44 protein-coding genes (1 of these 44 only partly in view) are annotated in these 44,606 nt (G+C 70.8%); 15 read left to right on the top strand and 29 right to left on the bottom strand.

The genetic code is table 11. The features are described 5' to 3' along the window. The 7 genes from EDF51_RS17530 to EDF51_RS17560 form a co-directional block, all read right to left on the bottom strand. Positions 1-77, bottom strand: the 5' portion of a protein-coding gene (locus tag EDF51_RS17530) for a hypothetical protein (protein WP_134195805.1). 652 nt of this gene lie to the left of the window's left edge; 77 of the gene's 729 nt are visible here — the first part of the coding sequence; its start codon is at positions 75-77; its stop codon lies off the left edge, out of view. Continuing rightward, entirely contained in the window at positions 74-625 is a 552-nt protein-coding gene (locus tag EDF51_RS17535; protein ID WP_166673581.1) for a signal peptidase I, read from the bottom strand. Before EDF51_RS17535 ends, EDF51_RS17530 begins: the two co-directional genes overlap by 4 nt. An 8-nt stretch (positions 626-633) precedes the next feature. Beyond that, positions 634-1,371 (bottom strand): acyl-CoA dehydrogenase, encoded by a 738-nt coding sequence (locus EDF51_RS17540; RefSeq protein WP_235035962.1) that lies wholly within the window; start codon positions 1,369-1,371, stop codon positions 634-636. A 123-nt stretch (positions 1,372-1,494) separates the two neighbouring features. Next, the gene (locus EDF51_RS17545; RefSeq protein WP_228504701.1) at positions 1,495-2,343 is read right to left on the bottom strand and encodes a carbohydrate ABC transporter permease; all 849 of its coding nucleotides are present in this window, start codon (positions 2,341-2,343) and stop codon (positions 1,495-1,497) included. After that, positions 2,343-3,314 carry a sugar ABC transporter permease gene (locus EDF51_RS17550; protein WP_185094279.1) on the bottom strand — a complete coding sequence of 324 codons (972 nt, stop codon included), beginning with the start codon at positions 3,312-3,314 and terminating at the stop codon, positions 2,343-2,345. Before EDF51_RS17550 ends, EDF51_RS17545 begins: the two co-directional genes overlap by 1 nt. Then, complete coding sequence (locus tag EDF51_RS17555) at positions 3,311-4,630, bottom strand: ABC transporter substrate-binding protein (RefSeq protein ID WP_131878130.1); 1,320 nt, start codon at positions 4,628-4,630, stop codon at positions 3,311-3,313. Before EDF51_RS17555 ends, EDF51_RS17550 begins: the two co-directional genes overlap by 4 nt. Before the next feature lie 363 nt (positions 4,631-4,993). Continuing rightward, positions 4,994-6,016, bottom strand: a complete 1,023-nt coding sequence (locus EDF51_RS17560) for a LacI family DNA-binding transcriptional regulator (protein WP_208321863.1) — start codon at positions 6,014-6,016, stop codon at positions 4,994-4,996. Between the two features lie 174 nt (positions 6,017-6,190). On the opposite strand from EDF51_RS17560, the gene EDF51_RS17565 reads away from it, so the two are divergent. The 5 genes from EDF51_RS17565 to EDF51_RS17585 all read left to right on the top strand — a co-directional run bounded on the left by EDF51_RS17565 (position 6,191) and on the right by EDF51_RS17585 (position 11,276). Next, positions 6,191-7,402, top strand: a complete 1,212-nt coding sequence (locus EDF51_RS17565) for a sugar ABC transporter substrate-binding protein (protein WP_132099510.1) — start codon at positions 6,191-6,193, stop codon at positions 7,400-7,402. A 148-nt stretch (positions 7,403-7,550) separates the two neighbouring features. Next, positions 7,551-8,411 carry a sugar ABC transporter permease gene (locus tag EDF51_RS17570; RefSeq protein ID WP_111084886.1) on the top strand — a complete coding sequence of 287 codons (861 nt, stop codon included), beginning with the start codon at positions 7,551-7,553 and terminating at the stop codon, positions 8,409-8,411. Beyond that, positions 8,408-9,298, top strand: coding sequence for a carbohydrate ABC transporter permease (locus EDF51_RS17575; protein WP_131845225.1), 891 nt, complete (start codon positions 8,408-8,410; stop codon positions 9,296-9,298). The genes EDF51_RS17570 and EDF51_RS17575 overlap by 4 nt, the downstream gene beginning before the upstream one ends. Before the next feature lie 47 nt (positions 9,299-9,345). Then, positions 9,346-10,176, top strand: coding sequence for a ThuA domain-containing protein (locus EDF51_RS17580; protein ID WP_132099509.1), 831 nt, complete (start codon positions 9,346-9,348; stop codon positions 10,174-10,176). Then, the gene (locus tag EDF51_RS17585; protein WP_132099508.1) at positions 10,173-11,276 is read left to right on the top strand and encodes a Gfo/Idh/MocA family oxidoreductase; all 1,104 of its coding nucleotides are present in this window, start codon (positions 10,173-10,175) and stop codon (positions 11,274-11,276) included. Before EDF51_RS17580 ends, EDF51_RS17585 begins: the two co-directional genes overlap by 4 nt. A gap of 230 nt (positions 11,277-11,506) precedes the next feature. Here the strand turns inward: EDF51_RS17585 and opgC are convergent, their stop codons facing one another. The 4 genes from opgC to EDF51_RS17605 all read right to left on the bottom strand — a co-directional run bounded on the left by opgC (position 11,507) and on the right by EDF51_RS17605 (position 17,455). Beyond that, on the bottom strand, positions 11,507-14,032 hold the full coding sequence (opgC, locus tag EDF51_RS17590; RefSeq protein WP_132099507.1) for an OpgC domain-containing protein: 2,526 nt from the start codon (positions 14,030-14,032) through the stop codon (positions 11,507-11,509). Further along, the gene (locus EDF51_RS17595; RefSeq protein ID WP_166673582.1) at positions 14,029-14,439 is read right to left on the bottom strand and encodes an ATP-binding protein; all 411 of its coding nucleotides are present in this window, start codon (positions 14,437-14,439) and stop codon (positions 14,029-14,031) included. The genes opgC and EDF51_RS17595 overlap by 4 nt, the downstream gene beginning before the upstream one ends. Further along, positions 14,436-16,385 (bottom strand): glycosyltransferase, encoded by a 1,950-nt coding sequence (locus tag EDF51_RS17600; protein WP_134195843.1) that lies wholly within the window; start codon positions 16,383-16,385, stop codon positions 14,436-14,438. The genes EDF51_RS17595 and EDF51_RS17600 overlap by 4 nt, the downstream gene beginning before the upstream one ends. Before the next feature lie 329 nt (positions 16,386-16,714). Continuing rightward, a complete protein-coding gene (locus tag EDF51_RS17605; protein ID WP_134195811.1) occupies positions 16,715-17,455 on the bottom strand; it encodes a TetR/AcrR family transcriptional regulator in 741 nt (246 codons plus the stop codon). Positions 17,456-17,600: 145 nt separating this feature from the next. Between EDF51_RS17605 and EDF51_RS17610 the strand changes: the two genes are divergently transcribed. Next, positions 17,601-18,506 carry an NAD-dependent epimerase/dehydratase family protein gene (locus EDF51_RS17610; protein ID WP_279586159.1) on the top strand — a complete coding sequence of 302 codons (906 nt, stop codon included), beginning with the start codon at positions 17,601-17,603 and terminating at the stop codon, positions 18,504-18,506. Positions 18,507-18,720: 214 nt separating this feature from the next. Here EDF51_RS17610 and EDF51_RS17615 read toward each other — a convergent pair whose 3' ends face one another. The 3 genes from EDF51_RS17615 to EDF51_RS17625 form a co-directional block, all read right to left on the bottom strand. Continuing rightward, on the bottom strand, positions 18,721-20,055 hold the full coding sequence (locus EDF51_RS17615; protein WP_134195815.1) for a fibronectin type III domain-containing protein: 1,335 nt from the start codon (positions 20,053-20,055) through the stop codon (positions 18,721-18,723). A 337-nt stretch (positions 20,056-20,392) separates the two neighbouring features. After that, positions 20,393-22,192 (bottom strand): DEAD/DEAH box helicase, encoded by a 1,800-nt coding sequence (locus EDF51_RS17620; protein WP_134195817.1) that lies wholly within the window; start codon positions 22,190-22,192, stop codon positions 20,393-20,395. A 105-nt stretch (positions 22,193-22,297) separates the two neighbouring features. Then, positions 22,298-22,762: a MarR family winged helix-turn-helix transcriptional regulator gene (locus EDF51_RS17625; protein WP_131845216.1), complete on the bottom strand. Its 465-nt coding sequence runs from the start codon at positions 22,760-22,762 to the stop codon at positions 22,298-22,300. A 96-nt stretch (positions 22,763-22,858) separates the two neighbouring features. Here EDF51_RS17625 and EDF51_RS17630 point away from each other — a divergent pair, with 96 nt between their 5' ends. Beyond that, positions 22,859-25,048 (top strand): MDR family MFS transporter, encoded by a 2,190-nt coding sequence (locus EDF51_RS17630; protein WP_134195819.1) that lies wholly within the window; start codon positions 22,859-22,861, stop codon positions 25,046-25,048. 73 nt (positions 25,049-25,121) lie between these two features. Beyond that, a complete protein-coding gene (locus EDF51_RS17635; RefSeq protein ID WP_123939119.1) occupies positions 25,122-25,709 on the top strand; it encodes a TetR/AcrR family transcriptional regulator in 588 nt (195 codons plus the stop codon). Positions 25,710-25,825: 116 nt separating this feature from the next. Here the strand turns inward: EDF51_RS17635 and EDF51_RS17640 are convergent, their stop codons facing one another. From EDF51_RS17640 to EDF51_RS17695, 12 genes are all read right to left on the bottom strand, one after another. Further along, positions 25,826-26,329 carry a flavin reductase family protein gene (locus tag EDF51_RS17640; protein ID WP_134195821.1) on the bottom strand — a complete coding sequence of 168 codons (504 nt, stop codon included), beginning with the start codon at positions 26,327-26,329 and terminating at the stop codon, positions 25,826-25,828. A 14-nt stretch (positions 26,330-26,343) separates the two neighbouring features. Further along, a complete protein-coding gene (locus EDF51_RS17645) occupies positions 26,344-28,053 on the bottom strand; it encodes an MDR family MFS transporter (protein WP_243837156.1) in 1,710 nt (569 codons plus the stop codon). Position 28,054: 1 nt separating this feature from the next. Continuing rightward, positions 28,055-29,389, bottom strand: a complete 1,335-nt coding sequence (locus EDF51_RS17650) for an NtaA/DmoA family FMN-dependent monooxygenase (protein WP_134195822.1) — start codon at positions 29,387-29,389, stop codon at positions 28,055-28,057. Beyond that, positions 29,386-30,135, bottom strand: a complete 750-nt coding sequence (locus EDF51_RS17655) for an isochorismatase family cysteine hydrolase (RefSeq protein WP_134195824.1) — start codon at positions 30,133-30,135, stop codon at positions 29,386-29,388. The genes EDF51_RS17650 and EDF51_RS17655 overlap by 4 nt, the downstream gene beginning before the upstream one ends. After that, on the bottom strand, positions 30,132-31,196 hold the full coding sequence (locus EDF51_RS17660) for an LLM class flavin-dependent oxidoreductase (RefSeq protein ID WP_111086881.1): 1,065 nt from the start codon (positions 31,194-31,196) through the stop codon (positions 30,132-30,134). Before EDF51_RS17660 ends, EDF51_RS17655 begins: the two co-directional genes overlap by 4 nt. 48 nt (positions 31,197-31,244) lie before the next feature. Then, entirely contained in the window at positions 31,245-32,369 is a 1,125-nt protein-coding gene (locus tag EDF51_RS17665) for an ABC transporter substrate-binding protein (RefSeq protein ID WP_243837157.1), read from the bottom strand. A 169-nt stretch (positions 32,370-32,538) separates the two neighbouring features. Beyond that, positions 32,539-33,381: an ABC transporter permease gene (locus tag EDF51_RS17670; RefSeq protein ID WP_207896064.1), complete on the bottom strand. Its 843-nt coding sequence runs from the start codon at positions 33,379-33,381 to the stop codon at positions 32,539-32,541. A gap of 13 nt (positions 33,382-33,394) precedes the next feature. After that, complete coding sequence (locus EDF51_RS17675; protein WP_123294748.1) at positions 33,395-34,222, bottom strand: ABC transporter ATP-binding protein; 828 nt, start codon at positions 34,220-34,222, stop codon at positions 33,395-33,397. Between the two features lie 189 nt (positions 34,223-34,411). Continuing rightward, positions 34,412-34,825: a hypothetical protein gene (locus tag EDF51_RS17680; protein ID WP_131845211.1), complete on the bottom strand. Its 414-nt coding sequence runs from the start codon at positions 34,823-34,825 to the stop codon at positions 34,412-34,414. 44 nt (positions 34,826-34,869) lie between these two features. Beyond that, positions 34,870-35,292, bottom strand: coding sequence for a hypothetical protein (locus EDF51_RS17685; RefSeq protein WP_131845210.1), 423 nt, complete (start codon positions 35,290-35,292; stop codon positions 34,870-34,872). Next, positions 35,289-35,894, bottom strand: a complete 606-nt coding sequence (locus tag EDF51_RS17690; protein ID WP_131845209.1) for a nucleotidyltransferase domain-containing protein — start codon at positions 35,892-35,894, stop codon at positions 35,289-35,291. Before EDF51_RS17690 ends, EDF51_RS17685 begins: the two co-directional genes overlap by 4 nt. A 73-nt stretch (positions 35,895-35,967) precedes the next feature. Further along, positions 35,968-36,726: an SDR family NAD(P)-dependent oxidoreductase gene (locus EDF51_RS17695; RefSeq protein ID WP_131845208.1), complete on the bottom strand. Its 759-nt coding sequence runs from the start codon at positions 36,724-36,726 to the stop codon at positions 35,968-35,970. Between the two features lie 68 nt (positions 36,727-36,794). Between EDF51_RS17695 and EDF51_RS17700 the strand changes: the two genes are divergently transcribed. Continuing rightward, positions 36,795-37,403 (top strand): TetR family transcriptional regulator, encoded by a 609-nt coding sequence (locus tag EDF51_RS17700; protein ID WP_131845207.1) that lies wholly within the window; start codon positions 36,795-36,797, stop codon positions 37,401-37,403. 84 nt (positions 37,404-37,487) lie between these two features. On the opposite strand, the gene EDF51_RS17705 is transcribed toward EDF51_RS17700, so the two are convergent. Next, positions 37,488-38,429 carry an aldo/keto reductase gene (locus tag EDF51_RS17705; RefSeq protein ID WP_131845206.1) on the bottom strand — a complete coding sequence of 314 codons (942 nt, stop codon included), beginning with the start codon at positions 38,427-38,429 and terminating at the stop codon, positions 37,488-37,490. Positions 38,430-38,538: 109 nt separating this feature from the next. Here EDF51_RS17705 and EDF51_RS17710 point away from each other — a divergent pair, with 109 nt between their 5' ends. The 3 genes from EDF51_RS17710 (at position 38,539) to EDF51_RS17720 (ending at position 40,049) form a co-directional block, all read left to right on the top strand. Then, complete coding sequence (locus tag EDF51_RS17710; RefSeq protein ID WP_243649826.1) at positions 38,539-39,129, top strand: TetR family transcriptional regulator; 591 nt, start codon at positions 38,539-38,541, stop codon at positions 39,127-39,129. Between the two features lie 40 nt (positions 39,130-39,169). Next, a complete protein-coding gene (locus EDF51_RS17715) occupies positions 39,170-39,583 on the top strand; it encodes a VOC family protein (RefSeq protein ID WP_131845204.1) in 414 nt (137 codons plus the stop codon). A 70-nt stretch (positions 39,584-39,653) separates the two neighbouring features. After that, a complete protein-coding gene (locus EDF51_RS17720) occupies positions 39,654-40,049 on the top strand; it encodes an arsenate reductase ArsC (RefSeq protein WP_131845203.1) in 396 nt (131 codons plus the stop codon). Between the two features lie 4 nt (positions 40,050-40,053). Here the strand turns inward: EDF51_RS17720 and EDF51_RS17725 are convergent, their stop codons facing one another. Next, on the bottom strand, positions 40,054-40,323 hold the full coding sequence (locus EDF51_RS17725; RefSeq protein ID WP_123294645.1) for a hypothetical protein: 270 nt from the start codon (positions 40,321-40,323) through the stop codon (positions 40,054-40,056). Between the two features lie 98 nt (positions 40,324-40,421). On the opposite strand from EDF51_RS17725, the gene EDF51_RS17730 reads away from it, so the two are divergent. After that, entirely contained in the window at positions 40,422-41,294 is an 873-nt protein-coding gene (locus EDF51_RS17730) for a DUF808 domain-containing protein (protein ID WP_134195826.1), read from the top strand. Positions 41,295-41,413: 119 nt separating this feature from the next. Then, positions 41,414-41,848, top strand: coding sequence for a VOC family protein (locus EDF51_RS17735; RefSeq protein ID WP_123939129.1), 435 nt, complete (start codon positions 41,414-41,416; stop codon positions 41,846-41,848). A gap of 19 nt (positions 41,849-41,867) precedes the next feature. On the opposite strand, the gene EDF51_RS17740 is transcribed toward EDF51_RS17735, so the two are convergent. Beyond that, positions 41,868-42,821, bottom strand: a complete 954-nt coding sequence (locus tag EDF51_RS17740; RefSeq protein ID WP_134195827.1) for a manganese catalase family protein — start codon at positions 42,819-42,821, stop codon at positions 41,868-41,870. A gap of 140 nt (positions 42,822-42,961) precedes the next feature. Between EDF51_RS17740 and EDF51_RS17745 the strand changes: the two genes are divergently transcribed. Further along, a complete protein-coding gene (locus EDF51_RS17745; protein ID WP_134195829.1) occupies positions 42,962-44,347 on the top strand; it encodes an FAD-linked oxidase C-terminal domain-containing protein in 1,386 nt (461 codons plus the stop codon). The last annotated feature ends 259 nt before the right edge of the window (positions 44,348-44,606 follow it).

The following is a 44,606-nucleotide window of genomic DNA, read 5'->3' on the forward strand; positions in this document are numbered from 1 at the left end:
ACCGCCGTCGTGCCGATCCCGGTCGCACCGACGAGCACCGCAGCGACCGCCGCGGAGGTGGCGAGGACGCGGGTCACGAGTCCTCCCGCCGGGCCGGCCAGAACGCCCACGCGATGAGCACGCCGACGAGCGCGACCGCCAGCCCACGGGCCGGGGCACTCGTGACCACGACGAGCACCGAGCCCAGGCCGGGGGCGTGCGCCAGCACGAGTCCGGCGTGCCGGACGACGTACGGGTCGCGGTCGTCGGAGGCGTTGTCGTCGCCCCGCAGGGTGAGCGACCGCGCGGCGGTGTCCCCCGGGACCCGGTCCACCGCGACCACCCGGTGGGTGACGGGCAGGGCCGACCCCGCGCGTGGGACCGTGACGACGTCCCCGTCGGTGATCTCGGCCGCGGGGACGCGGTGCGTGATGGCGAGCCCGCCCGCGGGGATCGTCGGGGCCATCGACCCGGTGGTGACGACGACGAACGACAGCCCGGTGAACGCCACGGCGGCCCAGGCGAGCAGGCACGTGAGCCCGATCGCGCCGGCGACCGTCAGGACGACGGTGCGGATGCGGTCGGCAGGACGACGGGGCGGCGCCGCGCCCTCGTCGGAGGACGTCGGCGCGGTGGAGCCGCGCACGGCCGCGCTCAGTCGGACTCGGCGGCGAACTGCCACGCGGGCGCGGCCGTCCGCCCCTGGAGCGCGTCGACCGACGTGCCGGCGGGCAGGGTCGGCGACGCGGGCAGCGAGACCTCGAAGCAGTACACCTGCGTCGACCCGCTGGCCGCGGCGAGGGGCCGCGCGATCGTCGCGGCAGCCGTGCCGAGCGGCCCGGACGCGACGCTCGTCCACGGCACGTCGAACGCGGTGGCGTCGCACACTGCGGTGGTGTCCGTGATCGCGGCGACCCGGACCTGCAGGGCGTTCCACAGCAGGTCGTCGGCGTCGGAGACCGTGACACCGGACGCCGGGACCGCTGCCCGGAGCACCAGGTCGCCGGCGATCGAGTCGGCGGTGGTGCGGAGCGCGACGGGGGCGTAGGTCGCGCTGCCCGGCGACAGGGCGAGCGCGTCGACGGTGAACCGGAGCGCCTGGCCCGGGTTCGTCTCGTCCGAGGTGAAGCCCGCCGCGGCGAACGGCGCCGTGACGTTCTGCTCGACCTCGAACCCGGAGGTGCCGACGCCCGGCCCACCCGAGCCGTTGCCGCCGAACACCCACTCGGTGTCCGTCCACGACGCGAGCGTGTAGCCCGCGCCGCCGATGACGAGGACCCCGCCGGCAGCGAGCGCGAACACCCGGTTGCGACGCCGGGAGCGGCGGGCGGTGTCGTCCGCGGCGCGACGGCCACGGTTCCGGGCGCGCGGGGGCGCAGTGCTGTCAGCCATGACGTGTCTCCTGATCCGTGACGCCGATCGGTGGCGGCGACGGCCGGGGTGGTTGGTCCTGGCCGTCGCCGTCGACGTCTGCTCCGATCCTGGCGGACTATCCCTCAGGAATCAATGGACGCGTCACCCCTTGACGGCACCGGAGGTGAGCCCCGACACGATCGAGCGGCGGAACACGAGCACCAGGATCACGATCGGCACCGTCGCCGCGACGCTCGCCGCGAAGATCTGCGCGAACGGCACCGTGAACTGCGTGCCGAACAGCGCGATGCCGACCGGGATCGTCCGGAACGAGTTCTCGCTGTTGAACGTCAGCGCCATCAGGAACTCGCTCCACGACGCCGTGAACGTGAAGACGCCGACCGTGAACAGGCCCGGCTTCGCCATCGGCAGGATCACGCTGAGCACGGTGCGCCAAGCTCCCGCCCCGTCGATCTCGGACGCTTCCTCGATCGTCGAGGGGATCCCGACGAGGTAGTTCCGCATGATCCAGATGGCGAACGGCAGGTTGAACGCGACGTACGGCACGATCAGGCCCGGGTACGAGTTGAGCAGCCCGAGGTTGCGCTCGAGCAGGTACAGCGGCGTGAGCACCGCGATCGCCGGGAACACCGACAGCATGAGCAGCGACGTCATGATCGCCGTGCGGCCCTTGATCCACCGGCCGGCGAGCGCGTAGCCGGCGAGGAACGCCAGCGCGAGCACGATCACCGTCGTCGACACCGACACGATGACGCTGTTCACCATGTACTGCCCGAGCGCGTTGTCGCGGAAGGCCACCACGAAGTTGTCGAGGGTGAACGACTGCGGGAACGCGGTGGGCGGCGACTGCCCGATCTCGGACGCCGGCTTGAGCGACGTCGACACCAGCCAGTACAGCGGCAGCGCCGTGAGCACCGCGATGACGACACCGCTGACGTTGACGGTGTTGACCCACTTGCGCCAGCCCTTGCGCACACGTTGACGGGGCATCAGGCATCCCCTCCCTTCGCCTGGTTCCGGAAGGCCCGGAGGAACAGCAGACACCCGGCCGCGACGATGATCGCGGTGGACGTCGCGATCGCCGCGCCCGGGCCGATGTTGATGTCCTGGAACAGGACCTTGTAGCCCATGATCGCGAGCGACTGGGTGGCGGTGCCCGGTCCGCCGTTCGTCAGCACGAACGGCAGGTCGAAGACGCCGAACGCCTGCAGGATGCGGAACAGCACCGCGATCGTCAGCGTCGGGGTGAGCTGCGGCAGCACCACGCGCCAGAACGTCTGCCAGGTACTCGCGCCGTCGAGCTCGGCGGCCTCGTAGTGGTCCTCGGAGATCTGCACGAGCCCGGCGAGCAGGATGATCGCCACGAACGGCGTCGTCTTCCAGATGTCAGAGACCATCAGGCCCGTGATCGCGGGCACCGGTTCGCCGAGGATCACCGGGGCGTCCCCGAACAGGCCGAAGAACCAGGTCGCGACGCCGTAGGTGCTGTCGTAGATGTACTTCCACAGCTGCGCGTTGACGATGGTGACGAGCGACCACGGGATGAGCATGAGCGCGAGCATCCAGCCGCGCGTGGCCCCGAGCCGCTCGAGCACGAGGGCGACGAGCATGCCGAGCACGAGTTCCACCGAGACGGTCACGACCGTGTACAGCACCGTGAAGCCGAGGGCTCGGTACCAGTCCGCGCTCTGCAGCAGGGCCGCGTAGTTGCCCAGCCCGAACGACTGGATCGTGAACCCCTCGTAGCCGACCTCGACGTCCGCGAAGCTCAGGACGATCGAGTAGACCACCGGGAAGATCGTCACCGCCGCGACGACCAGGAGCGCCGGGGCCGCGAAGCCCCACGCGCCCCGCGCGCGGATGCGGTCGAGACGCGACCGCCCGCTCAGGCGGGGCGGCGGGTCTTGGCGACCCGTGCCTCCCGGCCTGGTGCCCGACCGTGTGGCCGTGCCGGCGCTCACAGCGCCTCCCCCTGCAGGGCGAGCGCGATGGCCGAGGCCATCGTGCGCGTGCCGCCGTCGACGGACGCCTGTCCGCCGAGGATGCTGTTGCCGTTCTGGTACACGCCCTGCGAGACCTTCGGGTAGTACGCCGTCGACGTCGGACGGGGCACGAGCGTGATGCCGGCAGCGGTGTCGTACGTCGGGCGCTTCTGCTGCTTCGCGTCCTCGCTGACGAGCGACGCGCTGCGGGCAGGCAGGACGCCGCCCTCGCGGGTCAGGAACTGCTGCGCCGTCTCGCTCGACATCCAGCGTGCGAACGTCAGTGCCGCCGCGGGCTGCTGCGTGTGCGGGTTGATGTAGTTCCCCCACCCGCCGATGGTCGAGTGGTGCTCGTCCTGCCCGTCGAAGGTGGGACGGGCGGCGAGCCCGACCTTGCCCGCGACCTGGCTGTCCGGCCCGTTCGCGATGCCCCACGCGTACGACCAGTTGCGCAGGAACGCCGCCCGGCCGCCCGAGAAGGCGTCGTTCGTGTCCTGCTCCTGGTACGTCAGGGTGGCCCGGGGGCTCGCGCCGTCCGTGATCAGGGACCGCATGAACTCGAAGGCGCGCTTCGTCTCCGAGCTCGTCGTCTCGGGCTTCGTCAGGTCGTCGTTGAGCAGCGAGCCGCCGGCGTCCGCGACGAACTCGGTGACGTTGCAGGTGAGGCCCTCGTACACGTCGCCCTGGAACGCGAACCCGTAGCTGACGTCACCGGTGTCGACGAGCTTCGCGGCCGTCTCGCGCACTTCCTCCCACGACCCCGGCACCTGCAGGGAGTGCTTCGCGAGCAGGTCCTTCCGGTACAGGAAGAACGACTCGTCGATGTAGAGCGGGAACATGTAGTACGTCCCGTCGACGCTCGCCGCCTGCCGCAGGCCCTCGGGGAACTGGTCGAAGAAGTCCTCGCCCACGAGCTGGTTCACGGGGGTGGCGAGCTTGTTCTTCGCGAACTGCCCGGGCCACGCGACGTCGCCGAGGTAGACGTCCGGCGTGCTGCTGCCGGCAGCGATCTGCGTCGTCAGGCTCGTCCGGTTCGTGTCCGTGTCGCTCGGGGCGGACACGATCCGCACCCGGATGTTCGGGTGCTCCTTCTGGAACTCGGCGATGAGCCGGCGCCGCAGGTCACCGCCGTCCTTCGAGGCGACCTGCCCCGCCCACCAGCTGATCGTCGCCTCGCCCTCCGGCGGGTCGGTGGGCCAGTCCTGGACCAGCGTGCGCTCGGGGCGCGTGGAGCAACCCGCGAGGAGCAGCACCCCCGCTCCCCCGAGCAGGAACATCCTGCGGTCGATGGCCATCCGTCCTCCTCGACGTGTGGTGCTGCGAACCTGTGCGTCCACACAACCAACGGACCCTGAGCGCCCGGTGGGCGCGCGCGGCGGCGGCCGCACGGTGTCACTGGCGGCTCGGTCGCTGTCGCGAAAGCGACACCCTGCCGCGGAACGTTCGCAGGGATCTGTCGCTTTCGCGGGTGGGGACGTGGGGCCGCGGGGCGGCGGCCTGGAGGCCCGTGGCGGGGACGACCCGCGCCTCCAGTCCGGCAGGTGGTCGCGAAAGCGACAGAACGCGCGCAGGTGCCCCCGTCAGTGCTGCGAAAGCGACAGTGTGCCGCGAACCGTTCGCGGAGATCTGTCGCTTTCGCGGGCGGGGTTGGCAGGTGGTCAGGCGGGGGCGGGGGCGGGGGCCGTGGACTCCGCGGTGCGGAGCGTGCACGGCAGCAGGAAGTGCGGCAGGTCGTCGGACGTGCCGTCGAGCTGCTCGATGAGGGCATCGGCGGCCCGGGTCCCGAGCTCCTGGCCGGGGGCGACCATGGTCGACAGCCGCGGGTAGTGCTGGTCGGCGTTGGCCTCGGACGACGCGATGCTGAGCACGGAGACGTCCTCGGGGACCCGCCGCCCGGCGGTGTAGAGCCCGACCAGGACGCCGGCGGACGAGTCGTCCTTCATCACGAGCAGCGCCGTGACGTCGGGGTCCGCCGCGAGCAGGTCGCTCGTGGCCTGCCGTCCGCCGTCGCTGCCCGGCCCGGCGGTGACGACCGTCCCGGCCAGCCCGCGCTCGACGATCGCGCGCCGGAAGGTCGCCTCGACGCGCAGGTGTGGCGCGTAGCCGGCCATCGGGGTGCCCTCGAGGTCCTCGAGCACGAGTCCGAACCGGCGGTGCCCGAGTGTCTCGAGGTGGTCGAGGCTGTCCTCGATGGTCGTCTCGAAGTCGATGTCGACGAAGGGCAGACCGCTGCTGTCGCGGGTCCGGCCGATCAGGGTGAACGGCACGCCGAGGTCGGTGAGGACGGCGACGCGGGGGTCGTCCATCCGCACCTCCATCAGGATGACGCCGTCCACGAGCCCACCCGACACGAGGTCGTCGAGGTCGTCTCCAGCGGGGTCCACCGGCCAGAGCACCAGGTGGTAGCCCCGCTCGGATGCCCGTTCCGCCGCACTCATGAAGAACTGCGAGGTCGTCGGGCTGAAGCGGTTGCCGGTGGTCGGGAACAGCAGCGCGATGATCCGGGTCCGCCGGCTCGCCAGGGCACGGGCGACGACGTTGCCACGGAACTTCAGCTCGCGCATCGCGGTCTTCACCCGCGCGGTCGTGCCGGGGGTCACGTACTTCGTCCCGTTCACCACGAAGGACACGGTGGCGATCGAGACCCCCGCCCGATCGGCGACCTGCTGCATCGTGGCCATGGCGCTGATCCTAGCGCGCACGAAGTCAGAAAAGCGCTTTACAGGTGAAGCGCTTATCTGTTAGCTTCTCGCCCCAGGAGCACAGCGACGATGACGTCAGCGGCCTCGTCGATGCGTGCCTGCCCCAGCACCCGTCAAGAGAAGAGCTCTGCAATGAAGCAAAGATTCCCCTCCATGTCCCGCCGGACGCGCGCCCTCGTCGGCGCAGTCGCCGTCGTCGCCACGATCCCCCTGGTCCTGTCCGGCTGCTCCGGCTCCGGATCGGCCTCGTCGGGCGGCAGCAAGGCCCTGACGATCGAGGACTACTACGACGCGAACTACAACCCGGTCTACAAGCAGTGCGCGAAGGAGGTCGGCGCGACGGTCACGATCAACCACGTCGCCGGCGCCGGCCTGATCGCGAAGGTGCTGCAGCAGGCATCGTCGAAGACGCTTCCCGACGTCCTCATGCTCGACAACCCCGACGTCCAGCAGATCGCCTCCTCCGGTGCCCTGTCCGACCTGTCCGACTACGGTCTGGACGCCGACGGCGACGTCCCCGGCGTGAAGGCGGCGAGCACCTACAAGGGCAAGCTCTACGGCCTGCAGTCGAACACGAACTCCATCGCGCTCTACTACAACAAGAAGCTCCTGGCGGACGCCGGCGTCCAGCCGCCCAAGACGTGGGACGAGCTCAAGGCCGCGGCGAAGAAGCTCACCAAGGGCTCGACCTACGGCTTCGCGATGAGCAACATCAACACGTACGAGGGCACCTGGCAGTTCCTGCCGTTCTTCTGGTCGAACGGCGGCGACGAGAAGGACATCGCCACCGCGGACGCCACCCAGGCGCTGCAGCTCGTCGAGGACCTGCAGGACGACGGCTCGATGTCGAAGAGCTCGATCAACTGGGCCCAGGCGGACGTCAACAACCAGTTCCTGGCCGGCAAGGCCGCGATGATGATCAACGGTCCCTGGCAGCTGCCGGCGCTCAACGAGAAGAAGAGCCTCGAGTTCGACAGCGTCCCGATCCCGACGCGCACCGGCGAGGCCACGGTCGCACCGCTCGGCGGCGAGGCGTTCACCGTCCCGCAGACCGGCGACAAGGACAAGATGCAGCTCGCCGGCAAGTTCGTCGGCTGCCTCCACTCGCAGAAGATGCAGAAGACCCTGTCCGAGGTCAGCGGCAACGTGCCGACCAACCTCGAGGCCGGTGCCGCCTGGGCGAAGGACCACCCGCAGGTCGCGTCCTTCGTCACCACGGTGCAGACCGCTCGCGCGCGCACCGGTGAGCTCGGACCCGACTGGCCCAAGGCCGCCACGAAGATCTACACCGCCGTCCAGCTCGCCCTCACCGGCAAGGCCAGCCCCGAGGCAGCGCTCAAGCAGGCGCAGTCGCAAGAGCAGTAGTCCACGGGGAGCCGGCCGACCGGTCGGCTCCCTCCGGCGTGCAGGAAAGGACCCCGGCGTGAGCGCCTCGACACAGACACGACCACGGACGATCCCGCCCGTGACGACACCCCGACCCGGGCAACGACGAGCCCGGTTCCGATCCGGCGTGACCCGATGGCTCTTCGTGGTGCCAGCGGCGGTCTTCGTGGCCGTCTTCTTCGGCTACCCCGTGGTGAAGAACATCATCATGTCCTTCCAGGACTACACGACGGCGACCTTCTTCACCGGCGAAGCCCCCTGGGTGGGACTCGGCAACTACATCTCCGTGTTCCAGAGCTCGGTCTTCACGACGAGCCTCGTGAACACCGCCCTGTTCACGGCCGGCTCGATCATCCTGCAGTTCGTCATCGGGCTGAGCCTCGCGCTGTTCTTCCGTCGGCACTTCCCGCTGTCGGGCTTCCTGCGGGGGCTCCTGCTCCTGCCGTGGCTGCTGCCGCTCATCGCCTCGAGCGCGGTGTGGAAGTGGCTGCTCGACCAGGACAGCGGGGCGCTCAACCAGCTCCTCGGCCTGGTGGGCATCGCCCCGGTCCCGTGGCTGGTCAGCCCGAGCCTCGCGCTCATCGCCGTCATCGGCGTCAACGTGTGGCTCGGCATCCCGTTCAACACGACGATCCTGTACAGCGGCCTGCAGTCCGTGCCGCCGGAGCTCTACGAGGCCGGGTCGCTCGACGGCGCCACCGGGTTCAAGGCGTTCTGGTACATCACGTGGCCGAGCATCCGGTCGGTGGTCAGCGTCGTGGTCGTGCTCGGGGTCGTCTACACGTTGAAGGTCGTGGACATCATCCTCGGCCTGACCGGCGGCGGGCCGGCGAACTCGACGCAGACCCTCGCCACGAACGCGTACCACCAGTCGTTCATCAACTTCCAGTTCGGCATCGGAGCCGCGGTGAGCAACGTGCTCATCGTCGTCTCGTTCGTCTTCGCGATGGTCTACATCGCGATCTCCCGGAAGGCGGTCGACGAATGAGCGTCGGACTCGCGAACCAGACCGTCACCGCCACCCGCGCGATCACGACGAAGCGGACCACCCGGGCACCCCGCCCGCGCGGTTCCGCCAAGGGCATCCCGTTCACGATCCTCGGGTGCGTGTTCCTCGCGATCATGGTGTTCCCCGTCTACTGGATGGTGAACACCAGCCTGCAGGCGACGTCCGGGGCCGCAACGGCGACGTGGTTCCCGTTCTCCCCCACCTTCGCCGGGTACCAGGCCGCGTTCGCCCAGCAGGGGCAGAACTTCCTGTCGAGCATGATCATCGGCCTCGGAACCGTCCTGCTGACGCTGGCCATCGCTACGCCGGCCGCCTACGGCCTGGCCCGGTTCCGGATGCGCGGCGGCCGGGTGTTCCTGCTCGTGCTGCTCATCACCCAGATGATCCCGGCGATCGTCATCGCGAACGCGCTGTACACGCTGTTCAACAACATCGGGCTGCTCAACAGCTACGTCGGGCTGATCCTGGCCGACAGCGCGGTCCAGGTGCCGTTCGCCATCCTGCTCATGCGGGCGTTCATGGAGTCGATCCCGCCGAGCCTGGTCGAGGCCGCCCTGGTCGACGGCGCCAGCGACTTCCGGGCGTTCGTGTCGATCGTCGTGCCGATCAGCCGGAACGCCATCGTCACCGCGGCGCTCTTCACGTTCCTCGGCGCATGGGGTGACTTCCTCATCGCACTGACCCTGACGTCGACGACCGCAGTGCGACCGATCACGCTCGGCATCTACAACTACATCGGCTCGAACGTCACCGACTGGGGACCCGTCATGGCGACCTCGGTGCTGGCGTCCCTGCCCGCTGCCGTCCTGCTGATCTTCGCGCAGAAGTACATCTCCGCTGGTGCCCTCGGCGGTGCCGTCAAGTGACGGCCCCGGACCGACGCCACCACGTACCACCGTCTGAAAGGCACACCATGACCACCACCCCGCTGCGCATCACCGTCTGGGGCGAGAACGTCCACGAGCAGGTCGAGCAGCACGTCGCCGAGCGGTACCCCGACGGCATGCACGGCGCGATCGCCGACGGCATCCGCGAGAACCTGCCCGACGCCGTCGTCCGGACCGCCACCATGCAGGAACCCGAACACGGCCTGACCGACGAGGTCCTCGCCGCGACGGACGTCCTGACCTGGTGGGGGCACGCCGCGCACCAGGACGTCGACGACGCCGTGGTCGACCGGGTGCACAAGCACGTCCTGTCCGGCATGGGGCTGGTCGTCCTGCACTCCGGCCACTGGTCGAAGATCTTCGGCAAGCTGATGGGCACCACGTGCACCCTGCGCTGGCGGAGTGAACACGACCAGGAACTCGTCTGGACCGTCAACCCGCAGCACCCGATCACCCGCGGCGTCCCGAACCCGATCGTCATCCCCGAGCAGGAGATGTACGGCGAGTACTTCGACGTGCCGACCCCCGACGAGCTCGTGTTCATCTCGGGCTTCACCGGCGGCGAGGTGTTCCGGAGCGGCATGACGTACCGCCGCGGCCTGGGGAAGATCTTCTACTTCTCGCCCGGCGACCAGGACTTCCCCGTGTACCACCACAAGGACGTGCGCCGCGTGATCGCGAACGCCACCGAGTGGGCGCGGCCGGAGCGCGAGCGCGAGATCCCGACGCTCCGCCGCTACGACCTGGGCGAGTACTTCGAGGGCCAGCACTACCGCGGCCCGTTCGACGACGCGCCCGTCGAGGACGCTCCCGTCGACGACGCGCCCGTCGACGACCACGCCGGGGCGCAGGCATGACCGCGCTCCGCGTCCTGCAGGTCGGCGCCGGGGGCATGGGCCGGGCCTGGCTCGGCACCGTCGCCGCCGACCCCGACGTCGAGCTGGTCGGCATCGTCGACCTCGACCTCGACGCCGCCCGGGCCGGTGCCGAACACGCCGGCGACCCGAGCATCCCCGTCGGCACCGACCTGACCGTGCTCGCCGCCGAGACCGGTGCACAGGCGGTGCTCGACATCACCGTCCCGGTCGCGCACCACCCCGTCACACTGCAGGCCCTGCACGCCGGGCTCCCCGTGCTCGGCGAGAAACCGGCAGCGCAGACCGTCGCCGAGGCACTGTCGCTCGCCGCGGCCGCCGAGGCCACCGGCAAGTTGTTCATGGTGTCGCAGTCGCGGCGCTACAACGACCAGCTCGTCGCGTTCCGCCAGCACGTGCGCGGCCTGGGCGCGATCGGCGGCCTGGGCACCCGGTTCGCCAAGGCCCCGCACTTCGGCGGCTTCCGCGAGCAGATGGACGACGTCCTGCTGCTCGACATGGCGATCCACGCGTTCGACTCCGCCCGCTACGTGCTCGAACGGGACCCGGTGTCGGTGTACTGCGAGTCGTGGAACCCGTCGTGGTCCTGGTACCGCGGCGACGCGGCGGCGGCAGCGGTCTTCGCCTTCGAGGACGACGTCCGGTACGTGTACGACGGCTCGTGGTGCGCGCCGGGGGCCGAGACCTCGTGGAACGGCGACTGGCGAGCCTCGGGTGCGGCTGGCACGGCGCTGTGGGACGGCGACCACGACCCGTCCAGCGACCTCGACGGCACCCTGGGCACGCCGTCGCCCGCTGCCAGCGTGGGGCACGAGATCGCCGGGGCGCTGACGGCCTTCGTGCACGCCGTGCGTTCCGGCGAGACCCCGGACGGTGAGGTGCACGGCAACGTCATGAGCCTCGCGATGGTCGAGGCGGCGATCGCGTCGACCCGCACCGGGCAGCGCATCGTCATCGACGAGGTGCTCGAGCGCGCACACGTCGAGGCACTCGCCGCCGAGCGGCACGACGCGGTCCGCGACCGCCTGGCCGCCTGGGGCCCCGTGCGCGAGGCCCTGAGCACCCCCGTCCCCACGCCGTAGGCGCCCGGCGCGCCCGCCCGGCGCGCCCGCGCGTGTTCCCCCGAGGTTCCGAGATCTCGGCATGTCGGCGTCCGTCAGGCTCCCGATCGGAACCTCGGCGGACGTGAGCGGCGAGTCGCGGGACCGCGACCGCTCCCGTCGGGCGCGGCGCGTGCGGTGGACGTGACCGAGGACGGACGGGAGGCCCGTGGCGACGCCGCCACGGGCCTCCCGTCCGTCCCGCGGTCGCGTCAGCGCGGGATGACCGAGAACAGGAACTTCTTGCGGACCATGTACCAGGCCAGCAGGATCAACGCCGAGTGCACCACGAAGCCGATCCAGAAGTCGCCCCACGGCACGCCGGGTATCGACGCGATCGCCAGCGCGAAGAAGACCTGCCACACGAAGACGTAGAGGCTCGCCTGCCCGATCGGGATCCAGAGCCACCCGATCGCCGCCGAGATCGGTTTCCAGAACACCGTCAGGATCGCGTACGACACGATCGCGAAGAACGCGATGTCGACCAGTCGGCCCCACTGCAGGTCCACCCGCTGGTACGCCGTGTTGTACAGGTCCTCGTACATCGACGCCGGGAACGGCACCGGTGTGAACCCGGCGTGGTTCGCCGCCCAGACGTACACCAGGAACGCCGCGTAGCCGCCGACACCGATGCCGACCAGGGCCTTGCCGAGCCGCCCGGTGAGCGCGCCGATGATCTGCCGTCGGTAGTACCCGAGCACGAGGCCGTGGGTGAACACGACCTGCCAGGTGAGCAGCGGGAACACCGCCTCGAACTGCGAGTTCAGCGGGCGGAACTCCGGGTTGAGGGCCTGGAACACGTACAGCGCCCAGCTCACGACCAACACCACCCACCAGAAGCCGCGGCGGATCAGCCAGAGCAGCGGTGGGATGAACAGGCTCAGCACCACGAACAGACCCATGATGTTGAACGGCCACGGGCCCATCTCGAGCAGCAGGAACTGTCGGATGGCGTACCACGGCGGCGGGTAGCCGAGCAGCTGCATCGCGTTCGGGTACAGGTCGTACACCCGGCCCTCGGCACCGACGCCCCCGGTGCCGGTCCCCCGGTCGGTGAACGTCGTGATCGCGTCGGTGTTCAGGAACGGGACGAAGCTCAGCGCGAAGACGACCGCGATCACCACGAGCGTGACGAGGTACTGCTTGCGGGCACGCTTCCACGCCCCGATCGCGGCCGCCCACTCGCCGAACTTCTTGATGGCGAACGGGTAGGTCATGCCGAGGACCATGCCGGACAGGAACACGAACATCTCGGCACCGGTGATCGCACCCACCGCGTGCAGCGTGAGGTACGAGTACGGCCCGCCGATCTCGATGTGGGTGATCACCACCGCCAGGATGATGAACCCGCGGAACAGGTCGAGCCGCAGGTCACGCCCGGGTTTCCCGTCGTCGGGGTAGCGCCAGCTCGGCAGCAACCGTCCGAACAGCCCGCTCAGCAGGAACACCACCGCCAGGCCCACGGCGACCCAGACGATCCAGGCCATCTGGTCGCCGCCGGTGTCGTACTGCTGGTCGGTCGCGGCGTTGCCCTGCTGCGTGGTGATGCGGTCGGTGACGGGCCCGAAGGCGAAGTGGTCGCCGCGCTCGAGGTCGGTGCGGAACGAACCGGCGATCCCCGGCACCGCGGTGTCGCGCCAGTCGGCGACACGGTTCCCGGCCTCGGGCTCGCGGCGGTTCGTCTCGAGGAAGGTCACGCCCCGGATCAACGGGCGGTCCTGGACCGAGGCGATCACCTGCCGCCACCAGCCCTGCTTGACCGAGAGCTCCGCATCGCCCCGGCGGGTGTGGTCGTACAGCGCGCCGGTGTCGAGCAGCATCGACCGGTCACCGGCGACGGCGAACCGGTCGTAGAAGCTGTCCGCCTGCTGCTGCTCGTAGCCCCACGTCTCGTCGAACCGGGACTCGACCTCGCCACGCTCCGGCACGTCGTTGCGGGTGAGGGGGACGTCACGACCGGCGGCTTCGGTCGACTTGCCCTTGCCGAAGTAGTACATCGACAAGCCGACCCAGTCCACCGAGGCGTCGCCCGGCCAGTACGGCTCGTAGGGGTCGTCGGCCGCGGTCAGCTCGCCGTCGCCGTTGGTGTCGAGCTTCGCGACGTCGGTCGCGGAGAGGTCCGCCAGGCGTCCCGCAGACTCACCGAACGGGTACCCCGCACCGTACGACGGCGACCACACCATGCGCGCGTCGGAGTCGCCGCCGTGCACCGCGGTCGCGAGCGTCCGGAACGCCTGCACGAACTGGGTCGGCTGCTGCCCCCAGCGCACCCACGTGCCGTTCATCTGCGGCGCGAACCGCACGAGCACCTGGGTGTCGTACTGGTCGTGGATCTCCTGGAACGCGGTGTTCGCGGCGCGGGCGTCGGCGGCGTCGAGTGACCGGAGCGACTGCCCGGGCTCGAGGCTCACGACGAGGACCGCGCCCTGCGTCGCCGCGGCACGCGTCGCGCGGAGGAGCTCCCGCCGGGCCGAGCGGTCGAGCGGGTAGTCGATCTCCACCCCGTACATCGACGGCGTCGCACCGAGCCGTCCCTCGTACCCCGCCGGGGAGTCGTCGCCCCAGTCGAGGTCCGGGCCGAACCAGGTCGTCCCGCTCGCCGGCTCCGTGGCCGAGGCCGTGTGCACCGTCGCCGCGGCCGTGTGTTCCGTCACCGCGGACGCCGGCAGCGCACCGCCGAGCAGGAGCGTCGCGATCGTGACGAGGACGGCGACCACGCGGGCCGCCAGCAGCCTCACCGGTCGCACACCAGCGTCCAGACGTTGTGCCCGTGCTCGTGCCGGTGCTCCAGCCGGTCGAGGGCGGCGATCGCGAGCGCCAGGCCGCGTCCGCTCTCCTGCTCGACGTCGGCCATCGTGACGGCGCTCAGGTCGATGTCCACGGGCAGACCGTTGTCGGTGAGCTCCGCGGTGAGCGCCTGATCGGTCGACTCGAGCCGCACGGTGTAGCGCCGACCGGTCTCCTGGTCGGAACGCGCGGTGTGCTCGACGATGTTCGCCGCGACCTCGGCCAGCGCGGTCTCCAGCGCGAAGCGGAGCCGGGCATCGTCGATGCCGAGGCCGTCCCACCAGGCGCCGAAACGGTCCTGGACCTCGTCGAGCGACACGGGCGTCGCGGCGACGTCGAAGGTGGTCTCGGCGTTCACAGTGGTCCTCCGGCGGTGCTCGACTCGTGCTCTGACTGGGCTGCCGTGCCCGGGCCGCGGTAGAGCACGGCCCGGATCACGATGCTGAAGATGAACAGGTCGAAGACGACCCACGCCGTGTTGACGAGCGGTGCGATGCCCGACGCCTGCCCGGTCAGGTAGCGGATGCCGATCAGGATCAGTGCCGCGACCAGCGCCCCCATCGCGATGAGCTGCGGCTTGACGAGGTCCCACCGGGGCTTCTGCTCGGTCTCGTCGCGCACCTTCGGCGTGACCCGGAACCCGAGCGGCTTGCCGCGGAACACGTTCTCGAACGCACTCGTCACCGCCTCGATCCACACCGGGAACAGCGCGAGCGAGTACTGCTGCCCGCGCCACGTGGGTCTGCCGGCGGCCACCACCCAGAACAGCAGCTGGTTGAGCACGAGGAACGGGATCAGCCGGGCGAAGAAGTCGACGCTGTAGGCCTGCACCGGGACGACGCCGAACGACAGGCAGAGCACGGGGGCCGCGATGTATACGATCGCGGCGAACCCGGACAGGTAGCTCCACATCGTCGAGAAGTACATCAGGCGCTGGCCCCAGGACAGGCCCTTCTGCACCAGCGGGTTCTCGCGGAAGAACACCTGCATGGTGCCCTGCGCCCAACGGAGCCGCTGCACGAGCATGGTCGGCAGGTCCTCCGGCGCCAGGCCCTTCGCCAGGATCTCGTCGTGGTACGCCGACTTCCATCCGAGCCCGTGCAGCCGCATGGCGGTGGCCATGTCCTCCGTCACCGAGATCGTCGCCAGCGGCATGATCGGCTGCGCCTCGTCGTCGCGGTTGACGTCGAGTGCCCGTGCGAGGACCGCGATCGACTCGATCGCCGCCACGGGCGATGCGTCGCGCCGCCCGAGCACGTCGAGCGCGGCGTCGTCGAGCCCGGCGAAGGTGTTCGCGTCGGTCGACATCGCGGCGAGTTCCTGCAGGTCGTTCCGCACCGATTCGAGGTCGGCGGCGGCGAACCGGAAGGCGATCGTGTCGATCCCCCGCTGGAACGCGTAGGTGACGTCGCCGAGCGGTTCGCCGGCCCGGACCTGGTCGCGGGCGCGGTCGACGACGGCTTCGGCCTCGTCCAGGGCGCCGAGCACCCGCGGGTCCGTCTCGGTCGCACGGGCACGGGCCAGCAGCTTCCGCGACGTCGTGATCGTGCGCTGCACCGAGGCCTCGACCTCGACCACGTAGCGGGAGATGCCCAGCTGCATCAGGGCCTCGCGCCGCAGGATCGCGTTCGACCCGCAGAAGAACGCGGCGTTCCAGCCGTCCTTCGACTGCTGGATCGGCCCGTAGAACAGCGGCGCCTGACTGCCGAGCAGGTCCGCCTTTGGGACGTTCTCGAACCACTGCGGCGTCTGCACGAGCGCCATCCGCGAGTCCTTGAAGTAGCCGAGCGTGCGGTCGAGGATGCCGGGCTCTGGTACCTGGTCGGCGTCGAGGATGAGCAGGAACTCGCCCTGGGTCGCGAGCAGGGCGTTGTTGAGGTTGCCGGCCTTGGCGTGCCGGGGACGATCGATCCAGTCGGCACCGCGGGTGATGACACCGATGCCGAGCGAGTCGGCGGCCGCACGCATCTCGGGGCGGTTGCCGTCGTCGAGGATCCACGTCGTGTGCGGGTGCGTGATCGCCTGCGCCGCACGGGCCGTGCGCACGACCATCTCGACGGGCTCGTTGTAGGTGGTGATGAAGACGTCGACCGTGACGTCGGAGGACGGCTTCGTCGGGGGCTCGCCACGCTCGCGCAACCGCCACGCCCCGAACGCGAACAGGAGCGAGTCGATGACGCTGTAGGTCTCGGCCAGGATGAGCGGCACGGCGATCCACCAGGAGTGCCAGTTCACCGAGGCGGCCCAGCGCCAGACGACGTAGTTCACACCGGCGATCGACGCCAGGAGTGCGACCGTGCGCACCGTGACGAGTCGTCGGCGAGCCGTGCCGGTGGTGAGCCGGCGGCGGTCCTGGCGGCTGACGTCGAGCGCCGTCACCCGGTCACTCCGTCTGCGGGGTCGCCGGCCGAGCTGCGTCGCAAGGGTGCCTCCTGATCCGCGCGGACCCCGGCCGCAGCGCACGCCCGGGTGTGGTGCCGTCCGGCCGCTGCCCAGGGGGCACCGTGCCGGCCGTCCGCTCCGGTCGTCGGGCACGACCTCGGCGTAGGGACCTGTCTACCGCAGTGACCAGCACTCTGTCAGGCCCCGAGTGCGAGTCGTGGACAACGGCTCGGGGCGACCGCAGGACCGGGTCAGAACGTGGCGGCGAACCCGAGGTCGTCGGCGAGCCGCGCGATCACCTGGTCGAAGTAGGCGGCGCCGTCGGACACCGAGCCGACGAAGTGGCCGAAGAGCTCGAACGAGATCGTCCCGAACACCGTCGACCAGGCCATCAGGGTGCGGACCAGGACCTCGTCGGGCAGCGCGATGCCGAACGACCGCAGGGTGGTCACTGCGTCCGCGACGGCGGGACCGGCCACCCCGGGAGCCGCCGTGGGCGCGGCGGGTGATCCGGGCCTCCCGTCCGCCCCCGACGCCGACGTGACGTCGCCGCCGGGCGCGACCGCATCGGCCACCACCCGCACCAGCGCGAGCGTCGTCCGCGCGGCGGGCACGACCGTCTCGCGCGGTGCGGCGTAGCCCGGCACGGGCGACCCGAACAGCAACGCGAAGTCGCCCGGGTGCGCGACGGACCATGACCGGATCGCGCGGCACGCGGCGACCCAGCGTGCACCCGGTTCCGGGCCGGCCGCGGCGTCAGCAGCTTCGACCGCTGCGCCGAGTTCGTCGTAGTCGACGATGAGCAGCGCGGTGAGCAGGTCGTCGCGACTCGGGAAGTACCGGTACACCGCGGACGACACCATGCCGACGTCGCGGGCGACGGCGCGGAGACTGAGCGCTGCGGGCCCCTCGTCGGTGAGGCGGGTGCGCGCGGCGGCCAGGATGTCCGCCCGGATCGTCTGCCGGGCGAGCTCGCGCGCTGTCGGTGCCATCCGGTCACCCTGCCACACGAGAGCACTGCACACAAATGAGAGCAGTGCTCTTGCTCTTTCATTGCCGAGCGCGCATCCTGGTCGCGAGAGCACCGCTCTCACAACCAGGACGGAAGCAGGGAACAGGTCGCACCACCACCTCGTCATCGGCGCCGGCCCGGTGGGCCGCCACGTCGCCGCGCTGCTCGCCGAACGCGGTGAGCACGTCACCGTCGCCACCCGCTCGGGTCGGGACACCGGCCTGTCGAGGGTCGATCACGTCGCACTCGATGCCTCCGACGCCGAGGCGCTCACCCGGGCAGCCGACGGCGCCGCCGTGCTGTACAACTGCGCGAACCCGGGCGACTACACCCAGTGGGAGCGCACCTGGCCGCCGCTCGCGGCGTCGATGCTGACCGCTGCCGAACGCACCGGCGCCACCTACGCGATCACCGGGAACCTGTACCCGTACGGCCCGGTCGACGGACCGATGCGCCCCGACACCCCGGACGCTGCGACCGACCACAAGGGGATCCTCCGCGCACGGCTGTGGGCCGATGCCCTGGCCGCGCACCGTGCCGGACGCATCCGCACGGTCGAGGTCCGCGCTTCGGACTTCGTCGGCCCGGGGATCGGGGCGAACGGACACGTCACCCGGGTTCTGCCGGCCGCACTGCAGGGGAAGGCCGTGACGATGTTCGGCAGGACCGACCTGCCGCACACCTTCACCGACGTGCTCGACGTCGCCAGGACCCTGGTGGCGGCGGCCTCGGACGAGGGCGCGCACGGCCGCACGTGGATGGTGCCGAGCAATCCTCCTCGCAGCCAGCGGCAGGCACTGGCCGAGGTGCTGGCGGCGGCGGGCAAGGCGCCCGTGCCCGTCCACCGGATGCCCGCGGTGGCGATCCGTGCGCTCGGGCTCGTGTCGCCGATGATGCGGGAGCTCGCCGACATGAGCTACCAGTGGACCGCACCGTACGTGGTCGACGATGCCGAGAGCCGCGCGGCGTTCGGCATCGAGCCGACCCCGTGGGACGACGTGTGTCGCCGGACGGTCGCGGGGGTGGCGTGAGGCGGGCTGGGGGCGGCGGGCTGCGGGGGGCTGCGGCGCCGCCGAGGTTCCACAACACGCCGCCGGGGTGCCGCCGAGGTTCCACGGAGCGGCCGAGAACGCGCCGAGACTCCAAGATTTCGGAACCTCGGGTCCGCGCCCGCCCCGCACCCGGAACACAGGACGGGGTGGGACGCGCCGTTGCGTCCCACCCCGTCCTGCCTCGGTCTGCCGGTCAGATCACCAGCAGCCGCGAGTACTGCGCCGACGACAGCTGCTGCGCAGCCCCGCCGGAGGCCGGCACACGCCACAGCCCGGCCGAGGGCCCGCTGTCGACGTTCGCGAACACGTCCCCGTCGTCGGAGGCGGCACCCGTGTTCGGACCACGCGACCCTGCCGTGATGCCGGAGACCGCCACGGTGGACTTCCCACCGGTGCCCACCACGAGCTTGTCCGGGATCGTGCGGTCGACCTTGCAGCCGGTCGGACTGGTCGGGTACTCGGCCGGAGCGGTGCACCACTCGGCGGACTGCAGGAGCGAGAAGCCGTCGGCGTTCGCGGCACCGTACTCGAAGGCCAGTCGCGGCTCGATCGTGGTCAACGCCGTGGCACCGGGCTTCAGTTGGTACCAGGCCCACGAGCCGGCAGCACCGGGCGAGCGGATGTCGAGGTAGACGTTGCCGTGCGAGTCGGCGAGCACCCCGGCCGGGTACCCGACGCCGAGACCGGACGACGCGTTGAGCGAGCGGGGCGCGATGCCGGTGCCCGTGACCCACGAGTTGCCGGCCGTCCCACCGAAGGCGACGACCTTGCCGTCGGGGGTGACGGTCCAGAACCGCTGCCCGCTCCCCGTGGCAGTCAGGTCGAGCACGGCCGTCGCGGTGGAACTGCCGACGGGGAGCTTCTGCACCGCACCCGTCACCGAGTCGATCCAGTACAGGTTGCCGGCGACGTCGGAGCGCAGGTCGGGGGTCAGGTGCAGCCCGGTCGCCAGCGTCCGCGTGGCACTGCCGTCGGCGGGGTGGAACAGGATCGAGGTCAGGTCCGCCGAGGGGGTGAACACGTCACCGACGTCGTCCGCGGCGAAGCCCGTCCCCTTCGCGGCGACGACCTTCCCGACGCCGGAACCGTCCTCGGCGAACCGCACGACGTTGCCGGACGCGTCGAGGGCGAAGAGCGACTGCGTCGTGTCGACCACGGACGGCGTGGTGTAGCTGACCGTGGTCGTGCGGCCGGTCTTCTTCGCGCCGATCGCCCGCACCGAGAACTTGTAGGTCGTCTTCGGCGTCAGGTCGCCGAAGCGATCGGACCGCGCCTTCGCCGGCAGCCGGTCGACGCCCTGATCGGGCTGGTGCTGCGCCGGGGCGATCGTGACCTTCCAGCCGGTCACCTTGGCGCCGGACTTCGGGGCGCCCCAGGTGACGGTGGCGCTGTCGGCCGCGCCCGAGACCCGGACGGAGGTCGGCGCACCCGGCGCCGAGGACGGAGACGAGGGGGCAGCCGTCGCCGGCGTCACTCCCCCGATGACGAGCGCCACCGCTGCTGCGGCGGTGATGAGTGCTCGGTACATGTTCGTTCCCCTGCCTTCTCCGCGGCTCCCTGCGTCACGGCTGCAGGTATCACAGCACCGCTCGGGCGCCAGGGGAACGGATCCCGGCGTGATCTGCGGTTCCCCGCACCGCAAGATGCCGCACGGCTGGACCGGCAGACGCCGTCGTGTTCTCGAGACGCTGCCGAATCCGACGGCGTCTCGCCGATTCGGCGGCGTGGAGCCGACACGACGGCGTCTCGCGGGGCCGGGACCGGTACCGACGACGGACGGGAGGCACGGTGCCAGCTGGCACCGTGCCTCCCGTCCGGATGGGGTCGCGTCCAGGACCCGACTCGCGTCGGGGACGCGGCGAGCGTCAGTAGCGCGGCTTGCGCTCCGGACGGTCGTCGCGGGGCGCGCGGTCGCGGTCCTCGTACCGGCGGCCGCCACCACGGCGGTCGGGCTTGATCTCGATGAGCTTGCCGCTGATCCGGGTGTCGGTCAGGCGGTCGAGCACGCCGCCGTCCATGTCGGCGGGCAGCTCGACGATCGAGAAGTCCGGCTGGATGCGGATCGCACCGAAGTCGTCGCGGCGCAGGCCACCCTCGTTCGCCAGCGCGCCGACGATCTGGCGCGGCTCGACGCGGTGACGACGGCCGACCTCGATGCGGTAGGCGGTCATCGGCTGCGAACGGCGGGGCGCACGGTCGCGGTCGCCACCTCGGTCGCTGCGCGGGCCACGGTCGTCGCGTGCAGCGCGGTCGTCGCGCTCGCCACGACGGGCGTCGCGCTCCATCTGCGTACGGAGGGCGTCGTCGGCTGCGGTCAGCAGCAGCGGCGAGTCGCCCTGCGCCACGACGGCCAGGGCGGCGGCGACGTCGTCCGAGGGGACGTCGTGGTGCTCGACGTAGTGCGCGATGACGTCGCGGAAGGCGGCGATGCGGCCCTGGTCCTCGAGCGCCGCGGTGATCGCGTCGTCGAAGCGGGTCAGGCGCGTCTCGTTGACGTCGTCGATGGTCGGCAGCTGCATCTGGGTGAGCGGCTGCTTCGTGTGGCGCTCGATCGCGGAGAGCAGGCGACGCTCGCGGGGGGTGACGAAGCTGATCGAGTCACCCGAGCGGCCGGCACGACCGGTGCGGCCGATGCGGTGCACGTAGGACTCGATGTCGACGGGGATGTCGAAGTTGACGACGTGCGTGATGCGGTCGACGTCGAGGCCACGGGCGGCGACGTCGGTGGCGACGAGGATGTCGAGCTTGCCGGACTTCAGCTGGTTGACGGTCCGCTCGCGCTGGGCCTGGGCAACGTCACCGCTGATGGCGGCTGCGGCGTAGCCACGGGCGCGGAGCTTCTCGGCGAGGGTCTCCGTCTCGCTCTTGGTGCGGACGAAGATGATCATGCCCTCGAAGTCCTCGACCTCGAGGATGCGGGTGAGCGCGTCGACCTTCTGCGGGTACGAGACCATCAGGTAGCGCTGCGTGATGTTCGCCGCGGTCTTCGTCTTGGTCTTGACCGTGATCTCGGCGGGGTCCGTCAGGTACTGCTGCGAGATGCGGCGGATCTGCGCGGGCATGGTCGCCGAGAACAGCGCGACCTGCTTGTCGTCGGGGGTGTCGGCGAGGATCGTCTCGACGTCCTCGGCGAAGCCCATCTTGAGCATCTCGTCGGCCTCGTCGAGCACCAGGTACTTCAGCTCGGACAGGTCGAGCGTGCCCTTCGCCAGGTGGTCCATGATGCGACCGGGGGTACCGACGATGACGTCGACGCCACGGCGCAGGGCGGAGAGCTGCACGCCGTACGCCTGGCCGCCGTAGACGGGCAGGACGTGGACGTTCTTCATGTGCGACGCGAACTGCTCGAACGCCTCGCACACCTGCAGGGCGAGCTCACGCGTCGGGGACAGCACGAGCGCCTGCGGCTTCTTGCTGCCGGACTCCATGCGGGACAGGATCGGCAGCGCGAAGGCCGCGGTCTTGCCGGTGCCGGTCTGCGCCAGGCCGACGACGTCGCGGCCGGCCAGCAGCGTGGGGATGGTGGCTTCCTGGATGGCGGAAGGGGTCTCGTAACCGATGTCCTTGACGGCCTTGAGCACAGCGTCGCTCAGGCCGAGATCGGCGAACGTCACCACGGGCCCGTCGTCGAGGGTCTCAGTGGTGGGGGTGGTATCCGTGCTCATACCACCAACGGTATCTCGAATGCGCGCTCCGCAGTGACCGGAGGGCGTGCGGACAGGAGGAACGGGGCGGGCCCGCCACGGGCCTCCCGTCCGCCCGTGGTCACGTCACGGGCGCGTGGTGCCGATCCCGAGGACGGCGTCCGCCCGGTCGTTCAGCCGGGTGAGCATCTCGGCGAGCGAGCGCAGCTCGTCCGACGCGAACTCCTCGGTGAGGTCGTCGAAGACCTCGGCACCGGCCGCGTCGAGCTGGTCGAGCAACTGCTTGCCGGCAGGTGCGAGCGAGACCAGGGTCGCTCGACCGTCGGCGGGGTCCGGCGAGCCGACCAGGTGCTCGGCTTCGACGAGCGACGCCACCCGGCGGCTGATGACCGGGCGGGACAGCCCGGTGGCGTCGGCGATCGCGGTCGCCCGGACGGGCCCGTGGCCGGCGACGGCCCGCAGGATCACGCGCGCCGTCGGGTCGAGGCCCCCGCTCGACTCGATGAGCGAGGAACGCAGGGTCTGCCGGACCCACAGCCGGTCGAGCTGGGATCGCAGGAGTCGCTCGGCGGCACGCCGGTCGTCGGACATGAGGACAGCGTAGTGGCCACATTTAGTTGCTTGCTGGAAGCAACAGATGTATCGTTGCGCGGTCTGCAAAGTTACACAGCACGAAAAAGGAGTTCGATGACCGCCACCGCACCCGTCCAGGTGCAGCACGGTCGGCACACCGCCGAGGCCCCCGCGGCCTCCGGTGGGACCGGCCAGCAGCCCCTGATGACCCACCGCCAGATCCTCCTGGTGATCTACGGCCTGATGGCGGGCATGTTCCTGTCGTCCCTCGGCCAGACGGTGTTCGGCACGGCGATCCGCACCATCGGCGACGACCTGCACGGCCTCGACCAGCAGGCCTGGGTCACCACGGCCTACCTGATCACCTCGACGATCGCGACGCCGATCTACGGCAAGCTCTCCGACATCTTCGGCCGGCGGCCCCTCTACATCTTCGGCATCGTCGTGTTCATCCTCGGCGCCGTCCTGTCGTCGATGTCCACCTCGATGCTCATGCTCGCGGCCTTCCGCGCCGTGCAGGGCATCGGCGCCGGTGCGCTCATGTCGCTACCGCTCGCGATCATGGGCGACATCCTCGCCCCGCGCGAACGTGCCAAGTACCAGGGCTACTTCCTCGCCGTGTTCGGCATCTCGTCGGTCATCGGGCCGCTCATCGGCGGGCTGCTCGCCGGTTCCTCCGAGATCCTGTGGATCACGGGATGGCGCTGGGTCCTGCTGATCAACGTGCCGATCGGTGTCGCCGCGCTCCTCATGGTCATCGTCTTCCTGCACCTTCCGAAGGTGCACAGTGCCGACGACGCGAAGCCCAAGGTCGACTGGTGGGGCGCCACCGCCGTCATCGTCACCCTCGTGCCGCTGCTGCTCGTCGCCGAACAGGGCCGCATCTGGGGCTGGGGCTCCCCCGCCGCCATCGCCTGCTACGTCGTCGGCGTCGTCGGCCTGGTCGGGCTGCTGCTCATCGAGTCGAAGATGGGCGACGCGGCGATCATCCCGCTCAAGCTCTTCCGCTCGGGCACGTTCTCGATGGCGACCGTCATCGGGTTCCTGGTCGGCTTCGCGATGTTCGGCGCGATGCTCACCATCCCGCTCTACCTGCAGATCGTCGTGGGGCTCACCCCGACCGAGTCGGGCTTCGCCACGCTGCCCCTGGTCGGCGGTCTCATGATCGCCTCGATCACGAGCGGTCAGATCGTCGCCCGCGTCGGCCGCTACCGGATCTTCCCGGTCATCGGCACCGCGCTCGTCTCCGCCGGCTACGTCGTCCTGACCTTCATGTCGATCGACAAGCCGCTCTGGTTCCTGATGATCGGCATGTTCCTCATCGGTCTCGGCCTCGGCTCGGTCATGCAGTCGCTGACCCTGGCGTCGCAGGGCTCCGTCGAGGCTCGTGACATGGGCGTCGCCACGTCGTCCGCCACGTTCTTCCGCCAGATCGGTGGCACGCTCGGCACCGCCGTGCTGCTGTCCATCCTGTTCTCGGTGATGCCGGCGAACATCCTGCACGCGACGGCGAACGAGAAGGACCTCGGTCCGGCACTCGACGCCGCGCTCAACCCCACCGTCGCCAGCGCGAAGGCGAACCAGGGCGCCATGGACAAGATCTGGACGCCCGTCGTCACCCCGCTGACGAAGACCGTGCAGTCGCAGCTCGACGCTGCCTCCGCGAAGGCGACGCAAGCCGCCGACGCAGCGGTCACCGAGCAGGTCACGACCGCCGTGCAGCAGCAGGTCGCCGCCGGTGCGGTCCCCGCCGCCTCGGCCCAGTCCGTCATCGACCAGCAGGTCGCAGCGGCGACGCCAGCGGCCGAGCAGTCCGCCCTCGAGCAGGTCGCCGACCAGGCACACGCCAGCGTGCAGGACGGCACCGTGTCCGTCGACTGGTCGAACGCCTCGCAGCGCTCGTACTGGGTCGACGAGCTCACCCCGGAACTCGCGAAGAAGATCGACGACGGCAACACCACGAGCGACAGCGCCACCAGCACGAACGACACGTCGTTCCTGACCGGTGCCGACAGCCGCCTCACCCGGCCGTTCATGGCGGGCTTCAACGCCTCGTCCGTGACGATCTACTGGGTCGGTCTCGGCGTGATCCTGCTCGCGTTCGTGCTCACCTGGTTCTTCCGGGTGCCGCCGCTGCGCCAGCGCTCCGCCCTGCAGGAGCGTGCCGACCTGTCCGCCGAGGCCCAGCTCGAGGCCGAGGCCGGCGCCGCCGCTGCCGACGCCGGCTCGTTCACCGGTCCGATGACCGGGTCCGTGCCGACCGGATCGGGTTCGACCGGATCCACACCGACGCACCGTCGGTGACCGACCGGGCCGTCCGTGCCGTGCCCCCTTTCCGGCACGGGCGGCCCACCAACCCCCACCACCAGGAGTCCACGTGATCACCACCCCGGCAGCTGCAGTGGCGACGGAGCCGTGCACCCTGCGGGAGCGCAAGAAGCAGCAGACCCGGCAGGCGCTGCACGACGCAGCCCTGACGCTGGTGTCCGCGCACGGGCTGGACGGCGTCACCATCGAGCAGATCTGCGCCGATGCCGACGTCTCGCCCCGCACCTTCTTCAACTACTTCTCGTCCAAGGCGCACGCCGCCCTCGGACTCGACTCCGTCGAGGTCCCGGAGCCCTCCGCAGCATGGTTCACCGAGGCTCGTGGCGGCCTGGTCGACGACCTCTGCACCCTCGTCGCGGCGACCGTACCGCTGTCCCAGGACCGCCGCCGGATGAAGGAGCTGCTGGTGCTCCGCCCCGAGATGTCCTCGATGGTCATGCAGTGGATGGCCGAGTCGCGCCAGTCCCTGCTCAGCGTCGTGGGCACCAGGACCGACGACCAGACCGCACGCACGGCGGTGACGCTCGTGATGTCGGCGCTCAGCGAGGCCGCCCACCGCGACTCCGTGCGGAACAACGACGAGCTCGCGGTGCGGCTCCGGGCCGTGGTGCGCGAGATGGCGGCGCTGGCCTCCTGACGGGGCTGTTGCGCGAGGCGTGCCGCGTACCGAGTCGTTTCGGGCGTACCGGGTCGGAACTTCTGACCAGGTACGCCCCATTCCGCTTTCCATCGCACGCGTTCTGGGAAAGAACGTCAGGCGGTGGTGGCGCCTGCTGGCCGCCGAGCTGGCCGGTGCCACACGAGAGCGGCGTTGGCGCGGTCGCGGGCGAAGCGGAGCACCCGCAGCACCACGATGTCGTGGTCGCCCGCGCGGTGGACGGCCTCGACCGAGCACTCCAGCCACGAGTGGGCGCCGTCGAGCAGCACGGCTCCCGACCCGGTGTCGACGTGCGGGACGCCGACCAGTCGCTGTGCCCGGTCGCGGGAGGCCAGCTGCCGGGTCTGCGCCGCGTGCCCCTCGGCGAGCACGGAGATGCCGAGCACCGGTGCCCCGGCCAGGTCCGGCCAGGTCGTCGACGAGTGCTGCACGGCGATGGTCGCGAGCGGCGGGTCGTACGAGACGCCGACGGTGAACGACGTCGCCACCATGACGACCGGCACGCCCTCGACCCGTGCGGCGATGGCGGCCACGACGGAGGGGACCTCGGCGATCGCCTCGCGGATGTCGAGCGGGTCGTCGGTGAAGTCGTGCTGCATGGTGGTTCCTTCGTTCAGGAGCGGGCGAGCAGGGTGCGGGCACGGCGCTCGTCGGCACGCATCGCGGCGACGAGGGCGTCCGGGCCGGGGAACGTGCGCTGCCGCCGGAGCCGACGGCCGACGGTGAGCTCGACGGGGGTGCCGTACAGGTCGCCGTCGAAGTCGAGCACGTGGATCTCGACGGTGCGCGGCCGGTCGGCGAAGGTGCTGTTGCTGCCGATCGACACGAGGGCCTCACGGGCACCGGACCACGTCGGCGCGGTGAGCCAGCCGACGTAGACGCCGTCCGACGGCACCGCGCGCCCGTCGTCGGGCAGCAGGTTGGCGGTCGGGAACCCGAGCCCGTGCCCGACCCCGGCGCCGTGCACGACCGCGCCGGTGAGGACCGCCGGTGCGCGACCCGGCAGGGACGCGGCTGCCACGAGTGCCCCGAGGGCCGCCAGCGCCAGGGCACCGAGGGCCACCGCGTCGGTCGACACCGCGAGCAGCACGGCGGTGACCGTGCTGCCCAGGACGGCACCGAGCTGCTTCACGGTGTTGAAGGTGCTCGACGCCGCACCGATGGTCGCGGGTCCGGCTCCGAGCACCGCCGCGAGCGAGAACGGGGACCAGACGAACGCGTTCGCGACCCCGAAGCCGGTGAACGCCGTCGCGACCGCCCAGAGGGGTGCGGCGGTCCCGATGAGCACGGCGGTCAGTGCCACCGAGACGACGAGCAGGACGGCGCCGATGGTCGCCGTCGCACGGGGGCCAGCGGTGTTCGTCGTGCGGCCGACGAACGGCGCGGCGGCCAGGCAGGCGACCCCCATCGGCACGAGCACGAGGGCCGCGGCACCCGGTCCGAGACCACGTCCGTCCTGCAGGTCGAGCATGAGCGGGATCGGGGCAGAGCCGACGCAGAACGACGCCGCGGTCGCGCCCCACGAGCCGGTCACGAACCCGCGGTCGCGGAACAACCCGAGCGGGACGAGCGCCCGGTCCCCCGCGCGGCGCTGCACCGTGAGCACCGCAGCGACGACGAGTGCGCCGAGCACCACCAGACCGACCCGCGGCAGGGGTGCGGCGAGGACACCGTCGCCCGTGCCCTGGACACCGACCACCACCGCGAACACCCCGGCGGTCACCCCGACGACGGCGAGCACCGGCAGGGGCACCGCGATGCGTCGGGACACCGGCACGAACCGCAGCACGGCGACGGCCGTGACGATGCCGACGGGCACGTTCACCAGGAAGACCGACGGCCACCCCCACGCCTCGACGAGCACGCCACCGACGATCGGGCCGGCGACGGTCGCCGCACCGCCACCGGCGCTCCAGACGGCGAGCGCGACGGCGAGCCGGGGTGGTTCGAACAACGAGCGGATCACGGTCAGGCACTGGGGTGTCAGCAGCGCGGCACCGACGCCCTGCACGGCGCGCCAGACGATGAGCGCGCCGATCCCCGGTGCGAACGCGCACCCGACCGACGCGACGGTGAACACCGCGAGCCCGAGCAGGTAGACCCGGCGGTGCCCGAAGCGGTCGCCGAGCCGTCCGGCGACGAGGAGCGGCACGGCGAACGCGAACAGGTAGGCGCTGTTCACCCAGACCGACAGCGACGCGCCGGTGCCGAGGTCGCTGCCGATGTCCGGAAGAGCGACGGACACGATCGTGCTGTCCAGCAGCAGCATGAAGAAGCCGAGGCAGAGCCCGCCGAGCGCGAGCCACCGACGGGCCGGGGTCACCTCACACCGCCAGGTTCTCGCGGAGCGTCGACCCCGGGTACCGCGGTGCCAGGGCACCTCGGGCACGCAGCTCCGGCACGAGCAGCTCGCTCAGGTCGGCGAACCCGGTGGGCATGCCGAGCGGGCTGGACAGCATGTAGCCGCCGCGTCCGCCGGTGGCCGCGAAGTTCTCCTGCAGGGCGTCGGCGACCCCCGCTGCGTCGCCGACCAGCATGTGGTCGAGGCCCGTCGCGGCACGCCAGCCGTGCTCGAAGAAGTCGTCGCGGTCCATGGTGTGGTCCTGGCCGAACTCGGCGACCAGGCTGCCGACCAGGCCGGCCGGGCTCGCCTGCGCGGCGACGATCTCGTCGCGCAGCTCGCCGAGGCGGAACGTCTCCGGGAGCGTGGAGAAGTCGTACCCGGCGTTGTGCGAGATGAAGGTGCCGACGGCCTCGCGGTTCCAGAACGACAGCAGCGAGTCACGGCGGGCGGCGGCCTCGGAGTCGGTGGCACCGACGATGACCTGGGTCGCCCAGAGGATCCCGACGCCGGACGGGTCCCGACCGGCGTCGGTGAGCGCTGCGTCGAGGGCGTTCCGGTGCCGGAGCTGTCCGGCGACGCTCGACCCGAACCCGAACACCAGGTCGGCGAACGACGCACTGGCGGCGATGCCGCGCGGCGAGTTGCCGGCCTGCACGACGACGGGGTGCCGCTGCGGACTCGGGACGCTCGCGAGCGGGCCGCGCACCTTGAAGAAGCGGCCGTCGTGGTCGATCGGGTGCACCCCGGCCGGGTCGGCGAACCGCCCCGTCGCGCGGTCGCGGACGATCGCGTCGGGGGCGACGGAGTCCCAGAGCGCACGGCAGACGCCGATGAACTCCTCCATCCGTTCGTACCGCAGGTCGTGGTCGATCAGGTGGTCGGACCCGTAGTTCGCCGCGTCCGCGCCCCGCGACGAGGCGACGACGTTGAACGCCATCCGTCCGCCGGTGACGTGGTCGAGCGAGTTGAGCAGTCGGGCGACGGAGAAGGGGTGGGTGAACGTGGACGAGTAGGTGAGCCCGAACCCGATGTGCTCCGTGACGGTGGACATCGCGGCGATCACGGGCGACATGTCCTGCCGGGGCCACTGGATGCCCCACTCGACGGCCGGGTCGATGCTGCCGCGCCACGTGCTCGGCACACCGGACCCGTCGCCGAAGAACAGCATGTCCACGCCTGCGCGCTCGGCGGTCCGGGCGACCTCCATGTACATGCGGACGTCGGGGAAGTCCTGGCCGACCCAGCTGCCGGCCGCTGCCCACCGCCCCTCGGTGTGGGTGAAGGACAGGTCGTAGGCCAGGTGCATGCCGCTCATCGGGCACCCACCGGCGAAGCGGACGCAGACCCGGACGCAGACGCAGCAGCAGCAGCAGCAGCAGCAGACGCAGACGCGTCAGCAGCCGCGCGCCACAGCGCCACCGTCTCGTCGGCGTCGGTCACGACGCCCACGTTGAGGTCGATCAGGGTGAGTGCGGCGTCGTGCACGTCGGTGTCGTACGCGGCGGTGGCGTCCTGCGGGACCACCACGTGCCAGCCGAGCTGCATCGCGTCCTGTGCGGTGGCGAGGACGCAGCACTCGGTCGTGAGTCCCACGACGGTGACCCAGCCGATCCCTGCGGCGGTGAGCCGGGCCTCCAGGTCGGTGCCCAGGAACCCGCTGTAGCCGCGCTTGACGACGCGTGTCTCACCGGGCTCGGGCGCCGTGCGGTACCACTCGGCGCCCTCCGTGCCGATCCGGCAGGGCTCGTCGTCCGGCATCGGGCCGTCCGGGTCGCCCCCGCGCAGCCACGTGCTGGAGCGCCACGGCCGGGCCGGGTCGCTGCCGAGTTCGACCCAGACGACGGGGACGCCCGCTGCGCGGGCCTCGTCGACGAGCGAGCCGATGCGGGTGACGGCGGCGGCCACGGCGACGGACGCGCGGTCGTCGAGTCCGTAGGGGGCGATCCGCGCCGGCTCACCGAAGTCGCGCTGCACGTCGACGACGACGAGCGCGGGGCGGAGCGGAGCGGACAGCAACTGCGCGAGCCGCGGGTCGCGACCCGCGTCGAGTTCCCCGGTCACCGGACGACCGCCGCGTCGTGCTGGCGGAGCGCCGGCAGGACGGTCTCCCCGAACAGCACCATGTCCTGGTCGTACTCGGGGAAGATCAGCATCAGGCCGTCGAGCTCGCCCCGGTCGACGATGTACTCGATGTGCTCGGTGACGGTCTCGGCGGACCCGGCGACGTACGCGGTCTGGAACGCGTCCTCACCGGCAGCACCGTCCGCCCAGGCACGCGCCTGCTCGGCGGGGACGCCCCACGACGCCCGCATCGAGGCCAGTGCTTCGCGGTCGACGCCGGCACCCCACTCGCGCACCTTCCGCTGCGCGGCGGCGTCGGTCTCGCCCTGCACGACCGTGAGCATCGAGTAGGTGCGGCACTCGCGTCCCTCGGCGGCGGCGCGGTCGTGGACGTCGCGGGACAGGTCGCGCATCTCGTCCAGGCTGTCCGCCGCCAGGAAGGCGCCGTCGGCGTGCTTCGCCTGGAACGCCCGGGCCGCTTCGGACTTGCCGGCACTGATGATGGTCGGCCGCGATGCGGGGTGGGGGCGGGACTCGCACGCGTCGAGGTCGAAGTACGGCGTGTGCATCGTCACGCTGTCCTCGGTCCACAGGCGCGTGACCGCCTCGGTCCAGAGTTCAGTCATCCGGTACCGGTCGGCGTGGCTGAGGGCCGCGTCCCAGATCCCGAACTGCTCGAACTCCGCCGCGTAGGCGCCGTTGACGATGTTCATGCCAGCCCGGCCGCCGGAGACGTCCTGCAGCGTCGTGTACATCTTCGCGGCGACCGCCGGGTTGTGGACGTTGGCGTGCATGGTCGCCCAGATCTTGACGCGCTCGGTGGCCTCGGCGATGCCGGCCATCATCGTCATCGACTCGAGGGAGCGGCCCCAGTGGTCGGTGGAGCCGCCGAAGCCGCGCCACTTCGCCATCGACATCACGAAGTCCAGGCCGATCGTCTCGGCGTGGAGCGCCGCGCGCTTGTTCCAGGCGTAGGTCGCCTCGGGGTGGGGTGCCGTGGTGGAGAGCATCCACCCGCCGTTGCCGATCGGGAGGAAGATCCCGTACTCCTTCGCGGGCATCTCACGCCGCCTTTCTGGTCGTTGCGGAACACTCGGTGACGATGGGACTCACGGTGCCGGCCACACGGTCTCGCCGTCCTTCGTGATGGCGTCGATGTACTCGTTCGTGAACCAGCTCTTCGCGTCGTCGGCGGTCACGGAGCTCTTGACGATGTCGAACTGGTGCAGCATGTCGACGAGCTTCGTCACGTTCTCCGGGTCGATCCCGCCGAGGGGCTGGTCCGGCGTCGGGTTGTCCGCGATGACCTTCGTCTCGGTGGTCCAGATCTTGGTGTTCTGGGCGGTGTCGTAGGTCGCGCCGGACAGCTTCGCGGCGTACCCGACGCACTGCTTCGTCTTCGCCTTGCTCGCGGAGCAGAAGTCGTAGGCGTGCAGGGCTGCGCGCAGGACGTCCTCGACCGCGGTCGGGTGCGCCTTCGCGAAGGCGGGGTTCACGGCCATGGCACCGATCGACGAGGGGATGTCGTAGTCGACGGGCTGCCAGACGGTGACGTCGTCACCGGCGGCCTTGAGCAGGTTCGGCTCGTTCGACACGAAGCCGGTCAGCGCCTCGAGGCCGTTCTGCTTGCGGGGCAGGACGGACGGGTCGTAGCCCTCCTTGACGAGCGTGAGGGAGTCCCACTCGACACCGGCCTTCTCCATCATCGCGCGGACCGAGGCGGGGACGTAGCCCTTGTGGCCGACGACCTGGCCGTCGAGCTGCGGCAGCTTCGTGATGTCCTTGTTCGTCATCAGGACGTCGAGGCCGGCGTTCGAGTACGACGAGATCCCGGTGATGTCGATGCCGTTCGCCCGGGCCTGGATGAGGTCCTGCTCGGCGACGGCGGACACGGTGGCCTGGCCGCTGGCGAGGAGCTTCGTGTTCTGGGCGGTGTCACCCGAGCCCGGCTTCAGGGTCACGTCGAGGCAGAGGTCCTTGAAGTAGCCGAGCTCGTCCGCCGCGATGTACTCGAGGATCGACGCCGACGACTGGTACTGGTAGCCGGAAAGGTAGGTGATCTTGCCGGCGTCCTTGTTCTCCTTGCACCGCTCGGCCGAGATCGCGCTGCCCTCGGACGAGGTGGTTCCGGCGCTCGAGCCGGTGCTGCAGCCGGTGAGCGCGAGGGCGACGACGGCGGTGGCGAGGGCCGCGAGTGCGGCCTTGGTGCGGTGCTGCATGGTGCTGTGCTGCATGGTCACTCCTGTGGGAAGAGATGGGTGGTGCAGGGCGGGTGCGGGTGGGTCGGTGGGTCGCCGGACGTCGGCCTGGAGGCGCGGCTGACGTCGCGCGGGCAGGCTCGCGCCGGCGGGTGGTGCGGCAGGGCCGCGGGGCGGCCGCGTGGTGCGGCCGGCGGACCGCGCGTCAGTCGTTCGCGGTGCGGTGCCAGTGCAGGACGCGCCGCTCGACGACCGTGATGAGTCCGAGCAGGACCACGCCCATCACCGCGAGGATCGCGATCGCCGCGTAGACGACGTCGAGCTGGTTCATCGACGACGCCGTGCTGATCACGGTGCCGAGGCCGCCGGTCGAACCCGAGGCGGACAGCTCCGCGACGACCGCGCCGATGATCGACAGCGGGAACACGATCCGCAGGGCCGCGAACACGAACGGCAGGGCGTTCGGGATCCGCAGGTGCACGAGCATCTCGAACCGGGAGGCATCGATCGTCTTGTACACCTGCAGCACGGGCTGCGGCACGGACCGCAGGCCTGCGGCGGTGTTGATCAGGATCGGGAAGAAGCAGATGAGCGCCGTGATGACGAGCTTCGGCAGCGGCCCGAACCCGAACGCCACCACCAGGGCCGGGGCGATCGCGACGAGGGGCGTGACGTTCAGCACGATGGCGATCGGCATGACCGCACGGCGGACGATCGGCAGCTCACTCGTCAGCACCGCGAGCACGAAGGCGGCGAGGAACCCGATGGCCAGGCCGACGAGCGACTCCGCCAGGGTGATGCCGGCGTTCTGCAGGTAGTAGGGCAGCTGCGTGGCGAGGGTCTCCCCCACCGCGGGCAACGGCGGCAGCAGGTACGGCATCGCCGTCGCGCCGATCTGCCAGAGCACCGCCAGGACGGCGAGCATCACGACGAGGGGCAACCAGACGGTCGGTCGGAGCCAACCGGGCACCGGTCGGCGCGCGGTGCGTCGTTCGGCGTCGGCCGTGGTGGCGGTCGCGGCGGGCGTGGAGGTGGTGGTGGCGCTCATGGTCCCGTCTCCCTCAGGCCGCATCGGTCATGCGCCAGGCGCTGTGCAGACGGGTCCGGACCAGGTCTTCGTACTCGTGGAACCGCTGTTCCTCGAACAATCGCTGGTTGCGCGGGCGGGGCAGGTCGATGTCGATGACGTCGACGATCCGGCCGGGGCGCGGCGCCATCACGACGACGGTGTCCGACATCCGGACGGCTTCGGACACCGAGTGCGTCACGAAGAGCACCGTCGTGCGCAGCTCGTCCCACAGGTCGAGCAGCTGGTCCTGCAGGCTCTCGCGGGTGAACTCGTCGAGCGCCGAGAACGGCTCGTCCATCAGCAGGACGTCGGGGCGCAGGCCGAAGGCCCGGACGATCGCGGCACGCTGCTGCATGCCGCCGGACAGCTGTGCGGGGAGCTTGTCCATCGCCTCGCCGAGTCCCGCCATCCGCAGGAGTTCGCGCATGTCCGGGCCGGTGCCGGTACTGCGCTCCTCGAGGTCCTCGATGGCGGCACGGCGGCGACCGGCACCCGGGTTCACGCGCCCGGCGAGCGACACGTTCTGCAGCACGGTGAGCCAGGGCAGCAGCGCCGGCGCCTGGGGCACGAGTCCGATGAGCTTCGCCGCGCAGGCCTGGGCCGGTGTGACACCGTGCACCCGGACGTCACCGCGGTCGGCGGGCTCGAGCCCGGCCACCAGGCGGAGCAGCGTCGACTTCCCGCAGCCGCTCGGGCCGATGAGCGACACGAACTTCCCGGGCTCGATGGTCAACTCGACGTCGTCGAGCGCGACCATCGCGCTCGGGCCGCTGCCGTACACCTTGCGCACCGCGTCCACGCGGACCGCTGATGTGGTCATCCGTTCCTCCATACCGTCGGCGAGCACGCAGGCTCGGTCTCGTATGGCGGAGAGCGTGCGTCGCGAGCTCGGGTTGGTCTGCGACGCGGAAATCCGCTGCTGGTGACGAGGCTAGGACGCCCGTGTTACGGAGTCGGACCACATGTGTTGCGAACGTGTGAACGAGTGCGCGGGTCGGGTCGACTGCGCTCAGCGCGGCGAGAGCACTGCGGTCTGCCCGTCCCAGACGAGCACCTCGACGCCGAGGTCCTCGGCGGCAACCGCCACCCACCCGGCGAGCGCCCTCGCCGCGGGTTCGGCGACGACGAGCACGGCCCGCTCCACCCCGGGGACCGACCGCCGCAGCCACAGCAGCTTGAACAGGTCCGCCATCACCTTGTTGCGCCAGGCGGGCTTGTAGGCGCCCTGGTTCGCGACGAGCTGCACGACGACACGGTCGGCGTCGTCGATGCCCTCGACCTCGACCCGGGCGCGGTCGAGCACGACCGTGCGCGGGCGGAGGACGAGGCCGAGGGCGGTGCCGGTGTGCTCGAGCATCCGGCGTTCGACGGAGTCGGGGGCGAACCGGCCCCACTCGGAGCGCGCGACGGGGACCTCGGTCATGTCGGCAGTGTAAGCGGGCCAGCCGCTCCGGATCGACCGGCGCGTCAGACCGACCGCGCGGCCGCCTCGAGGGCCTCGGCCGCTTCCCCGGCGCGCACGATGTCGCTGTCGCTGACCGACCGCGCGTTGTACTCGGCTTTGGTCTTCACCGCCAACAGCACCTCGAGGTGCTTCGCAACCGGCTGTCCAGCTGCCGCACGCAGCACGGGTACCGCTTCGTCGTGTGCTCCCGATCGCGAGTACTCGCCGGTCCGAGCGACGCAGATCGCGTCAGCCGCGGCGATGCCGCTGAGGACGCACTGCGTGACGAACGCGTTCGCGAACTGCGATCCGGCACTGAAGACCCCTGCGTCACCGCCGAGCGCGCGGAGGGCCTCTGCAGCTTCGAGGAACTCCGTCGCCTTGGCGAGCCGGCCCCTCCGGAACGACTCGTCGCCCGGTGCGGTGGTGCCGGTTCGCGGGGTCATCCAGTCAGGGTACGGAGCTTCCGGGACAGCCATCGACCATCGCCTGCGATGGGAATCCCGTCCCCGGCAACCGATGCGAGGAGCGGGTCGGTGCCGTCGATCTCGTCCTCGTCGAAGAGGACCGGCCGCACGGCGTTCCCGGTCCACCGACCGGCCGCACGGCACAACGCGTGGATCTGGTCCTCTGCCTCCTCACGTCGGCCGTGCTCGACGATGAAGCAGACATCGAGGTCGCTGTCCGGCCGCATCTCACCACGGGCGCCGGATCCGAAGAGCGCGGCGTACCGGAGGGGGATCGATCGACAGCCCGATCGGAGTCGTTCGAGGAACGCGCGCCGGAGATCGGCCAGAGCGGTGATCGCATCGGCGGCGAGGTGTTCCCGGTTCAGGCTGAACGACTTCGTCCGTCCGGTCCGGTGCCCGTCGACGACACCCTGCTCGACCAGCCGATCCGCACTGTTCCGGACCCCGGCGTACGACCGGTCCGGCACCAGGCTGCAGATGGCCGCGATCGTCATCGGTCCTGGCGCTCGTGCCAACACGGCGAGCACATCGCCGTCCACGGAGGTGGTCACCGTCGCGAAGGGGGACTGCAACTGCATCGGGACCTCCGATCGGATACGAGTAGAAATCTACCACTTCTAGTAGATTTCTACTCGTATCTGAGCATTTTCGTCAGACGACCGACCACCCACCGTCGCTCGGCAGCACGGCGCCGTTCACGTTGGCAGAGTCGTCGCTGAGCAGCCAGGTGATGGCCGCTGCGAGCTGCTCCGGCTGCGCCACCGGCGGGATGGCGACCTGCATGATGGGGCCGACCCGGCTGGCGGCGTACTCGCTGCGCATCGGCGCCTCGATGTTCGTCGCGACCGCGCCCGGCGCGACCGCGTTTGCCCGGATGCCCTGCGGCCCGTGGAAGAACGCCACGCTCTTGGTGAACCCGGCGATCGCGTGCTTCGACGCCGTGTACGCGGCACCCGCTGCCGAGGCACGGAGTGCGGCCTCGGAGGCGACGTTCACGACGGCGCCGCGGCCGGCGGCGATCATGTGCGGCAGGACGGCGCGGGTGAGGCGCATCGGTCCGGTGACGTTGACGCTGAAGACGCGGTCCCAGGTGGCGTCGTCGACCTCGCTCGGCGGAAGGAAAGCGTCCATGATGCCGGCGACGTTCGCCAGTCCGTCGATGCGATCGCCCGCGGCCGCGATGAGTGCGTCGATGGTCTCGGTCGCGGCGACGTCGCCGATGACGGTCTCGAGTTCGAGGCCCTCGAGTTCGGAGCGGAGCGCGTCGAGGCGGTCGGCGACGACGTCGGTCGCGATCACCCGCCCGCCCTCGTTCGCGATGCGCGTCGCCGTGGCGCGTCCGATGCCGGAACCCGCCCCGGTGACGATGATGGTCCTGCCGGTGAAACGTCCGGCGGTGGTGTCGGTCATGTCGTCTCCTCACTGAGAGGCGCTCGCTGCGCCACGACGGTTATAGCACTCAGTGCCGAAAGGACTCCATGCGCCCGACGAGTGACCGGCCGACGAGCGATCGACCGACGAGCGATCGGCCGACGGGACGCCCCCGCACGATCGACCCGGACGCGGTGTCCCTCGTGGCGCTCCGGCTGTTCGACGAGCAGGGCTTCGACGCCGTGTCGATGGACGACGTCGCGACAGCTGCCGGGGTGAGCCGCCGGTCGTTGTTCCGGCTGTTCCCGAACAAGGCGGCGCTCGTCTGGGGTGGGCTCGACGAGTTCGCCTCGCGGTTCGGTGACGCACTCCGACAGCGGCCGTCCACGGAGTCGTCGTCGGTCGCCCTGCGTGCCGCCTACCGGATCGGCGCGACCTTCCCCGACGACGCCGTCGAGGTCACCCGCCACCGACTCCGCGTCATCCGCGCCAACCCCTCCCTCGAGCACGTCGGCGCGGCCACGGTCACGACCCTGACCGACGCGATCGTCCGGTTCGTGGCCGAGCGGGACGGCGCGACGCCCGACGACCTCGCGGTGTCGGTGCGCGCGCACGCCCTGGCGGCCGCGGCGAGCGCGGCCCTCACCTGGTGGGCGCTGCACGGCGACGGCCGACCGGAGGACGTCGTGGACCGCGCACTCGCCCTGCTCGCCTGAGACGCGCCCTGGACACGACCACCGGACGGACGGGAGGCCCGTGGCGGGCGCGCCACGGGCCTCCCGTCCGACACCCGGCCGGGCTCAGCCCATCGCGCGCTTCCCACGGACGTCGCGCGACAGCGCGTCGATGCGCACCACCTCGTCGTCAGTGAGCCGCACGTCGGCGGCGGAGACGTTCTCGGCGACGCGTCCGGGGTTGCGCGATCCGGGGATCGGGACCAGGTCGGCGCGCTTCGCCAGGATCCAGGCCAGCGCGAGCTGCGAGAGCGAGACGCCCTTCACATCGGCGATCTCGGTGAGCGCGGCGACGACGGCGACGTTCGCGTCGAAGTGCTCCGGCGCCCACCACTCGAGCTGCTGCCGGATGTCGTCGGCCGCGTAGGCGCTCGCGGGCTGCACGGCACCGCTCAGGAACCCGCGCGCCAGCGGCGAGTACGCGACGACGCCGATGCCGAGCTCGTCGACGAGGGGGAAGAGCGCCTCGGACTCCCGCGAGAAGACGGAGTACTCGGTCTGGAACGCCGAGATCGGGTGCACAGCGTGCGCGCGGCGGATCTGGTCGGCATCGGTGTTCGACAGGCCGAGGTACCGGACCTTGCCGGCCTGCACGAACTCCTGCATCACGCCGACGACGTCCTCGATCGGGACAGCCGGGTCGTGCACGTGCTGGTAGAGCAGGTCGATCGAGTCGGTGCCGAGGTTCTGCAGGCTCGCGTCCACCACCTGCCGGATGTGCTCCGGTCGGGAGTCCGGCGCGTAGGCCTCGGGCGTGAACCCGAACTTCGTGGCGATCGTCACCTCGTCGCGGATCGGGGCGAGCGCCGCGCCGAGGAGCCGCTCGCCGGTCCCCCAGCCGTACAGCTCGGCCGTGTCGAAGTGCGTGACGCCGAGTTCGTGGGCGTGCCGGATCGCGGCGACGGACTCGGTGTCGTCGCCGGGTCCGTACGCGAACGTGGTGCCCATGGCGCCGTAGCCGATGGCGCTGACGGTGAGGCCCTGTCGGCCGAGGGTGCGTTGCTGCATGGTGCCGTCCCTTCGTGACGTGTGGTGGTCATGCGAGTGGCACTGTACGCCATTACTGTCAGAGTCTGACAACTTGGACGGAAGATGACGTCACGGTACGATCGGTCCCGTGAGCGACGTGCGAACCGGCCTACGGGACATCACCCGCGATGCCGTCCGCGCGCGCATCGCCGCCGTGGCACTCGAGCGGTTCGACACCGACGGGTTCGACAACGTCACCGTGGAACAGGTCGCCGCCGAGGTGGGGATCTCGGCGCGGAGCTTCCACCGGTACTTCCCCGCGAAGGAGGACGCCGTCATCGGCGACCCCGCGCGACACCGGGACGCCCTCGCCGAGGCGTTCCGGTCGCGGTCGACGACCCAACCGGTGTGGCCCGCGCTGCGCGAGGCCTTCGCCGAGATGCTCGAGCGCGGCAGCACCGACGACCCCGAGACCGGTCGACGGTCCGTCCGCGTGATGACGAGCACGGCGTCACTGCGCGCACGGAACCTCGAGAAGCACCAGGCCTGGGCGGACGTCCTGACGCCCCTCGTCGTCGGGCAGCTCCACGGCCCCGACGCCGACCTGCGGGCACGGGTCCTCGTGCAGGCGGCCCTCGGTTGCTTCGACGTGGCGATCACCACCTGGGCCACGGGCAACGACCCCGACGCGGCCGCGATCCTGCGACGCGCGTTCGACGGCATCGCACCGAGCGCCTGACGAGCGGACGCGCGCCCTCGTCCAGCGGTATCGTCCGGGCATGAACGTCACCGGACCGTCGCCGTACTTCCAGTTCGCCGGCACCGCCAGGCAGGCCCTCGAGCACTGGCAGGGTGTCTTCGGCGGCGAGGTCCAGATCGCGACCTACGCCGACTTCTCACGGACCGACGGCCCCGCCGACGCGGTCGCCCACGGACAGCTCACCGGCGGGCTGCAGCTCTTCGCCGCCGACGCGAGCGAGACCGACGAGCCGTTCGCGGCGACCGGCCTGCTGTTCTCGCTCCTCGGGGCCGAAGAACCCGACGTCCTGCGGCACTGGTTCGACGCGCTCGCCGAGGGTGGCACGGTCGTCGACGCCCTGCAGCAGCGGCCGTGGGGTGACTGGGACGGCACCGTGCGGGACGCGTTCGGTGTCACGTGGCTGATCGGGTTCGAGGCGTCAGCGCGGGAATGACGGGCACCGTCGCTGGGATGACGGGCGCACTCGCTGGGATGACGGGCGCCCTCGCTGGGATGATGGGCGCATGACCGACCGCCCCGCCGTCCTGTTCGTGTGCGTCCACAACGCCGGACGCTCCCAGATGGCCGCGGGGTGGCTGCAGCACCTCGCCGGCGACCGCGTCCGGGTGTTCTCCGCCGGCAGCGAGCCCGCCGACCAGGTCAACGCCGTCGCCGTGCAGGCCATGGCCGAGCAGGACATCGACATCGCCGACGCCCGACCGGCGGTGCTCGAGACCGAGACCGTGCGCGAGTCGGACGTCGTCATCACCATGGGCTGCGGAGACGCCTGCCCGGTGTTCCCCGGCAAGCGGTACGAGGACTGGGACCTCGACGACCCGGCCGGGCTGGGGATCGAGCAGGTCCGCCCCATCCGCGACGACATCCGGGTGCGGGTCGAGCGGTTGATCGCGTCCCTGTAGCCGGCTACTGCTGGTCGGACGGCAGCAGCGGCGCCCAGTAGGCGTCCGCACCGTCGGCCTGCACGGCGTCGCGCTCGAAGCGGAAGCCGTAGTCGCGCACGAAGTCGAGCGCGGCGGCCTGCTCGTCCTCGGCGTCGTCGTGCGCGGCGTCGAACAGGTAGACGCCGTGCCCCATCTTCACGCCCGAGTCGCTGATCACCGTGAGGTCCCAACGCCCCTCCTCGGCGCGTTCGATCCGCACGACGGCGGCCTGTGCAGCGGTGAAGTCAGCCATGGCCTCAGCCTACGGACGGCGCCCCGGCGGCGTTCAGGGTCCGCCGCGCCCACTACGCTGAGCACCGTCACAGGCCCGGACGAGCGGAGAACGAAGTCATGTCAGTCGGATTGCTCGCCGTGGTGGACAACATCCTCTCCGCGGCCCTGAAGGCGAGTGCGAAGACCGCCGGGGTCGTCATCGACGATGCCGCGGTCACGCCGCAGTACGTGCAGGGACTCGCGCCGGCCCGGGAACTGCCGGTCGTCGGTCGCATCGCGCTCGGCAGCCTGTTCAACAAGTTCATCATCATCATCCCGCTGGCGCTGCTGCTCACCGCGTTCGCGCCCTGGGTGCTGCCGTACCTCCTGCTCATCGGCGGGACGTACCTGTGCTTCGAGGGCGCGGAGAAGGTCACCGAGTGGTTCGGTGTCCACCACGGCACAGGCTCCACCGACTCGGTCACCGAACCCAAGCTCGTGTTCGGCGCCATCCGGACCGACCTCATCCTGAGCACCGAGATCATGCTCATCGCCCTGGCCGGCCTCGACCCCGACCTCGGGCTCTGGCCGACACTCGGTGCACTCATCGTGATCGGGCTCGTCATGACCGCGGTCGTCTACGGCGCGGTGGCCCTGCTGGTGAAGATCGACGACGTCGGTCTGCAGATGATGAAGAACTCCGTCCGCCGGACCCGTCGCACAGGAGCGCGGATCGTGCGGGCGATGCCGACCGTCTTCCGGGTCATCAGCGTCATCGGCACCGTGGCCATGCTCTGGGTGGGCGGGCACCTGGTCATCGCGAACCTCGCCGAGACCTTCTGGCACGGCCCGTACGACCTGCTGCACACGATCGAGCGCGCGATCGAGGCCACTGGCCCGGTGATCACGTGGATCGTCGACACCGCAGTCTCGGCGGTCGCCGGCGTCGTCCTCGGCATGGTCGTCGTGGCGATCGTCCTCGGCATCGGTCGCCTCCGCGGGAAGCACTGACTGACACTTCTGTTCCGGCGTCGGAACACGAGTGTTCCGACGGTGCACGCGTCGAACGACTCGTGGAGCGTCGCAGAACGGGTGCGCGCGACCCGCGCCGCGCGCCTACCCTGGCGCGCATGGCAACGGTGCGACAGGTCCAGGTGACGTTCGACTGCGCCGAGCCGGAGCGGGTCGCCCGGTTCTGGTGCGAGGTCCTCGGCTACGAGGTGCCTGCTCCCCCGCCCGGGTTCGACGACTGGCAGGCGTTCAACGCCTCGCTCCCGCCCGAGCACCAGGACTCCGCTTTCGCGTGCGTCGACCCGACGGGCGTCGGGCCGCGGCTGTTCTTCCAGCGGGTTCCCGAGGGCAAGACGGTGAAGAACCGCGTGCACCTGGACGTCCGGGTCGGCACCGGTCTGGTCGGCGAGGAACGTCTCGCAGCGCTCGACGCGGAGAGCGCCCGCCTCGTCGCGCTCGGCGCGACGCAGTTCCGCCGCATGCTCGCGGATCAGGTCAACGAGTCCTGCATCGTGATGCAGGACGTCGAGGGCAACGAGTTCTGCCTCGACTGATCCGCGAGCCCGCGCAGGTTCAGGCCACCGGCCCGTACGTGCTCACCTCGACGGCGCCGAGCTCGAGCTCCGCCGTCTGCTGGATGAGCGCCAGCAGGTCGGCGTCGAGACCGGGACCGAACTCCTCGAGGCGCTCCGGAGCGATGAACGACGGCACGCCGGCCGGGGCCTGCTCGGTCGCCGTCAGGTCCGTGCCGTCCTTCGACGGGGACGCGCCGCGGAAGATCTTGCCCGCCTCGGACGCCCCGTCGAGGTCGAAGCTGTACTGCTTGCTCTGCAGCCCGAGGTCGAGGAGCTCCTTGACCTCCGGGAACCGCTCGGCGTTCGTCTTCGGGATCGGCAGCAGGGTCTTCCAGTCGACGCCGAGGGTCTCGAGTGCCTTCGCGTACGCGTTCTCGTGCGCCTGGTCGCGGACGATCAGGTACGCGACGGTGCTGCGCGCGGTGGGGTTGTCCGTCATCTCGTAGATCCGGCACTTCTGCAGGCGACCGGTGGACTCGAGCATCAGGTTGTAGAGCAGGTCGAGCGGCAGGTTGCCGGAGTTGTAGACGTAGCTGCCGCTCCACGGGTTGCCGGCCGCGTCGACCGGCAGGGCACCTTGGGCCCCGACCAGGTAGTGGTGGATGTTGCTCGTGTCGAGCGCGATACTGAGCGGCGTCGCACCCTTCGCACCCGGCTTGTCGAGCGGGTCGGTGAGCTTGCCGGTGTACTCGGGCGAGCCGTCGAGCAGGCGGGAGATCGTGGTGCCGATGAGCTCGACGTGGCTGATCTCCTCGGTGCCGACGCCCTGGATGAGGTCGCGGTACGGCTTCGCCGCCGGGCCACGGAAGTTCATCGCCTGGAACAGGTACTGCATCATCGTGCGCATCTCGCCGAACTGCCCGCCGAGCCCTTCCTGCAGGGCGTTGGCCGCTGCCGGGTCGGGCTCGCCGTCGGCGATCTCGTTGATCCAGGTCTGTGCGTGGAAGTACATGGGGCCTCCTTGCTCACCGCGACGGATCCGCCGCGTGCCTCACCGTCGTCCGGCGTCCCTGGCAGGCGACACGGGTCGTCCACTCAGCGCGGTATCGTCGTCGGCGCCGCACCGCCGCGCCCGGAAGGACCCCCGAACCGATGACCGTCAGTCACGCCGCCGACACAGCCGCCCTCGACGATCTGCTCGAGCCGGACCAGGTCCTCCGCGACCCGGCGTCGCTCGAGCAGTACCGCCACGACGACGCCGAGTGGGCCGAATCCACCGCACCGCTCGCCGTCGTCCTCGCACGCAGCACCGACGACGTCGTCGCCACCGTCCGGTGGGCGGCAGCCGTCGGCGTGCGGGTCGTGCCGCGCGGCGCCGGAACCGGGCTGTCCGGCGGGGCGAACGCGATGGCCGGATCGGTCGTCCTGTCCCTCGAGCTGATGGACGCGGTGCTCGAGGTGAACACCGACGAGCGCTACGCCGTCGCCCAGCCCGGTGTGGTCAACGACGCACTGCGGGCTGCCGTCGCGGAACACGGACTCTGGTACCCGCCGGACCCGGCGAGCTCGGCCATCTCGACGATCGGCGGCAACGTCGCGACGAACGCCGGCGGGATCTGCTGCGTGAAGTACGGCGTCACCCGCGACTACGTGCTCGGGATGACCGTGGTGCTGGCCGACGGTTCCGTGGTGGAGCTCGGACGCCGCACGGCGAAGGGCGTCGCCGGGTACGACCTGGCCGGCCTGATGGTCGGGTCCGAGGGCACGCTCGGCATCGTCGTGTCGGTCACCGTCAAGCTGCTCCCCCTGGCCGGACGCGACGAACGTGCTGTGATCGGGTACTTCCCCTCGCTCAGCGCCGCCGGGGACGCCGTCGCCGCGATCTCGCGTGCCGGGATCATCCCCGCAGCACTCGAGATCGTGGACCGGACCTGCCTGCGGGCCGTCGACGACTGGATGCACCTCGGGCTGCCGTCCGACGTCGACACCCTGCTGCTGGCCCGGGTCGACGAGCGTGGTGCCGCGGGGGACGAGCTCGCCGACCAGGTCGCAGCCGTCTTCGCGCAGGCCGGCGGCACCGACGTCGAGCGCGCCACGGACCCCGACGACATCGACCGGCTGTTCCAGGCACGGCGACTCGCGTACCCGGCACTCGAGCGGCTCGGACCGGTGCTCACCGAGGACATCTGCGTGCCCCGCAGCGCGGTGCCCGAGATGCTCCGACGGATCCAGGCGACGGCGGCAGCGCACGACGTCACCATCGCGAACATCGCGCACGCCGGCGACGGCAACCTGCACCCGCTGATCATCGCTCCCGAGGGCGACGAGGCCGCGAAGGCCCGTGCGAAGCAGGCGTTCGACCAGATCGTCGCGGACTGCCTGGCACTCGGCGGCACCGTCACGGGTGAGCACGGCGTCGGCCTGCTCAAGCTGCCCGGCCTGCGGCAGGAGCTGGGCGAGCGGGTCCTCGCGATGCACCGTGCCGTCAAGGACGCCCTGGACCCGGCGGGCACCCTGAATCCCGGCAAGGCGTTCTGAACCCACGTGGACGACGGACGGGAGGCCCGGTGCCAGCTGGCACCGGGCCTCCCGTCCGTCGTCTGGTCGCGTCCAGGGCCCGAAGGTCACAGACCGGTAACGAGGACAGATCGGTCCAAACCTTTTGCCGGAGGCCCCCGAATCACCTGCACAGACCGGGAAACACCCGGAGCGCTCACCAGCCGCACATTGCTGGTTCTCCACCCTGCACCAGGGTGTGTTCGGCGCGCACACAGCAGCCGCGCCGAGCGCGACACCT

The sequence above is a fragment of the Curtobacterium sp. PhB25 genome (genome assembly GCF_004365375.1).
In the GTDB taxonomy this organism is placed as follows: domain Bacteria; phylum Actinomycetota; class Actinomycetes; order Actinomycetales; family Microbacteriaceae; genus Curtobacterium.

Coding starts and splice junctions, on each gene's coding strand:
- EDF51_RS17735 (WP_123939129.1), top strand. CDS start 41,414: ATGGCAACGGTGCGACAGGTCCAGGTGACGTTCGACTGCGCCGAGCCG.
- EDF51_RS17640 (WP_134195821.1), bottom strand. CDS start 26,329: ATGCAGCACGACTTCACCGACGACCCGCTCGACATCCGCGAGGCGATC.
- EDF51_RS17575 (WP_131845225.1), top strand. CDS start 8,408: ATGAGCGTCGGACTCGCGAACCAGACCGTCACCGCCACCCGCGCGATC.
- EDF51_RS17665 (WP_243837157.1), bottom strand. CDS start 32,369: ATGCAGCACAGCACCATGCAGCACCGCACCAAGGCCGCACTCGCGGCC.
- EDF51_RS17725 (WP_123294645.1), bottom strand. CDS start 40,323: ATGGCTGACTTCACCGCTGCACAGGCCGCCGTCGTGCGGATCGAACGC.
- EDF51_RS17680 (WP_131845211.1), bottom strand. CDS start 34,825: ATGACCGAGGTCCCCGTCGCGCGCTCCGAGTGGGGCCGGTTCGCCCCC.
- EDF51_RS17540 (WP_235035962.1), bottom strand. CDS start 1,371: ATGGCTGACAGCACTGCGCCCCCGCGCGCCCGGAACCGTGGCCGTCGC.
- EDF51_RS17740 (WP_134195827.1), bottom strand. CDS start 42,821: ATGTACTTCCACGCACAGACCTGGATCAACGAGATCGCCGACGGCGAG.
- EDF51_RS17695 (WP_131845208.1), bottom strand. CDS start 36,726: ATGACCGACACCACCGCCGGACGTTTCACCGGCAGGACCATCATCGTC.
- EDF51_RS17560 (WP_208321863.1), bottom strand. CDS start 6,016: ATGGCCACGATGCAGCAGGTCGCCGATCGGGCGGGGGTCTCGATCGCC.
- EDF51_RS17605 (WP_134195811.1), bottom strand. CDS start 17,455: ATGGCACCGACAGCGCGCGAGCTCGCCCGGCAGACGATCCGGGCGGAC.
- EDF51_RS17720 (WP_131845203.1), top strand. CDS start 39,654: ATGACCGACCGCCCCGCCGTCCTGTTCGTGTGCGTCCACAACGCCGGA.
- EDF51_RS17660 (WP_111086881.1), bottom strand. CDS start 31,196: ATGCCCGCGAAGGAGTACGGGATCTTCCTCCCGATCGGCAACGGCGGG.
- EDF51_RS17630 (WP_134195819.1), top strand. CDS start 22,859: ATGACCGCCACCGCACCCGTCCAGGTGCAGCACGGTCGGCACACCGCC.
- EDF51_RS17685 (WP_131845210.1), bottom strand. CDS start 35,292: ATGACCCCGCGAACCGGCACCACCGCACCGGGCGACGAGTCGTTCCGG.
- EDF51_RS17545 (WP_228504701.1), bottom strand. CDS start 2,343: ATGCCCCGTCAACGTGTGCGCAAGGGCTGGCGCAAGTGGGTCAACACC.
- EDF51_RS17690 (WP_131845209.1), bottom strand. CDS start 35,894: ATGCAGTTGCAGTCCCCCTTCGCGACGGTGACCACCTCCGTGGACGGC.
- EDF51_RS17705 (WP_131845206.1), bottom strand. CDS start 38,429: ATGCAGCAACGCACCCTCGGCCGACAGGGCCTCACCGTCAGCGCCATC.
- EDF51_RS17625 (WP_131845216.1), bottom strand. CDS start 22,762: ATGTCCGACGACCGGCGTGCCGCCGAGCGACTCCTGCGATCCCAGCTC.
- EDF51_RS17565 (WP_132099510.1), top strand. CDS start 6,191: ATGTCCCGCCGGACGCGCGCCCTCGTCGGCGCAGTCGCCGTCGTCGCC.
- EDF51_RS17715 (WP_131845204.1), top strand. CDS start 39,170: ATGAACGTCACCGGACCGTCGCCGTACTTCCAGTTCGCCGGCACCGCC.
- EDF51_RS17580 (WP_132099509.1), top strand. CDS start 9,346: ATGACCACCACCCCGCTGCGCATCACCGTCTGGGGCGAGAACGTCCAC.
- EDF51_RS17675 (WP_123294748.1), bottom strand. CDS start 34,222: ATGACCACATCAGCGGTCCGCGTGGACGCGGTGCGCAAGGTGTACGGC.
- EDF51_RS17730 (WP_134195826.1), top strand. CDS start 40,422: ATGTCAGTCGGATTGCTCGCCGTGGTGGACAACATCCTCTCCGCGGCC.
- EDF51_RS17555 (WP_131878130.1), bottom strand. CDS start 4,630: ATGGCCATCGACCGCAGGATGTTCCTGCTCGGGGGAGCGGGGGTGCTG.
- EDF51_RS17650 (WP_134195822.1), bottom strand. CDS start 29,389: ATGAGCGGCATGCACCTGGCCTACGACCTGTCCTTCACCCACACCGAG.
- EDF51_RS17670 (WP_207896064.1), bottom strand. CDS start 33,381: ATGAGCGCCACCACCACCTCCACGCCCGCCGCGACCGCCACCACGGCC.
- EDF51_RS17700 (WP_131845207.1), top strand. CDS start 36,795: ATGCGCCCGACGAGTGACCGGCCGACGAGCGATCGACCGACGAGCGAT.
- EDF51_RS17745 (WP_134195829.1), top strand. CDS start 42,962: ATGACCGTCAGTCACGCCGCCGACACAGCCGCCCTCGACGATCTGCTC.
- EDF51_RS17620 (WP_134195817.1), bottom strand. CDS start 22,192: ATGAGCACGGATACCACCCCCACCACTGAGACCCTCGACGACGGGCCC.
- EDF51_RS17585 (WP_132099508.1), top strand. CDS start 10,173: ATGACCGCGCTCCGCGTCCTGCAGGTCGGCGCCGGGGGCATGGGCCGG.
- EDF51_RS17615 (WP_134195815.1), bottom strand. CDS start 20,055: ATGTACCGAGCACTCATCACCGCCGCAGCAGCGGTGGCGCTCGTCATC.